Genomic DNA, 55,030 nt, shown 5'->3' with positions numbered 1-55,030 from the left:
ATCGACGGCGGGATCGCCGCGCTGGTCGCGGTGGCGGATCCGATCAAGGCGTCGACGCCGGCGGCGATCGCAGCGCTCCACGGACTCGGCCTGAAGGTCGCGATGATCACCGGCGACAGCCGGCGGACCGCCGAGGCCGTGGCGCGGCGGCTGGGGATCGACGAGGTCATTGCCGAGGTGCTGCCGGACGGCAAGCTGCAAGCGGTCCGCAATCTGCGGGCGGGCGATCGCAAGGTCGCCTTCGTCGGCGACGGCATCAACGACGCGCCGGCCCTGGCGGAGGCGGATGTCGGGATCGCGATCGGCACCGGGACCGACGTGGCGATCGAGACCGCCGACGTGGTTCTGATGTCGGGCGATCTGCGCAACGTCGCGAATGCGATCGGGCTGTCGCAGGCGACGATCCGGAACATCCGCGAGAACCTGTTCTGGGCGTTCGCCTACAACGTCAGCCTGATACCCGTCGCCGCTGGCGCCCTCTATCCGTTCTACGGCGTGCTTCTGTCGCCGATCGTGGCGGCCGGCGCCATGGCGCTGTCCAGCGTCTTCGTGCTCAGCAACGCGCTCAGGCTCCGCCGGTTCAGGCCGGCCCTCGATGCCGACGTCTCGGCCGATCCCCAGCTTCGGCCCGGCCTGGCGGGTGCGGCGTGAACCGCCAAAGGAGGACTGCATGAACATCGGCGACGCAGCCCGGGCCTCGGGCGTCTCGGCGAAGATGATCCGCTACTACGAGGGCATCGGCCTGATCCCGAGGGCGGGGCGGACGGAAGCCGGCTACCGGGTGTATTCCGAACAGGACGTCCACTCGCTCCGGTTCGTGCGCCGTGCCCGCGATCTCGGTTTCTCGGTCGAACAGATCGCCGAGCTGCTTGCGCTGTGGCGTGACCGGGATCGTGCGAGCGTCGACGTCAAGCGACTGGCATCGGAGCATGTCCGGGTCCTGGAGGAGCGCGTGGCCCAGCTCCTGCAGATGGCCGAGACGCTGCGCCATCTCGCCGAGCACTGCCACGGCGACGAGCGGCCGGAGTGCCCGATCATCGACGAACTGGCCGGCGCCGGGAACGGGACGGTGACGGAGGCGCCGTACAAGCCCGGCCTGCTGCCGCGGCGAAAGGCCGGCACGGCGGCAACCGCCGGGAGCGCTCCGGCCTGTCACGGCGACTGAGGCAGCCAGGCGCCGCGATAGCGACTTGACCTTCCAGCGGTTGGAACCACTAGCGTCGATCCCGAGCGGAGCCGCACCCGGATGCGGCGCCAGTGCAACGGACAGTCCAGAAGGAACGACAGCGATGACGGCGAGTTTCAAGGTTCAGGAGATCCACTGCGGGGCCTGTGCGAAGCGGGTCACGACGGCTATTCAGGCCGTGCAGCCCGGGGCGAACGTGCAGGTGGACATCGCGTCCGGCCTCGTCACGGTTCACCCGGCCGGCGATGCCGGTGCGATCGCCAAGGCCATCTCGGACGCCGGCTATCCGGCGGCGGCGGCTTGAGCCGTTCTGCCAGGACGGGCGCGGCGCCGGGCATGTCGAAGGGAAGTGTGACGGCTCGCTGAACAAAGTGTCGGAGCCGATTGACCGAGATCAACAGATCCCGGAATACAACGCGTAAGCTGCCGGTATTCTGCGGGCTTGGATGTGAGAACTCACGTCAGGCGGGCCGATATGGCGGCAGGCCGGAACGCCATGGACGATCCGTATGCGCGGCGCCCGTTCTGACTCCGGCGCATGACGCCGGGGCAGTCTTGGGCGAACACCACGGTCGAGGCGCCGAGGCCATGGTGATGTTGCAGTGCGAGGCGCTCGGGGGACCCATCGAACTGTCCGGGCACGCGTTGCGTGCCTGTCGGCATGCCGCTCCGCGATGGTAGCGCCGGCGAGCATGCCGTCGCAGGGTCTATCAAGGAGGCAAACGGCCATGCAGGCAAAAGACATCATGACGACGGCGGTCGCGACCGTGCCGCCGGAGACGACGGTTCAGGACGTCGCAAAGCTGCTGCTGGAGCGTCGGATCAGCGCGGTTCCGGTCGTCGACGGCGACGGCAAGGTGCTCGGGATCGTCAGCGAGGGCGACCTCATGCGGCGCCCGGAGACCGGCACGGAGCGTCACCCGTCCTGGTGGCTCAGCCTTCTCGACAACTCCGAGGAGAGGGCGCTCGAATACGTCAGGTCGCACGGCGGTACGGCGGGCGATGTCATGACGCGTGACGTCAGGAGCGTCGACGAGAACGCCACGCTCGAGGAGATTGCCGAGAAACTCGAACGGCATCACATCAAGCGCGTGCCGGTGCTGCGCGGCGATCGCCTGGTCGGGATCGTCAGCCGTGCCGATCTTCTGCGCGGCCTGGTCGCGCGTCGGGCCGCGCCGGCCGTCACCGCATCGGACGACGAGGTGAAGAAGGCCGTCGAAGCGGCGATCCTTGAAGCCGGCGCCGGCTTCGCGTTCCTGAGCGTCGTGGTGTCCGGCGGCGTCGTCCACATCTGGGGTTCGGTTGGAACGGAGGTCGAGAAGCGGGCGGCCGGCATGGCCGCGGAGGGCGTGCCGGGCGTCAAGAGCGTGCGCAACGAGATCGGCATCCTGCCGCCGCGGATCCGCGCCATGATGTGGGGCCAGTAACCGCTTTCCGGCGGTCGGGCCGGAAGGCGGCGCGCAATCGGTCAACCCGGGCACGACTCCCCGCGCCGTCGGGGGGCTTGGCGTCGTCGCCGCAGGCACCGACAATCCCTGCAGCGACGAAACCCCAGGGAGGCCGAACATGGATCTGCAAATCGCCGGCAAGCGCGTGGTGGTGACGGGCGGCTCGAAGGGCATCGGGCTGGCGGTGGCCGAGGCGTTCCTGGGCGAGGGGGCCACGGTCACCCTGGTGGCGCGCGACGCCGGGCGGCTGGACGAGGCGGCCAAGGGGCTGCCCGGCCATGTCGCCACCATGGCGCTCGATCTCTCGAAGCCGGCCGACCGCGAGAAGCTGGCGGCCGAGCACGGCGACGCCGATGTGCTGGTCAACAACGCCGGCGCGATCCCCGGCGGCGGGCTGTTCGACATCGACATGGCGCGCTGGGAGCAGGCCTGGGCGCTGAAGGTCATGGGCTACATCCACCTCACCCAGCTGTATCTGGCGCGCATGAAGGAGCGCGGCGACGGCACCATCCTGAACGTCATCGGCATGGCCGGCCGGCAGCCGCGCTGGGACTACGTCTGCGGCGGTGCCGGCAACGCCGCGCTGAACGCCTTCACCAACGCGGTCGGGGGCAAGTCGCCGGAATGGGGTGTCAGGGTGTTCGGCATCCACCCGGCCGCCACCCGGACCGACCGCATCGTGGCGCTGTCCAAGTCGCGGGCCAAGACCGCGTTCGGCGACGAGTCGCGCTGGGAGGAGATGCTGACCGGCCTGCCGTTCGGTCGCCCGGCCGAGCCGGAGGAGATCGCGGCGATGGCGGTCATGCTGGCCTCGCCGAAGGTCGCCTACCTGTCGGGCACGGTGATCGACGTCGACGGCGGCGCGCAGTTCCGCTGACCGGGGCCGCCGAGGGGCGCCGGGGGATGGAGACCGGTCTGGAAGTGCCGGCGGCGGCGCGCAGCGCCCGCAGCACGGTGGCGGGCCTGCTGCTGCAGCAGGTCCGGCTGAGCCCGCTCGCGGTTGCGGTCGACGACGGCGCCCGGCGGCTCGACTACGGGCAGTTCGTCGACCGGGTGCGCCGGCTGGCCGGGCTGCTGGCGACGCGAGGCGTGGGTCGCGGCGACCGGGTCGCGATCCTGTCGGAGAACCGGCTGGAATACCTGGAGTGCTATTTCGCCGCCGCCTGGCTCGGCGCCATCCTGGCCTGCCAGAACTGGCGGCTGTCGGCCGGCGAGCTGCGGCATTGCCTGGACCTGGTGGAGCCGAAGGCGGTGCTGGCCTCGCCGAGGCATCGACCGAAGCTGGAAGAGCTGGGGCGCGGCGAAGGGGTCGTCGAGTTCGGTGCCGGCTACGAGGCGGATCTGGCGGCGGCCGAGCCGGCCGACTTCGACCCGCTCGAGGCGGTCGACCCGGAGGATCCGCTGCTGATCCTGTACACCAGCGGCACCACCGGCCTGCCGAAGGGGGCGGTGATCTCGCACCGCGCCGAGATCGTCCGCAACCTGGTGATCCGGGCCGAGTTCGGGGTGGCGCCCGAGGACGCCTTCGCCGCCTGGTCGCCGCTCTACCACATGGGGGCGGCCGAGTGCTCGATCGGCGCCCTGATGACCGGTGGCAAGGTGATCCCGGTCGACGGCTTCGACCAGGCACGGCTGGCCGAGGTGATCGCGACCGAGCCGCTGGGCTGGCTGCTGCTGATGCCGGGCATGGTCGGCGCCTTCGCCGACGAGCTGGAGCGCCGTGTCGTCGGCGCGCGCGGGGTGAAGGTCTGCGGGGTGATGGCCGATCTGGTGCCGCCGGCCGACATCGCCCGCATCACCCGGCTGCTCGGCGCCCCCTACGCCAACACCTTCGGGGCGACCGAGACCGGCTGCCCGCCCTGCTCGTCCAGCCTGCTGCCGGTCGGCGAGGCGCCGGCGCGGCTGTCGAAGCGCCAGTCCCCGTTCTGCGAGGTCCGGCTGGTCGACGCCGACGACAACGAGGTGCCGGACGGCACGCCGGGCGAACTGACCATGCGCGGCCCGACCCTGTTCAGCGGCTACTGGCGCAACCCCGAGACCAACGCCCGCGACTTCCGCGGCGGCTGGTTCCACATGGGCGACGTGTTCGTGCGCAATCCGGACGGCACGCTGGATTTCGTCGACCGGGTGAAATACCTGATCAAGTCCGGCGGCGAGAACATCTACCCGGCCGAGATCGAGCGGGTGCTGCTGGCCGACCCAAGGGTCGCCGACGCCGCGGTGGTGCGACGGCCGGACCCCAGGTGGGGCGAGGTGCCGGTGGCGTTCGTCGCCCGCCGGGACGATTCCGTGACCGAGGCCGAGCTGTACGCCCGCTGCCGCGCCGAGCTCGCCGGCTACAAGCAGCCGAAGGACATCCGCTTCATCGGTCCCGACGACTTCCCGCGCAGCGCGTCGGGCAAGATCCAGCGCCACGAGCTGGAGAATCGGCTGACGCAGGGGGAGGGGTCGTGACCGGGGAGGGTGCGTTGCGGGTCTGCGTGTTCGGGGCCGGCGCGGTCGGCTGCTATTTCGGCGGACTGCTGGCGCGGGCGGGGCACGATGTCACCTTCGTCGGCCGGCCGGCCCATGTCGACGCGATCAACCGGCACGGGCTGCTCCTGGAGACCGCGGCGGGCAGGGAGCATGTGCCGGCGCGGGCCGCGGTCGACGCCGCCGGCATCGACCGGCCGGACCTGGTGATGGTCTGCGTGAAATCGGCCGACACCGAGGGCGTGGCGCGCTCGCTGGCCGGGCGCCTGGGGCCGCACACGACGGTCCTCAGCCTGCAGAACGGCATCGACAACGCCGAGCGCTTCGCCGCGGTGGCCGGCCGGTCGGCGGTTCCGGCGATCGTCCATGCCGGCACCGGGATGGCCGGTCCGGGCCATGTCAGGCACCACGGCGGCGGCGAGCTGGTGATCGGGGCGGCGCCGGACGGCGCGGCGCTTGCCGGGGTGCTCGCGGCGGCCGGCATCCCGACGACGGTGTCGGACGACATCGACGCGGCGCTGTGGGGCAAGCTGGTCACCAACTGCGCCTACAACGGGCTGTCGGCGATCGGGGCGATCCCCTACGCACCGATGCTGCAGACCGACGGCGCGCGCGAGGTGATGCTGGGCGTGGTGGCCGAGTGCACGGCGGTCGCCGCGGCCTGCGGGGTGACGCTGCCGGCGGACACCGCGGCGCAGATGCTGGCGGTCGCCGAACGCATGCCCGGGCAGCTGTCGTCGACCGCCCGCGACCTGCTGCGCGGCAAGCCGAGCGAGATCGACTTCCTGAACGGCTACGTGGTGCGCAAGGGGGCCGAGCACGGCATCCCGACGCCGATCAACCTGACGCTGATGGTGGCGGTCAGGCTGGCGGAGAAGGGCCGGCCGCCGGCCCCGACCGGCTGAGACGGCGCCGGACGAACCGGCGCCGCCCGCGGCGTCACGCCGCCCGGATCCGCTCGATGAAGGTCTCGACCTGGCCGCGCAGCGAAACGAACTGACTGTCGAGCAGGCCGGCCGCCTGCGAGACGCTCCCCACCGACCGGCCGGTCTCCATCGACATCTCGCTGACCCGGCGGATCGTCTCGGCGGTCTGCTCGACCGTCCGGGCGGCCTCCTGGGCGCTGCGGGAGATCTCCTGGGTGGCGGCGCCCTGCTGCTCGACCGACGCCGCAACCGAGGCGGTGATCGTGTTGATCTCCTCGGTGGTGGCGGTGATCCGTCCGATCGCCTCGACGGCGGTGCCGGTGGCGGCCTGGATGGCGGCGATCTGCCCGGAGATCTCCTCGGTCGCCTTGGCGGTCTGGGTGGCCAGGCTCTTGACCTCCGAGGCGACCACCGCGAAGCCCTTGCCGGCCTCGCCGGCGCGGGCCGCCTCGATCGTCGCGTTCAGCGCCAGCAGGTTGGTCTGCTCGGCGATGCTCTGGATCAGCGAGATGACGTCGCCGATCTTCTCGGCGGCCTCGGCGAGCCCGCGGACCTGCTCGTTGGTGGTCTGGGCGGTGCTCGACGCCTCCCGGGTGATCTGGGCCGACTGCCCGACCTGGCGGTTGATCTCCAGGATCGAGCTGCTGAGCTGCTCGGCGGCGGTCGCCACGGCCTGGACGGCGGCATTGGTCTGCTGGGACGTCTCCGCCACCTCGTTGGCCTCGCGGACCGCGGCGTCGGTCGCCGCGACGGCACGGTCGGCCGTGCCGCTCATCTCCGAGGCGGCCGAGGAGACGGTGTCGACCACCGACTTCACCGAGGCCTCGAACTCGTCGGAGAGCGACATCATGGCGGTTCGCCGCTCCTCGGCGGCCGCCTTCTCCTGGCGTTCGCGCTCGCCGCGCAGCGTGTCGATCTCGAGGGCGTTCTCCTTGAACACCTGGACCGCCCCGGCCATGGTCGCCAGCTCGTCGCGGTTGGCGGTGTAGGGCACCTCGGTGGCGAGCTCGCCGCGCGCCAGCCGGGTCATCGCCGCGGTCAGCCCGGCCAGGCCGGAGACGATGCTGCGGGTCACCAAGATCACCAGCGGCAGGAACACGGCGAGCGCGACGACCGAGGCCAGGATCGCCGCGGTCAGGGACCGGTCGACCGCCTCGTTCGCCGCGGCCAGCTGGCCTTCCAGCAACGCGTTCGCGCCCCGGTCGACGGCCGCCAGCGACGCCGCGAAGCGCTCGCCCGCGCCGTCGATCACGTCGTCGATCCGGGCGAACGCGTCGTCGGCGGCGTTGCTCTCGATCGCCTTGGCGAGGTCGACCTGGATCGCCTTCGCGAGTGCTGCGAAGTCGGCCTCGAGGGGGCCGGTGATGTCGCCGGCCCCGGCCCGGATGCCGAGGGCCTCGATGTCGGCCAGATGAGCTTCGATGTACCCGACTGCCTGGCCGATCACTTCCTTCCGCTCGGGGTTGATGGAGCCCTCGGCCTTGTCGATGATCGAGTCCATCGCCGCCAGCAGCAGCTCGATGTTCTTCCGCCTGGCCTCGCCGAGAATGTCCTGCGCAGCCTTCAGCTCGGCGACCTGGGCCGTGGTCGACTTGACGGCTCCGGCGGCCATGAACTGGAGCCCGCCGAGCAGGGCGATCGCGACGATGGCCGCCGCGGCGACCACGATCATTCGATTTCGAATGGTCCAAAGACCTGTGAAACTGCGCATTTCCAAATCCCTCCGAGCCTTCTCCCGGCGCAATTCGCGCAAAATAGAGATAAAAAATGCTTAACGCGGGGCCGTTGTCTCCGTCGGCCGAGCTCGCGAAGTGTGTGCGACGCGCGGTGCGGTCGGGCCCGGCTTGGCGGAGAAACCGCCGATGCACTAACATTCCGTCTGGACCAATCGACCGGGGCGGGTCAGCCTCCCGGGCCGTCACCGCTCGCCGACCGTCTGTCGCCGTCTTAAGGAACCTCCCGTGAAGAACTCAAAGACCGTCCTCATCGACCGCCACCCGGGCCGATCCACCCAGACCATCGGGCTCGCGCGCGAACTCGGCACCGACCCGGAACTGATCCACGAGCCGTCGGTCGGCGTGGTCGGCACCAAGGGCGACAGCCAGTGCTATCTCGGCGTCGCGGCGAAGGTCGATGCCATCCATGCCTGCCTGAAGAGCCGCATCGGCCAGGGCAAGGACGACCTCAAGCTGCGCCTCGTCCAGCCGGAATTCACGATCGCCACCTCCGACGGCATCCGCAACGGCACCCGCGAGATGCGCTACTCGCTGATCGGCCGCGAGGTTACCCACGACGCGCTGTGCGAGCATCTGGAGGCGACCGGCCTGGCCGGCACCATCGCGGTGGTGGCGTGCGACAAGCCGCCGGTCGGCACGCTGGCCGCCCTGCTGGAACACAACCAGCCGGCCATCATCATGTCGGACGGACCGATCCACCCGGGCCACGACCCGAAGACCGGCGAGGCGCTGGACATCGTCAGCGCCTACCAGGTCGCCGGCCACCCGGACCCCGAGTACCGCCACCACATCGCCTGCCACGCCTGCCCGGGCTTCGGCAGCTGCGGCGGCATGTTCACCTACAACACCATGCAGACCTTCATCGGCGTGGTCGGCATGCAGCCGCTGCAGATGGTGGCGCCGGCCTCCGACGACCCGCGCCGGCTGACCGAGTTCCCGGCCGAACTGGTCGAGCATCTGGCGGCCATGATCGACGCCGACCTGAAGCCGCGCGACATCGTCCAGCGCGACTCCCTGCGCAACGCGGTGATCGTGGCGATGTCGATCGGCGGCTCGACCAACGTCACCCTGCACGCGCCGGAGATCGCCCGGGCCGCCGGCTTCGGCGACTTCTGGAAGGAGGTCATGACGCCGGAGGAGTTCAACCACCTGTCGCAGTATGTGGTGCCGGTGCTGACCGACGCCCGGCCCTACGGCAAATACTCGATGGTCGACATCGACGAGGTCGGCGGCGTGCAGGTGATCGTCCGCGAGCTGCTGGACGCCGGCCTGCTGAACGGCGAGGTCATGACCTGCACCGGCGAGACCCTGGCCGCCCAGGTCGCCCGTCTCGAGGCGAAGCCGGTCGACGGCAGGGTCGTCTATCCGGTCGCGAAGCCGTACAAGCCGACCGGCGGCCTGCGGGTCCTGGGCGGCAACCTGTCGCCCGACTTCTCGGCGATCCTGAAGCTCGCCGGCGTCGAGGGCGGCCTGGAGAACAACACCTTCATCGGCAAGGCGCGGGTATTCGAGGGCGAGCAGGGGCTGCTGAAGGCGCTCGACGAGACGCCGGGCAGCTTCGAGAACCACGACATGATCATCGTGCGCTACGAGGGGCCGAGCGGCGCGCCGGGCATGCCGGAGATGCTCGACCCGACCTCGCGGATCACCACGCTGTGCCGCGAGCGCGGCATCGTGGTCGGGCTGATGACCGACGCCCGGTTCTCCGGCGGGTCGGTCGGATTGGTGATCGGCCATGTCGGCCCCGAGGCGGCGCTCGGCGGCCCGATCGCGTTCATCGAGGACGGCGACGAGATCGTGGTCGACCTGAACGCCAACGAGTTGACCTGCACCGCGCTGAACGACCCGGCGACGCTGGCGACGCGCAAGGTGGCCTGGGACAAGGCGGTGGCCGACAACGGCGGCATCCACCCGAACTGCGGCATTGCCGACACGCGGCTGCTGCACCGCGCCCGCCACACCGCGGTGCCGGCGACCCGCGGCGGCGGCCTGCACCCGAACCGCGAGGTCTGGGTGCGCGAGCCGCGCGAGGCCGCGCGTTCGGGCTTCATGCCGAGGAACCGGTACCGGCCGGAGACCGACAAGGCGTTCTGAGCGCCGGACCGGGTACTCTCGCGCCGCCCGGCCGCCAATGGTGAGTTGGCGACCGGGCGCGCCGGATCGACCGGCCCGACCGGCGGCCGACGGTCTTCACTTATGGTTTTGCCTGGAACGGTTCTGTCTTCCATGGAATGATTTCGAACCGTAAACCGGTGGCGGAGTCTTCCTGATGTTCATTGTGTCTTATGGCGTCGATCAGGTTTACAATTATTTCAAGAAACATACTATTGGCGGCGAGGTTGGGGTTAAAAATGGAAACAATGCGAGGATTATGTTCGATCGGATAAATCCTCAGAAACTTCACTTGATTGATCCATGGGGCGTCTATGACGACGACGTGTATTTAAAGCACGTGCCCCAGAATGAGATGGAAATCGCATATAAGAATGTTCTCGCGTGGGCGAACAAGCCGGAGCGCGCCGGGCGGGTCGAATTGACACGAGATTACTCGTTCAATGCGGCGAAGAATTTTCCCGACGGTTATTTCGACTGGGTTTATATCGATGGTTATCACGACTATGAGAACATTTATCGTGACCTGAAGGAATTCGCTCCCAAAATTAAGGATGGCGGATTTCTTTGTGGTGATGATTATTGGTATATGGGTATCAATATGAACAAGATGAAAATTCGAAGAAATATGACGCCTGAACAGTACCAGCATGCGATTGGGATGATCGAAGGAATAAATGATTTTTGCCGAGATTTCGATCATGAATTATTGTTTATAACAATGGATGATTCGCCGAAGTTTTTTCTGGCGAGGAATGGCGACAAGGCGCATTCGCGTGTTATTGCGGAGCGTGTGATCATGGACTGCCCGTTCGTCATCGAAGTCGACAACCCCAGGAAGTTCCGGCAGGACCTGTTCGTGCCGTCGGGAGCGGCCTCTCCGATGGAGGGACGGGCCTACATCAAGATCATCGACTAGATGCCCGATCCCCGCGTCTCAGCTCGGGAGGTCCCAGCGGTGCCAGCGGCCGTGGAAGTCGGCGCGGCCGAGCAGGCGGGTTTCGCCATCCGGCCACAGTGTGAGGCGGACGCCGGCCGAGCCCTGGACGCCGTCCGGCTCGATCCGCAGCCAGGCGACCGGCGACCGCGCGGTCGCGGCGGTTCCGGCGGCGCGGATCGCGGCTTCGATGCGGCGCTGCGTATCCGTCGGCAGGTACTGCCAGACGATGGTGTGCACCAGCACCCGGGTCCGGCCGGGCGTCCCGGGCCGGGCGAACCGGTCCTCGACCCACTCCGCGGCGTCGGTCCTCTCGACCCGCCAGCCGGCCTCGGCCGCCATCTTCAGCGCAGCGGCGATGCGGGCGCTGCGCTCGGCCTGGCCGGGCCAGATGTAGGACAGCAGCCGCTCGCGGTCGGCCGCCGAGCGCGGGTCGAGCGGATTGCGGTCGCAGCCTTCGCGGTGCACGACCGTCAGCGGCGCGTCGAGCGGCAACCTGCCCTCGCAGCGTGAGACGATCCGGACGCCGGACGCCTCGGAGCCCCATTCGGCGATTCCGAGGTCGTAGTGCCAGCGGTCGAAGCCGAGGTTCAGCCCGGCGCTGGAACCGATCTCGTAGACCTCCAGCGGCAGTCCGGTCGCTAGGCCGACGCTCAGGCAGCCGCCCAGGATCGAGGCCGAGCGCGAGACCTCGTTGGTCTGCGGCGGGCTGTCCAGCCAGTCGCAGAGGAAGTCGTCATGCCCGTCGAGCGCCGCCTCGACGGCCTCGCGGAGCCGCCCGGTGTCGGGCTCGGCCGGTGGATAGGCCGCGGCCAGCGTCGGGCAGCGCCCGGACCGGCTCAGCGCGTGCAGGCCGCCACAGACGCGCAGGGCCAGGGCGTCCTCGACCGGCTGGCCGGGCCAGTCGTGGACCCGCCTTCCGAAGCGGCTCTCCGCCGACAGGTGCGTGCGCAGCGTCTCGCACAGCAGGGCGTTGAACGGCGAGCCGAGGTCGTGGCAGGCGGCGGCCTGGCGGTCGAACGCCTGGGCGATCGGGGCGGGCAGCGGCACGGCGGTCTTCCTCCTGCGGGTCGAAGCACCGCAGGATAGGTCCTGCCGGCGCCCGGCCCTTGGTTGATTCCTGCAATCAAGCCGTTGCTCGGGCCCGCCGATCGTCCGACCCTCGGCCCCGGAACACGCAAGCGGAGTTGCCTCGATGAGCTTCATGCCGGACAAGCAGACCACCAGCATCGCGACCCATACCAACGAAGACATCTTCATCCGAGACCGCAGCCTGTGCCGCGAGCTGATCGGCAAGCTCAGCTTCACCGAGATGATCTACTTCCAGATACTCGGGCGGATGCCGACGCCGGCCCAGACCGCGGTGGTCGACGCCTGCCTGGTGACCCTGATGGAGCACGGGCTGACGCCGAGCGCGCTCGCCACCCGGCTGATCTACTCGAGCGCGCCGGAGGCGATGCAGGCCGGGGTCGCGGCTGGGCTGATGGGGGTCGGCAGCGTATTCGTCGGCACCATGGAGGGCTGCGCCGCGCTGCTGGCGGAGATCCTGGCCGACTCCGCCGGGGTGCCGGCGGCTGCCCGGCGGGTCGCCGAGCAGCATCGTGCCGCCCGCAAGCCGCTGCCCGGTTTCGGCCACCACCTGCACCGGCCGGACGACCCGCGCTCGATCCGGCTGTTCCAGGTGGCCCGCGACCAGGGGGTGGCCGACCGCCATGTCGAAGCGGTGCTGGCGCTGTCGGCGGCGGTCGACGCGGTCTACGGCAAGCACATCACCATCAACGCGACCGGGGCGATCGCCGCCTGCCTGGGGGATTGCGGGGTGCCGGCCGAGATCCTGCGCGGGTTCGCGCTGATCACCCGCTGCGCCGGGCTGGTCGGGCATGTCCACGAGGAGCAGCACAAGCCGGCCATGCGGGCGATCTGGGAGACCGCCGACCACGCCGTCGCCTATGACGGGACCATCCCCGAGGGGGCGTGACGTTCAACCGGCGCGGGCGGCCAGGGCGTTGGAGATCGCCCGGGCGGTCCCGGTCACCAGTTCGGCGATCGCCGGCAGGCGGCCGTCCGGGAAGCGGTCGGCCGGGCCGGTCGCGCTGATCGAGCCGACCACGGCGCCGGCCGGGTCGCGGATCGGGGCGCCGACGCAGCGGATGCCGACCTGCCGCTCCTCCAGGTCGAGGGCGTAGCCGCGGTCGCGCACTTCGGCGAGCTCGGCCCGCAGCGCCTGCGGGTCGGTGATGGTGCCGGCGGTGAAGCGCGGCAGCCCGGCGGCGACTACGCGTGCCACGACCTGCTCCGGCTGGAATGCCAGGATCGCCTTGCCGGTGGAGGTGCAGTGCGGCGGCTCGCGCTCGATGATCACCTGCTCGTTGCGCCCCGGCTGCATCTCGCGGCGGTCGATCGACATCACGTTGAAGCCGTCGAAGGCGCACAGATGGGCGGCCTCGCCGCTCTGGTTGGCCAGCCGCTCGGCATACGGCCGGGCGACATGGAACAGCGCCAGGTCGGACAGCACGACGCCGCCCAGCGCCACCAGCTTCAGCCCCAGGCGATAGCGGTCGCGGCTGCCGTCCTGGACGATCAGCCCGGCCTCGCGCAGGGCGGCCAGCAGGCGGTGGGCGGTCGGCTTCGGCAGCGCCAGCCGGGCGGCGATGCTGCCCAGGGTCAGCGACGGCTCGGTCCGGCTGAAGCAGTCGAGGACGGCGATCGCCTTGTGCAGCGACTTCATCGAAGAGGCGGGCATCAACAATTCCATATTGTGGAATTTCTTAGCGTACCGGGTTCGCTCCTCTAGTGGAAGGTGAATTGACTCAGCCGAAATTCTGGAAAGATACTCCCATCAAACGAGCTGCGGCCTGAACAATAATTCCATATTGCGGAAGAGGAAGCGTGCCATGACCGACCTGACGGGGGTGATTCCACCGGCGACGACGCCGTTCGACGCGGCCGGCGACATCGATTTCGCCGCCGCCGGCCGGCAGATCGACTGGCTGATCGGCGAGGGCGCGCACGGCGTCGCGGTCGGCGGGTCGACCGGCGAGGGCCAGACCCTGGAGGCCGAGGAGTTCCGCGACCTGGTGCAGGCCGCCGCCGACGTCGCGGGCGGCCGGGCCCCGGTGATCGCCGGCATCATCACCGACAGCACGCGCGAGGCCGTCAGGCGCGGCAGGCTGGTGCGCGACCTGAAGGTCGCCGCCCTGCAGGTCACGCCGGTGCACTACCTGTTCCGGCCGGGCGACGACGCCATGGTGGAGCATTTCCGGACCCTGGCCGGCGAGACCGGCCAGCAGATCTTGATCTACAACGTGGTGCCCTGGACCTATCTGTCGCCGGCGCTGCTGCTGCGGATCATGGACGAGGTGCCGGCGGTGATCGGTGTCAAGCAGTCGGCCGGCGACCTGAAGCTGCTGGCCGACCTGATGGCCGACGTGAAGCCGGGCAAGCGCATTTTCAGCGCCGTCGACGCCCTGATGTATCCGTCCTACGCGCTCGGCGCCCACGGCTCGATCGCCGCCATCCTGTCGGCGGCGCCACGGGCGTCGGTGGCGCTGTGGGATGCGGTCAGGGCCGGCGATCATGCAAAGGCGCACGACCTGCACGTGAAGCTGCTGCGGGTCTGGAACGCGCTGATGCCGCACGACAACCTGCCGGCCTCGGTGAAGTTCGCGCAGAGCGTCCAGGGCTGCCCGGCCGGGGTCGCCCGGCAGCCGATGGCGATGCCGGACGCCGCCCACCAGAAGCGCATCCGGGCGGCGCTCGACGGGCTCGGGCGAACCGGGTGACCGGCAGGCGGGCCGTGACATCCCCCTCGCCAGGGCCTCGCAAATCGGCTAATAGCCGAACGGTCGGCCAGAACAGGCCGGTTTGGTAAGGCAGAGGTGTGGACCCGGTACGGTGCCAGGGCGCGGCGGCTTCATCGCAGCAGTTCTTCTGATCCTGATCGGCGCCATCGGCGGCGGCGGAGCCGTGCATGCCACCTCGACCGTGACCGGATACCCCGGATCGCAGGCGCTCAATTCGGCGATGGCCGATGCCTGGGACGTGCTGGACCTGGCCAGCGCCGCGCTTCCGGACGACGTGTCGGAGCGCGATATCGTGCTGCTGGCCCTCAACATCTACTACGAGGCGCGCGGCGAGGGCATCTCGGGCAAGGCCGCGGTCGCGCATGTCACCCTGAACCGCCTGAAGGACGGGCGCTTCCCGACGACCCTGACCGACGTCATCATGCAGCCGGGGCAGTTCTCCTGGACCCGCAAGCCGCCGAAGATCGAGGATCTCGAAGCGCTGCGGGCGTCGGTGATGGTGGCGACCAAGGCGCTGACCGGGGTTCTGCGGGACCGCACCGGCGGCGCGCTGTATTTCCACGCCGCCCGGCTGGGCGAGCCGGAATGGACCCGGGGCCTGACCCGGATCGCCCGGATCGGCGCCCACACCTTCTACGCCGACTGACGATCGACCGGTCGGGTCGGCCCTGGCCGCATCACGCCTTGTGCAGGTTGCCCTGGCTGTCGAAGCGGAACGCCGAGCCGGCCTTGCGGTAGCCGCGGGCGACCGCCTCCAGGAACCCGCGCTTGTCCATCAGGCCGGCCCGGAAGCCGCGCACCGCGTACATCACGTCGGTGCCGAGCGCGTTCTCGGAGATGGTCCCCTTCAGCAGCGCGCGGGCTGCGTGAATCACGTTCTCGCTCATGTCGGTATCCCCCCGTCCCTTGTCGGCGGCAGCAATACCGGCATGCCGTTTCAGATCCGCGGCGGCGGTGACGGATGTGTGTTTCATTTGTTTCAGCGACGGCGTTTCAGTGTCGGGTGCTGCCGCAGGCATAGCCGCCCTCGGCCATGCCGTGGCCCTGGGCCTGGATGCGCAACAGCAGGTCCAGCATGCCCTGCGGCCGGTCGCGCAGGTCGAGCCGGGCCATTCCGGCCAGCCAGTTGGCGAACAGGACGCGGCCGGTCGGCCCCCAGGAGAACCCGGCGGTGCGGACCGGGTCCGGCCGCGGCACCCGGATGCCGCGCGCCCGGTCGCGTTCGTATTCCCGGTCCAGGGTGTCGGCGTCGTATTCCGGGTGGTTGAGGACGTAGACCGCCCGGCGCGCCGGATCCTCGGCGAGCGCGAGGCCGGATACCGGGGCCAGGGCGAGGGGCCGGACCGAGCCGTCGATCGGCAGGTCGGACAGCCGGACCTCCGCCCAGCGTGACACCGGCATGTCGAGCGGCAGCGGTATGCCGCGCATGACCGGCGATCGGACGTCCAGCGGCACGTGGGAGAAGATGCCGAAGCGTTTCTCGGCGAGGTCCTGCTTGGGCACGCCGTGGTCGTGCCACAGCGCCGCCATCGCCGCCCAGCAGACATGCATCGCGGGCAGCCGCGCGGCGGCGATCCAGTTGAAGATCGCCGACATGCCCGGCCAGTAGCGCACCGCCGAGAACGGCAGGTGCTCGAGCGGCGCGCCGGTGACCACGATGCCGTCGAGCTCGTAGCGGTCGACCTCTGACCAGCGCCGGTAGAAGCGCGCGACATGATCCGGGCCGGTGGTCTGCGGCTGGTAGCCGTCCGGCAGCACCGGCACCAGCCGCACCGGCCGCTCGCCGCCGGCGAGCAGCCGGGCGAACTGGGACTCGGTGGTCGGCTTGTCGGGCATGATGTTGACGAGCGCCACGGTCAGCGGCTGCACGCCGCCGGCGAACGGTGCCGGGGGCTCGTCCTCGAACACCGTGACGCCTTCGCGGCGCAGCGGTTCGATGGCGGGCAGGCCGGCAGGCAGGATGATGGCCATGGTCGTCATCTCCTCGAACGGGACGTGCTGTCGGGGGTGGGCGGCGGGGCGGTGGGGGCCGCCCCGCCGTTCGCTCACGCGGCCGCGGCCACCCGGCCGAGACCGTCGAGCGCCTGCATCAGGTCGGCCTCGATGTCCTCGATATGCTCGATGCCGACCGACAGCCGGACATAGCCGGGGGTGACGCCGGCGGCGCGCTGGCGGTCCTCGGTCAGCTGCTGATGGGTGGTCGACGCCGGGTGGATCGCGAGCGACCGGGCGTCGCCGATGTTGGCGACGTGGTGCAGCAGCTGCAGGCGGTCGATGAACGCCATGCCGGCCTCGATGCCGCCGGCCAGCTCGAAGCCGACCAGGCCGCCGTTGCCGCCCTGCAGGTACTTGTCGGCACGCTGCCGGGCCTCGCCGGTGAACTGGCCTGGGTGAATGACCCGGGTCACCGCCGGGTGCTCGGCCAGGATCCGCGCGACCGCCTCGGCGTTGCGGCAATGCTCGCGCATCCGCAGCGGCAGGGTCTCCAGGCCCTGGACGAACATGAACGCGTTGAACGGGCTCATGCAGGCGCCGGTGTCGCGCAGCACGCAGCAGCGCGCCTTCATGATGTAGGCGATCGGGCCGAGCGGCTTGACCGCCTCGGTCCACACCGTGCCGTGGTAGCTCGGGTCGGGCTGGGTCAGGGCCGGGAAGCGGTCGGCGTGCTTCTCCCAGTCGAACCGCCCGGAGTCGATGACCAGGCCGCCGATCGAGGTGCCGTGCCCGCCGATATACTTGGTGGTCGAGTACACCACCACATGGGCGCCGTGGTCGAACGGCCGGCAGATCAGCGGGGCGGCGGTGTTGTCGACGATCAGCGGGATGCCGAGCGCCTCGCCGATCAGCGCCACTTCCTCGATCGGGAACGGCACCAGCTTCGGGTTCGGCAGGGTCTCGCCGAAGAACGCCCGGGTCCGGCCGTCGGCGGCCCGGCGGAACGCGTCCGGATCGCTCGGATCCACGAACCGGACCTCGATGCCCATCTGCTTGAAGGTGTGGGCGAACAGGTTCCAGGTGCCGCCGTACAGGTCGGTCCCGGACACGACGTTGTCGCCGGCCTGGGCGATGGTGGTGATCGCCGTGGTGATCGCCGCCTGGCCGGACGCCAGGGCCAGGGCCGCGGCGCCGCCCTCGATCGCGGTCAGCCGCTGCTCGAGCACGTCGGTGGTCGGGTTCATGACCCGGGTGTACAGGTTGCCCAGTTTCTGCAGGCTGAACAGCTCGACGGCGTCCTGGGTGGTACCCAGGTCGAAGGAGGTGGTCTGGTAGATCGGCACCGCCACCGCACCGGTGGTCGGATCCGAGCGGAAGCCGGCGTGCAGCACCTGGGTCTCGGGGTGTTTCGACGTGGTCATCGTGAAGTCCTCTCGGGTCTCAGTTGGGGGCTGGGTGTGAATGGAGACGGCGTCGCTCAGGCGGCGCAGCGCTCCAGGAACTGGACCACCGCGTTCTCGCGGCCGGTCACATGGTCGCCCACGGCGTAGGCGACCGGGCTCGGATGGGTCAGCGGCAGCATGTGCCCGGCACCCTCGACGCTGCGCAGGGTGGCGTTCGGCAGCGTCCACATGAGGCGCTCGACGATCCGCCGGGCGATCGGCTTGGTGCGGGTGCCGTGCAGCAGCAGCGTCGGCAGCTTCAGCCGGCCCGCCGCCTCGAGCGGGGTCTTCTCGCCGGTGGTGGTGGCGAAGTTCAGGGCGATCGCCGCAATCCGCCGGCACAGCATGTCGTGCGCCTGCGGGGCCATCGAACGCCAGGCGCCGGCGCCGCTCCAGTAGTCGACGAAATGCTCCATCGCCGCCCGGTACTCGCCGTTGACCAGGCCCTTGGCGATGCGCTCGCCGACCGAGGCGATCTCGACGAACAGCGCATGGTCGGAGGCCGATCCGCCGCGCAGCAGGAAGAACGCGGCCGGTTCGATCAGGGTCAGGCTGGAGAGCGTCTCCGGGGCGTGCAGGGCCGCCGTCAGGGCGACCGCGCCGCCGTAGGAATGGCCCACGAGATGCACGGGCTCGCCGGCCTCCTCGGCGATCACGCGAACGATCGCCGCGTCGTCCATCAGCCTCATCGGGCCGCGGCCGCTCCACGGCTCCGACTCTCCGTAGCCGCGCAGGTCCGGCATGATCAGGCGGTAGCCGCGCCCGTCCCGGTTTCCGGCGAGCGGGCCGGACAGCAGGGCGTCGGCCATGCCGCGCCACTGGTTGCCGCTGCTGCCGGTGCAGTGCAGCAGCACCACCGGGATGCCTTCCCCGATCTCCCGCACCGCAACGGCGGTGCCACCGATCTGAATGCTTCTCATGGCCGATCTCCCTGCGGGCGGCCCGAGCCGGTCGATCCGGTTGGCCGCTTGTGCTGGAGGGAGGTTTAGGGGGCCGGTGTTTCCCGTCTGTGTCGCCACACGGGAAAAGTGTTTCAAATGCGTTTCAGTTTCGAAAATTCTAAAGCGTGAGGGCTGAAATTCGCTTCGTGGAGTTCAGGATCGAAAGCAGAATATTCGATTCTCTTTACGATCCGTCGGCGGTCGAGGAGAACAGGTAGCCGGCGCCGCGGACGGTCTTGATCACCGCCGGCTTGGCGGGATCCGCCTCGATCTTGCGCCGGATGCGGGCGATCCGGATGTCTATCGAGCGGTCGAACGGCTCGAAGTCGCGGTTATGGGCGAGATCGAGCAGCTGGTCGCGGGTCAGCACCCGGTTCGGCCGCTCGGCGAACGCCCGCAACAGGTCGAACTCCATGGCGGTCAGCGGAATCTCACCGTCGTCCGGCCCGAACAGCTTGTGGGCATCCAGGTCGAGGCGGCAGGCACCGAAGCGCACGGTACGGTGATCGGCGCCGCCGCCGTCGGCGGCCGGTGCCGAGGTCCGTCCGACGCGCCGCAGCACCGCCTTGACCCGGGCCAGCAGCTCGCGCAGGTCGAACGGTTTGGTGACGTAGTCGTCGGCGCCCATCTCGATGCCGACCACGCGGTCGACCACGGAGTCCCGGGCGGTCAGCATGATGACGCCGGCCCCGCTCTGCTCGCGCAGCCAGCGGGCCAGCGACAAGCCGTCCTCGCCCGGCATGGTGACGTCGAGCACCGCCAGGTCGATGCGGCCCTGCCCGGCGATCTTGCGCAGCGCGGCGCCGCCGTCGGCCTTCGATACCTTGTACCCGTTCATGTCCAGGTACTCGGCGACCGTCTCGCGGATGTCGCGCTCGTCGTCGACCACCACGACGTGGATTCGATCGCTCATGATTCTCCCCCCCTCAGCGCCCGCCGGGACGATCGCTTCCGCCGCTGCGCCCCAGACGCTCGACCAGCTTTCTCAGGTCCGCGGGCACCACGGGCTTCTCCAGGAACGGCCGGCCGCAGTGTTCCAGGAACGCGCGGATCGGCGGGCTCATGGTGTCGCCGGTCACGAACGCCACCCGGTCGAGCAGTTCCGGATAGCGCTCCTCCAGCAACTCGTACAGCGCCGGGCCATCCAGGTCCGGCATCCGGACGTCGCTGAGGACGACGTCGTAGCGTCGGTAGACCAGCTTCTCCATGGCGGCCCGTCCGGAGGTCGCAATCGATACCCGGTGACCGCTGCCGGTCAGCACGTCGGAGACGATCTCGGCCACCTCGGGCTCGTCGTCGACCACCAGGACCGACAGGGCCGGCCCGAGGGCGGCCCCCGGCCCGCCGGCCGCGAAGCGCGCCGGAGCGTTGTGGGCCGGGAAGGTCAGCACGAAGGTGGCGCCGCCGCCCGGGGTCTTCTCCAGCTCGATGCCGCCGCCATGCGCCTCGACGATGCGGTGCGTGATCGCCAGGCCCAGGCCGGTGCCGTGGCCGACCTCCTTGGTTGTGAAGAACGGCTCGAAGATCCGCGACGCCACCGCGTCGGGCACGCCTTTGCCGTTGTCGGACACCTTCACGATCACCTGGTCGGTGCGCCGGTCGTGGCTGGTCATCAGCCGCAGGCGATGGGGCCGCTCGGCGCCGGCGAGCGCGTGCTGGGCGTTGACGATCAGGTTGGTGATCACCTGGTTGAGCTGGTCGGGGTCGGCCAGGATCGGCGGCACCAGGGGCGTCAGCTCCAGGCTGACGTCGATGTCGGCGGTCCGCAGCATGTAGCCGGTGACCTCGAGCGCCGTCTCGATGCTGGCGTTGACGTCGACCGCGCGGGTCTCGGTCGGCTGCTGGCGGGCCATCGCCAGGAAGGTTCGGACGATCCGGGCGCAGCGGTCGGCGGCCTCGCCGATCTTGCGGGCGCGTTCGGCGGTCTTCGGGTCGGTCGCGGTCTCGCGCATCAGCAGGGCCTGGCCGACCACCACCGACAGCGGGTTGTTCAGCTCGTGGCTCACGCCGGCCAGCAACTCGCCGAGCGCACTCATCTTCTCGCTCTGGTGCAGGGCCTCGCGCTGGCGGTTCATCTCGGCCTCGACCCGCCGTCGCTCGGTCAGGTCGAACACGCTGGACACCACCACCCGCTGGCCCTGGTAGTCGATCAGCCGCGCCGAGACCGCGGCGCTGAACTCGGAGCCGTCGGTCCGGCGGAAGACCGCCTCGAAGGCGTCCACCCCACCGTCGCGGTACAGGATCTCGACGTAGCGGTCGCGCTCCTCCGGATCGACGAAGAAGCTGCGGGCCGACAGGTCGCCGACGATCGGGTCGCGCAGGAACAGCCGGCGCGAGGCCGGGCTCTCGTACAGGATCAGGCCGTCCTCGGCCCGGGTCATCCCGACCGTGACCGGGGCGGCCTCCAGCAGCCGGCGGATCATCGCCTCGCTGTCGCGTAGCGCCAGTTCGGCGCGCTTGCGGTCGGTGATGTCGGCGCGCAGGGTCACGACTCCGCCGTCCGACATGCGGTGGCGGCTGATCTCGCGCCAGCTGCCGTCGGTCAGTTCGAGCTCGATCGGTCTGCCGCCGACCTCGCGCAGCCGTTCGGCGACCCAGGCGACCTGGGTCCGGTCGCCTTCGATCAGGCGGCCGTCGAAGCGTCGCAGGTGGCGGAAGAAATCCGGAGCGACGTCGTCCGGCGTCAGGCCGATCAGCTCGCTCTGCGGCCGGCCGTAGGGTCGGGCGAAGGCGGCATTGCAGAACAGGATCCGGTCGTCGGCGTCGCTGACCACGAAGCCGTCGGGCAGGCCCTCCATGGCGTCGGTCATGAGCTGGATCAGCCGCCGGCGCTCGTCGCGCGCGGCCATGCGCTCGGAGATGTCGCGCACTTCGCCGATTACCAGCCGGGTCGGCCCGGCATCGGTCGCCGAGATCGTCAGTTCGGCCGGGAAGGTCGAGCCGTCGGCGCGCATCGCCGCGACCTCCATGCGGCGGTTGCCGTGGGTCAGCTCGCCCGATTCCCGGAACCGGCGCATGCCGGCGGCGTGCTCGTCGCGGAACTGCGGCGGGATGATCAGATCGGCCAGCGGGCGGCCGAGCGCGGCTTCGCGCCGGTAGCCGAACATCTTCTCCGCGGCCGGGTTGAACTCGACGACGATGCCGGTCTCGTCGGTCGCCAGGATGGCGTCCATCGCGCTGTTCAGCAGCGCACGGGTGACCGCCTCGGCGGTGTCGACGCGGGCGACCGCCTCCTTCTCAGCGGTGACGTCGACCATGCAGCCGACGACCGCCATCTCGCCGTCGGCGTCGACCACCCGCAGGGTGTCGCGGATCCAGGCCCAGTCGCCGTCCTTGCGGCGGAAGCGGTATTCCAGGCTGAGCTCGCCGACTTCGTGGACCCGGTTCATGGCCTCGAAATAGGCCGGCCGGTCGTCGGGGTGGAGCAGGGCGGTTCCGTAGCCCGGCTGCTCGGTGAACGCCGCCGCCGGATGGCCGGTCAGCCACTCGACGTTATCGCTGATGAAGCGGGTGCGGCGCCCGGTCCCGATGTCGGCGATGTAGAACACGGTCGACGACTGGCGGACGGCGAAATCCAGCAGGGCGCGCCGGTGCGGCTCGTCCATCGGGGGGGTGTCAAATCTGGGCAGCGGCGTGGACGGCATGGCGAACGCACGTCGAAGACGCCGCGACCCGGCGCCGGGTCGGTCATGGTAGGCGGAACGCGGCCCCGGCGCCATCGTGCGGCGGCTCACCTCGCCAGACGTCGCGGGTCGACGTGCGGCCAGTCGACGACCTGGATCGAGGTCGACACGATGTGGGTGCGGCGAAGGCCGATGTCGGCGAGCGTGCGGTCGTCCAGCCCCTCGAGCTGGCGGACCGTCCGGTTGATGCGGGCGATGCGGGCCATCGCGGCAAACGGGGCGGCGACGATTCGGGCGACGGTCCGGCCGGCGGCCAGGGCCTGGGCGCCGAGCGTGTCGGCGAAGACGAGGTGTTGGATCGACATGGTCGGGCTCCTTGTTTAGGCGGACCGGATGACTCCGATCGTCTCGAATGCCCAATCTAGGAAGCGCCGGTTTCCGCCGAAGCACGCCGGGCCGGTAAAAGTGTTTCAGTTGTTTCAGGCGGTTGCCGCACCCACCACCCCGGCCTCCCGGAGCGCGGCGATGTCCGCCTCGGTCATTCCGAGCTCGCGCAGGACCGCCCCGCCGTCCTGCCCGAGAACCGGCGGCGGACCGGCGGCCGCAGGGCCGTCGGTATCGGCGGTGAAGGGCGCTCCGATCAGCCGCATCGGCGCGTCGAAGCCGCGCGGCGCGGGCACCTCCAGCAGAATGCCCCGATGCTCGAGCTGCGGCTCCGCCACCGCCTCGGCCATGGTGTTGACCTTGGCGATCGGCACGCCGCGCTTCCCGAGCCGGGCCGCCCAACTGCTTGCACTGTCGGTCGCGAAGGCCTCGACCAGGGTGGCGCGCAGGGCGTCGCCATTGGCCCGCCGGGCGGCGGAATCGGCGAATCGCGGATCGGCCTTCGGGTCGCCGAGGCCGGCCTCGGCGAAGATCGCCTCGACATGGTGCTGCATGGTCGCCGACATCAGCACCAGTCCGTCGGCGGTCGGGAAGCTGCCGGCGGTCGGCAGGTTGGTCGCCGAGCTGTTCCCGATCAGGTCCGGCAGCATGCCGTCGACGGTGTACTGGCAGACCGACGGTGCCTGGATCGCCAGCGCCGAGTCGAGCATCGACAGGTCGACATACTGGCCCTCGCCGGTGCGCTCGCGCCGGAACAGCGCGGCGGCGACCGCGAAGGCGCCGGCCTGGCCGGTGAACAGGTCGACCGGGAAGTAGCCGGTGCGGGTCGGCCCGGTCCCGGCATGGCCGTTGCCCATCATCATGCCCGAGGCCGCCTGCACGGCGCCGTCATAGGCCGCCTCGGCCGCCTTCGGGCCGGTCGAGCCGTAGCCGGTGAGGGCGCAGTACACGACCTTCGGATTGACCGCGCGCACGGCGTCCCAGCCCAGGTCCAGCCGGTCGACCACGCCGCCGCGGAAGTTGTGGACCACCACGTCGGCGGTGCGGATCAGGTCGAGGGCGATCTGCCGGCCGCGCGGGTCCTTGAGGTCCAGGGCCAGGCTGCGCTTGGAGTGGTTGAGGGCCAGGAAGGGGGACGCCATGCCGCGGTCCATATGCGGGCTCGGCAGCATGCGGTCGCGCATCTGGTCGCCACCCTGCGGCGGCTCGACCTTGATCACCTCGGCGCCGAGCAGGGCCAGCTGCAGGGTCAGGAACGGCCCGGACAGGACCTGGGTGAAGTCGATCACCCGTATGCCGTCGAACGCTCGGCTCATGCGGTCTTCCTCCCTGTACGCCGCGCGGTTGATGCGCTTGGATGGAAACTAGCAGGGGAAACGCCGTTTCAAGGAGGCCGAAAATGCCCGATACGCTCGATCCGATCCCGCCGCGCGAGCCGGTTCCGACGCCGACCGGAGCCGAGATCAAGGAGACCGCGGAGGCGCTGTCGGAACTGCTGCGGCTGCGCACCCTGCCGTTCGGCATGAAGCTGTTCGAGGATGTCGCCGAGATGCATGCGATCCCGGGCCTGCGCAAGCCGGGCGAGGGACGCGGCTTCACCACCTGCCAGCTGGTCACCCAGGTCCGCACCGCCGGCTTCACGCTCGGCGTCGTGCGCGACAACCTGCGCCCGAACGCCAGCTGCGGCGCCAACATCGGCCTGGAGCCGGTGCCGCAGAAGCTGTCGTCCGGCGAGAACATGACCGGGGTCTGGTTCGAGAACCGCGAGGCCGCCGCCGCCCACCAGGCGCAGATGCCGCGGGTGGCGGCCGGGCGGTATTCCGGCCTGGCGGCGTCGCCGCTGCGCTCCGGCCGGCTGGACCCGCCGGACGTATGCCTGTTCTACGCCACGCCCGGGCAGATGATCCTGTTCATCAACGGCCTGCAGTACCGCTCCTACCGGCGCTACGACTTCCAGGTGACCGGCGAGAGCGCCTGCGCCGACAGCTGGGGCCGGGCGCTGAGCACCCGCGAGACCAGCCTGTCGATCCCGTGCTACGCCGAGCGCCGCTACGGCGGGGTGGCCGACGACGAGCTGCTGATGGCCTGCCCGCCGGACGAGTTCGTGCGCGGGGTCGACGGGCTGAAGGCGCTGGCGAAGAATGGCCTGCGCTATCCGTATCCACCCTATGGCGCCTTCGCCGACCCGTCGGCGGGAATGTCGAAGAGCTACGGGTGAATCAGATACTGGTGAGGAGCACCGCGGCCGACGCCACAATCACCAGGCCGGCGATGGCCCACAGCTTGCCACGGACGCGGGTTGTGGGGGCCGGGGCGGCGTGCTCTTCGGTCCGGGCTGCACCCAGGTTGGCGTCGACCGGATGGGTGTAGGGCTCGCGGCCGGTGGCGGCGTTCAGGCCTGCCGCCGGTGCTTCGTCCTTGCGAATACGATCGCTTCGGTCACTGCTTTCGGTCATCGGGACCTCCATGCCTCATGGGCGGCGCGCGTCGGCGCGCCTGGTCGAGGAGGCAACGCCGCTGGGCGCGACATGTTCCGCGCGGCCTGCTTGAATGCCGCCAGGAGGACGCCCCATGCCGCACCGCACTGTGAAGGCCCTGCACGCCGCCCAGCGCGACGACATCGGCGATCTGGTGACCCGCCGGCCGCTGCCGGGCCCGGGCCTCGACCAGGTCGATCCGTTCCTGTTCCTGAACCACCACGGTCCGCAGTCCTACGGCCCGGACAATCATGGCCTGCCGTTCGGCCCGCACCCGCACCGCGGCTTCGAGACCGTGACCTTCATCCTAGAGGGCAGCCTCGCGCACCACGACAGCGGCGGCCATGAGAGCGTCATCGAGGCCGGCGGCGTGCAGTGGATGACCGCCGGCAGCGGTCTGGTGCATGCCGAGGTCTCGCCCGAGGACTTCAAGCGCAGCGGCGGCGACCTGGAGATCCTGCAGCTCTGGCTGAACCTGCCGGCCCGGCTGAAGATGACGGCTCCCGCGTACAGGGGTCTGCAGCGTGCCGACATCCCGGCGCTCGCGAGCGACGGCGGCCGGGTGACGGTGAACCTGATCGCCGGGGAGTACGAGGGTAAGGCCGGTCCGTTCCGGCCGCTCACCGGCGTGTTCATGAGCACCGTCGAACTCACGGCCGGCGGCCGCGTCGTCCTGCCGGCCCCGGCCGGGCGCAGCGTGTTCCTCTACGTCGTGCGCGGCGACCTGCGGATCGCCGGGACCGAGGCTGGAGGGACCGAGGTTGGGGGATTCCGGCTGGTCGAACTGAACGACGACGGCGATACGGTGGAGATCGAGGCGACCGGCGACGCCGCGGTCCTGTACGGCCACGCCGACCCGATCGGCGAGCCGGTGGTGTCCTACGGCCCGTTCGTCATGAACAGCCGCGAGGAGATCGAGCAGGCGGTCCGGGACTATCGGGCGGGCAGGTTCGGCTAGGCTCGGCCGTCGTTCAGCAGACCGCACACCGCCGCGTGCAGTTCCTCGCTCGCCGACGCCACGATCGCCCCCTCGCTTTGCAGGGTCAGCGCGCCGCCGTCCCAGGCGGTGATCGAACCGCCCGCACCCTGGACCACCGGCACCAGGGCGCAGATGTCGAAGGCGTCGAGGTTCGGGCCGTTGATCGTGACGTCGATCGTGCCGCGCGCCAGCGAGGCGTAGCCGAGGCAGCCGGTGTCCCAGACGTTCCAGCGGGTGGCACCGCGCAGGCGCTGCATGCCGGGATCGTGCGACGGGCCGAAGGAGTCCGGGTTGCAGATGCCGGCGATGCACTCGGCGAGGTCGGTCTTGCCGCTGGTGCGCACCGGGCGGCCGTTCAGCCAGCAGCCGCCCCCGGACAGGCCGAGCGTGCGCTCGCCGGTCAGTGGCTGTTCGATGATCCCCAGTTCGGGCCGGGCGTTCCGGCACAGCGCGATCAGCACGCCGAAGCCGGGCAGGCCGGCGGCGAACTGCTTGGTGCCGTCGATCGGGTCCAGCACCCAGACGAACTCGCGGTCCAGGCCCTCGGGGCCGAACTCCTCGCCCAGCACGCCGTGGTCCGGCGCCTCGCGGGCCAGGATCTCGCGCAGCGCCCGCTCGACCGCCCGGTCGATGGCGGTGACCGGGCTGCCGTCGGCCTTGATGTCCATGGCCAGCCGGTCGCGGCCCTCGCGCACGATGGTTCGCGCGGTATCCGCGAGGCGGTCCGCCAGCTCCCGGAAGTCGCCGATGTCGCTCATGCCTTCGCGTCCTCCAGGATCAGGGCCGAGCCCTTCTCGCCGATCATGATGGCCGCGGCGTTGGTGTTGCCGGACACCAGGGTCGGCATGATCGAGGCGTCGACCACCCGCAGCCCCGGCACGCCATGCACCCTCAGACGGTCGTCGACCACCGCTTGTCCGTCGGTGGCCGGTCCCATCTTGGCGGTGCCGACGATGTGGTAGAGGGTTTGGCCGGTCTGGCGGGCATAGGCCTCGAAGTCGGCGTCGGTCGTGCAGTCCGGCCCGGGCGTCATCTCGAAGGCCCGGTAAGGGTCGAGCGGGCCGGCCTCGGCGATCCGACGGCCGATCTTCATGCCCTCGACGATGGCGGCGGTGTCGACCGGGTCGGACAGGAAGTTGCCGCGGATCGCCGGCGGAGCCGCCGGGTCGGCCGACCTGATGTGGATGCTGCCCTTGGATTCGGAGCGCAGCGGGCAGACCGCCAGGGTCATGCCTGGCTCCTTCTCGAGCTTGCGGGTGGCGGCGTCGGCGTAGCTGGCATGGGCCAGGTGGAACTGCACGTCGGGGGTCGCCAGTTCCGGTCGGGTCTTCACGAATCCGAAGATGATGCCGGCGCCGTAGCCGAGCACGCCCTTGCCGGTCAGGCCCCAGCGCAGCACCTCCTTCACCAGGTTCGGCCCGCGGGTCAGCTCGTTGAGGGTGATCGGCTTGGTGATGCGCCAGCGCATCCGGGTGCCGTAGTGGTCGCGGTAGTTCTCGCCGACCCCGGGCAGGGCGTGGCGGACCGCGATGCCGTGGCGCTGCAGCAGCGCCGGGTCGCCGATGCCCGACAGCTCCAGCAGCTGCGGCGACTGCACCGCGCCGGCGGCCAGGATCACCTCGCGGCCGGCCCGGGCCTCGCGGCGCCGTCCGCGCACGGTGTAGGCGACCCCGCAGGCGCGCGCGTCCTCGAACAGCAGGCCGGTGGCGAAGGCCTCGGTCTCGACCGTCAGGTTGGCGCGACCCTTGGCCGGGTGGAGGTACGCCTTGGCGGCGCTGACCCGGCGGCCGCCGCGGGCGGTCAGCTGATAATAGCCGAAGCCCTCCTGGTCGCCGTTGTTGTAGTCGGAGTTGCGCGGGAAGCCCCGGCTCTCGGCGGCCGCCACGAAGGCGTCCAGCAGCTCGTGGCGCTCGGTGGTCTCGGTGACGCCGAGCGGGCCGTCGGTGCCGCGGCTGTCGTCGCCGCCGTTGGTGTAGGTCTCGGACTTGCGGAAGTAGGGCAGGACCTGCTCGTAGGACCAGCCGCGGTTGCCGAACTGGCTCCAGGTGTCGTAGTCGAGCGGCTGGCCGCGGACATACAGCACGCCGTTGATCGCGCTGGAACCGCCGAGGGTCTTGCCGCGCGGGGTGGCGATCGGGCGGTTGCCGGTGCCGGCCTCGGGCTCGGTGACGAAGCCCCAGTTGTAGGTCTTGCTGGTCAGCAGCTTGTAGAAGCCGACGGGCATCGGGATCCAGAAGCTGCTGTCCTTCGGCCCGGCCTCCAGCAGCAGCACCCTGTGCCGCCCGTTCTCGCTCAGCCGGTTCGCCAGCACGCAGCCGGCCGAGCCGGCGCCGACGATGATGTAGTCCCATTCGGCGGTCATGGATTCGTCTTCCCCGGTTCCCGACTTCGCTTTTCGCGACGGGAGTTTAGCGGATGGCTGGGGGAGCGGAAGGGCTGGCGGCGGCTAGACGGACTGCCCTGCGGCGTGCCCCGAGGCCCAGGCCCACTGGAAGTTGAAGCCGCCGAGATGGCCGGTGACGTCGACCACCTCGCCGATGAAGTACAGGCCGCGCACGGCGCCGGCTTCCATGGTCTTCGACGACAGGCCGGAGGTGTCGACGCCGCCCAGGGTGACCTCGGCCGTCCGGTAGCCCTCGGTGCCGCTCGGCACCACCTGCCAGCGGTTCACCCGGTCGGCGATCGAACGCAGCCGGGCATCGCCCAGGTCGGCGAGGCGACCGCCGATCCCGGTCGCCGCGGCGATGCTGTCGGCCAGGCGCTTCGGCAGGACCGCGGCGAGGGCGGTGACGAGATCGCGCTTGGGGTGCTCGACTCTGGCCCGCTTCAAGGCCTCGAAGACGTCGATGCCGCGTGCCAGGTCGACCGTGACCGCCTCGCCGTCCTGCCAGTAGGACGAGATCTGCAGGATCGACGGGCCGCTGAGGCCCCGGTGGGTGAACAGCAGGCCCTCGGCGAACCGGGTGCCGCCGCATGCCACCTCGGCCTCGACCGAGACGCCGGCAAGGGCCCGGGTCCACTCCAGCAGGTCGGGCGCGAAGGTCAGCGGCACCAGGGCCGGGCGGGGCGGCACCATCGCGAGGCCGAAGCGCTGCGCGACCTGGTAGCCGAGCCCGGACGAGCCCATCTTCGGGATCGACGGCCCGCCGGTCGCGACCACCAGGGCAGCCGCCGACAGCCGGCCGTCCGCGGTGTCGACCGCGAACCGGTCGTCGGGCTTCGAGACCTCGGCGATGCGCTGGCCGAGCCGGATCTCGACGCCGGCCGCGGCGCATTCGGCCAGCAGCATGTCGACGATCTGCCGGGACGAGCCGTCGCAGAACAGCTGGCCGAGGGTCTTCTCGTGCCAGGCGATGCCGTGCTTCTCGACCAGGGCGATGAAGTCCGCCGGCTCGTAGCGCCGCAGCGCCGAGACGCAGAATCGCGGGTTGGCCGACAGGAAGTTCGCGGGCGTGGTGTGTAGATTGGTGAAGTTGCAGCGCCCGCCGCCGGAGATCCGGATCTTCTCGGCCGGCTTTTGCGACTGGTCGAGAACCACGACGCGACGGCCGCGCCTGCCGGCCTCGATCGCGCACATCAGCCCGGCGGCGCCGGCCCCCAGGATCAGGACGTCGGTGTCCGTCACCGCGCGGCCGGCGTTCCGGCACGCTGCCGGGCCTGCCAGTCCGGCGCGATCCAGACCGGCAGGTTGGCGGGCGCCAGCGGCTGCCGGCCGAGGATGTGGTCCGAGGCCTTCTCGCCGACCATGATCGTCGGGGCGTTCAGGTTGCCGTTGGTGATGGTCGGGAACACCGAGCTGTCGACCACCCGCAGGCCCTCGACCCCGATCACCCGGAGCTCCGGGTCGACCACCGCCTGCGGGTCGTCGGCCGCCCCCATCCGGCAGGTGCCGCTCGGGTGGTAGGCGCTCTCGACGTTGGCGCGCACCCAGGCGTCGACGTCGGCGTCCTCGAGGACCCCGGCGCCCGGCTGGATCTCCTCGCCGCGATACGGGTCCATCGCCGGCTGGGCGATGATCTCGCGGGTGACGGCGACCACCCGGCGCCAGTCCTCGATGTCGCGTTCGTCGGTGAGGTAGTTGAACAGGATCGAGGGGGCATCGGTCGGCGCCGGGCCGCCGATCTGCACGCGGCCGCGGCTGTGCGGCTTGTTCGGCCCGACATGCACCTGGAAGCCGTGGCCGTCGAAGGCGGCGTTGCCGTCGTAGCGCATGGCGCCGGGCAAGAAATGGTACTGGATGTCCGGCCACTCGACCCCGGCGCGCGAGCGCACGAAGGCGCAGGACTCGAAATGGTTGGTGGCGCCCAGCCCGTCCTTGAACAGGACCCAGCGCGCGCCGATCAGGGCCTTGCGCCAGAGCGACAGCTCGGCGTTCAGGGTGATCGGCCGGGTGCAGCGGAACTGGAAATAGACCTCCAGGTGGTCCATCAGATTGCCGCCGACGCCGGGGCGGTCGGCCGCCACCTCGATGCCGTGGTCGCGCAGCAGGGCGGCCGGCCCGATGCCGGAGCGCTGCAGGATGGTCGGCGAGCCGATCGGCCCGGCCGCCACGATCACCTCGCGGCGCGCGTTCGCCCGCCGCCGCTCGCCGCCGACCGTGTAGTCGACCCCGGTCACGCGCCGGCCGTCGAGGGTCAGCCGGTGGGTGAGGGCGTGGGTCACGAGGTGCAGGTTCGGGCGCTTCAGGGCCGGCTTCAGATAGGCGTTGGCGGTCGACCAGCGGACCCCGTCCTTGACGGTCATGTGCATGGCGCCGAAGCCTTCCTGGCGCCCGCCGTTGTAGTCGGCGGTGGCGCCGTAGCCGGCCTCGACCCCGGCGTCGACGAAGGCCCGGTACAGCGGGTTGCGCATGCCGTTGCCGTTGCTGGTCGCCAGCGGGCCGTCGCCGCCCCGGTATTCGTCGCCGCCGCCGATCCAGGTCTCGGCGCGCTTGAAATAGGGCAGCACGTGGCGGCCGCCCCAGCCGCGCGCACCCTGCGCCTCCCACTGGTCGAAGTCGCGGGCGTGGCCGCGCACGTAGACCATGCCGTTGATCGACGACGAGCCGCCGATCACCTTGCCGCGCGGGCAGTGCATACGACGGCCGTCCAGGCCCGGCTCCGGCTGGCTCTCGAAGAACCAGTTGAAGCGCTTCATGTTCATCGGGATCGACAGCGCGGTCGGCATCTGGATGAAGATCGAGCGGTCGCTGCCGCCGGCTTCCAGCACCGCCACGCTGTTCCTGCCGTCGGCGGACAGCCGATCCGCCAGCACGCAGCCGGCCGAGCCGGCGCCGACGATCACGTAGTCGAACTCGCGCGTTTCCATGGCGCCGGGGATGCCATGGCGGCGCGCCCGAGGCAAGGGCGGCTGCCGGTCGCCCGCTATTTGACCGTATCGAACTCCAGCCCGGCGATCAGCTGGCTGACGGTCTCGCCGTCGTCCGACAGCGGCAGGATCAGCCGCTCGATCCGGTAGGTGATGCCGCGGTCGGTCCAGAAGCTGTGCTCGGCGGCATAAGGCTGCCGGGACTCCAGGCAGGCATTGTAGTCGAACAGCACGGCGGCCCGGCGGTCGCCGAAGTCGATCTCGTCGAGGTAGCGGCCGGTGTAGTCGCTGCCATACATCTCGACCACCGTGGTGCCGGCGACCCGGACCTTCATGCGCGCGGTGCCGGGCTCGACGTCGATCAGCAGCAGGTTCGGCAGCAGCCGCGGGATGTCGATGGGGTCGATGTCGGAGCGGGCAGGCATGTCGCGGCCGGCGCGACGATCGTTCCAGTAGGCATACAGGGCCTGCAGCCGGGGGCTGTCGATCGTCGGCCGCGCACGCGGCGTGCAGCTCATGTCTGCGTACCTCCGTTCGAGGCAATCATCTGGCCGTTGATGAAGCCGCCGGCGTCCGAGCACAGGAACGCGGTCAGGGACGCGATGTCCTCGGGCGTGCCCAGCCGACCGACCGGGATGCGGTCGAGCTGCGACCGGATATGCGCGGTCATCGAGGCGTCGGCGTGCTCGGTGGCGATCGGCCCCGGCGAGATCGCGTTGGTGGTCACGCCCTTCGGCCCGAACTCCTTGGCCAGCGACTTGGTCAGGCCCCAAAGCCCGTGCTTGGCGACCGACACCGGCGCACGGCCGCTGTAGCCGTGCATGGCGTTCATGCCGGTCAGGTTGACGACCCGGCCCCAGCCGGCCTCGACCATGCCCGGCCCGAACGCCCGGACGGTGTAGAACGCGCTGTGCAGGTCGGTGTCGATCACCCGGTGCCAGTCGTCGTCGGACATCTCCAGGAACGGCTTCTCCGGACGGATCGCGGCGTTGTTCACGACGATCTGCACCCGGCCGAACGCCGCCAGCGCCTCGCGCGCCATCCCGGCGACCGCCTCGGAGCGCCCGACGTCGCCCATCACCACCAGCGCCCGCCGGCCGAGCGCCTGCACTTCCGCCGAGACCTCGTCGCAGGCCGCGCGATCGGCCCGGCCGTTGATCACCACGTCGCAGCCGTCGCGGGCCAGGGCCAGCACGATCGCCCGCCCGATATTGCGACCGGCGCCGGAAACGAAGGCGGTGCGTGCTGCGTCGGTCATCGTTTCCATCCCGTGGCCCGTTTTGATTCAAATTAGGGCGAGTTGCGCCGATGTCCAAGCGGTCTGAGCTTGACCCAGGTCAAGGTCGCTGCCGGAAACCTCGACTATCGGTTGGCCGGACCATGGAGGATCGCATGTACCTTGAGCGCTACGCCCTGGCGACGCTGCCACGCTACACCAGCTACCCGCCGGCCAACCGGTTCGATCCCGCCGTCGACGCCGGGACCTACGGCGGGTGGTTGGCCGGCCTGGAGGCGGCGTCGACCCTGTCGCTCTACGTGCATGTGCCGTTCTGCCGGACCCTGTGCTGGTACTGCGGCTGCCACACCTCGGTCCCGAACGACACCGACCGGGTCGACCGCTATGTCGAACTGCTGATGCGGGAGATCGACCTGGTCGCCGACCGTATCGGCGAGGGCCGGCCGGTCGTGAACCTTCACTTCGGCGGCGGCACCCCGACGATTCTCGATCCCCACAGCTTCCTGGCGCTGAGCGCGCGCCTGCGCGAGCGTTTCGCGTTCCGGCCCGACGCCGAGGTCGCCGTCGAGGTCGATCCGCGGGGCCTCGACGAGGCGCGCATCGACGCCCTGGCCGAGGCCGGGGTGACCCGGGTCAGCCTCGGCGTGCAGGACCTCGACCCGCAGGTCCAGCGCGCCATCAACCGGATCCAGCCCTTCGGCACGGTGGCGCGCGCGGTGACCGGGCTGCGCCGGGCCGGGATCATGGCGATCAATGCCGACCTGATGTACGGCCTGCCGCACCAGACGGTGCAGCACGTCGAGGCCTCGGCCCGGGCGGTCGCCCTGCTCGGCGTCGACCGGGTCGCGGTGTTCGGCTACGCCCATGTGCCGTGGTTCAAGGCGAACCAGCGGGCCATCGACGAGGCCGCGCTGCCGGGACCGGAGCAGCGCTTCGAGCAGGCCGAGGCGGCGGCCCGGGTGCTGGACGCCAAAGGCTACGACGCCATCGGGTTCGACCACTTCGCCAGGCCGGACGACCCGCTGGCGGTGGCGGCGGCCACCGGCCGGCTGCGGCGGAACTTCCAGGGCTATGTGGTCGACCCGGCCGACGCGATCCTCGGCTTCGGCGCCTCGTCGATCGGCTCGCTGCCGCAGGGCTACATCCAGAACGAGGCGCATCTGAAGCGCTGGGCGCAGCGGGTCGATGCCGGCGAACTGCCGGTGGCCCGCGGTATCGCCGTCGACGGCGACGACCGGCTGGTACGGGCTGCGATCGAGCGGGTACTGTGCGACGGCGCCGCCGATCTCGCCCGGGTCGCCGACGCGGTCGGGACGCCGGTCGATAACCTGTCCGACGCGTTCCGGCGGCTGCGGGCGCTGGAGGCCGACGGCCTGGTCGTGCTGCACGGCTGGACGCTTCGCTGCACCGGGCTCGGCCGGCGCTATCTGCGCAATGTCGCCGCCTGCTTCGACCCGGCCCTGGACGCCGCACCGGGGCGCCATAGCCGGGCGGTCTGAGGCCGCGCCGCCAGCGTGGTATATACCCTGGCATGGACGCGGGAATCCGAATTGGTCCGGCGCGGCTGATCCTGGGCGCGATCGCCGGGACGGCGATCGTCGCGGGGATGCTTCTGCAGTGGAGGAACGCGTCGGAGATCGCCGGGCACCGGACCCGCGTCGTCGAGCTGTGTGCCGTCGCGGTCGCCGATGCCAGCGATGCCTGGCCGGCCGAAACCGTGCGCCGCGACCTGATCGGGCACTGGGATTGGGGACGTTACGAGATGCCCGGTGGCGTGCTGGCGGACCGCCTGCCGCATGACGGGGACCGATTCGACGCCATCCGGGTGACCCGGCATGATCGGCTGCCCGGTGACGGCCGTCGCTGCCGCATGGCGATGTGCGTGTATTCGATCCAGATCGACCGCGCCGCGGCGACCGTGTCCGAGGGCCGCTGCGGCGGCGGCGGGGTGACCGAGGCGGTCACCCCGGGCCTGAACCCGGACCTGCTGAAGTCGCGCTGAGCCGGGCCTCGGCGGCGGCTACCTGCCGGCGTTCGGGTAGAACAGCTGCTGGCCGTCGATCTTGTAGTCGGCGATCGCCTGCTGGCCCTTGGCCGACAGCAGCCAGTCGACGAAGGCCTGGCCCTCGGCGACCTTCACATGCGGGTGCTTCTTCGGGCTCACCAGGATCACGCCGTACTGGTTGAACAGGATCGGATCGCCCTCGACCACGATCTTGTAGTCGCCCTTGTTCTTGAACGAGATCCAGGTCGCCCGGTCGGACATGGTATAGGCGCCCATGCCGACGGCGGCGTTCAGGGTGGCGCCCATGCCGGAGCCGGTCTCGCGGTACCAGTCGCCGCTCGCCTTGCCGACGTCGACGCCGGCCTGCTTCCACAGCGACCTCTCCTTCTTGTGGGTGCCGCTGTCGTCGCCGCGCGAGGCGAACGGGGCCTTGGCGCCGGCGATCGCGGTCAGGGCCTTGGTGGCATCCTTGCCGCCGGCGATCTTGGCCGGGTCGGAGGGCGGGCCGACGAACACGAAGTCGTTGTACATGACGTCGAACCGCTCGACGCCGCCGCCCTCGGCGACGAACTTCTCCTCGGCCGGCTTGGCGTGCACGAACAGCACGTCGCCGTCGCCGTTGGCCGCGTTCTTGATGGCCTGCCCGGTGCCGACCGCGACCACCCGGACGTCGATCCCGGTATCGCTCTTGAATTTCGGCAGGATGGCGTCGAACAAGCCGGAGTTCTGCGTCGAGGTGGTCGACTGGACGGTGATGAACTTGTCGGCTGCGGCGGCGGCGGTAACCGACGCCAGCAGCGCGGCGGCGGCGAGCAGAGCTCCCAGGCGTTTCATGGCAACAGTCTCCCTTCGGTGAATGCGATGGCCGCTTCGCTTGACGGCTCCGTGAAGAAACGGCCGGCGGGTGCGCGCTCGGCGATCCGGCCGTGGTGGACGAACACCACCTCGTCGGCCAACCGGCGGGCCTGGCCGATGTCGTGGGTGACGAACACCACCTTGGTGCCGGCCCGGTGGGCGGCGGCGACCTGTGCCTCGATCGCCTGGGTGGCGCCGGGATCCAGGTTGGCGGTCGGCTCGTCCAGCAGCAGCACCTCCGGCCGGACCGCCAGGGCGCGGGCGATCGCCAGGCGCTGCTGCTCGCCGCCCGACAGCACCCGGGCCGGCGAGGCCGCCAGCCGCTCCAGCCCGGCGGCGGCCAGCGCCTCGGCGGCGCGGCGATCGCGCTCGGCGCGCGGGACCCCGGCGACCTTCAGGGCGTAGCGCACGTTCTCGATCGCCGAGCGGCGCAGCATCACCGGCTTCTGGAACACGAAGCCGAGGCGCGGGGCACGGGCACGGTCGGGCAGGGTGCCGGCCCAGGTCACGATGCCCTCGTCGGGCCGGACCAGGGTCGCCAGCACCCGCAGCAGCAGGCTCTTGCCGGCACCGTTCGGCCCCATGATCACGGTCAGCGGGCCCGGTTCGACGGCGATGTCGACCCGGTCGAGCAGGGTGCGGCCGGCGCGCCGGATCGTCAGCCCGCTGCCGCGCAGCGGCAGCACGGCGCCGGCACCGGTGGCGGCGTCGACCCCGGTCGCCGGCGGGTCGGCGGGCAACTCAGGCGAAAGCCGCATGGCCCGCCGTCCGTCTGATGCCCATCACCGCCGCGTTCACGCCGATCGCCAGGGCCAGCAGGATGATCCCCAGGCCGAGCGCCAGGGCGAGGTCGCCCTTCGAGGTCTCCAGCGCGATCGCGGTGGTCATCACCCGGGTGACATGGGCGATGTTGCCGCCGACGATGATGACCGCGCCGACCTCGGCGATTGCCCGTCCGAAGCCGGCGAGCAGGGCGGTCAGCAGGCTGTAGCGCGCGTCCCAGAGCAGGGTGGCGACCATGCCGGCCGGGCCGACCCCGAGCACCCGCAGCTGCTCGTCGTACTCGTCCTTCAGGTCCTCGACGGTCTGCCGGGTGACTGCGGCGACGATCGGGATCACCAGGATCATCTGGGCGATCACCATGGCCGTCGGGGTGTAGAGCAGGCCGAGCGGGCCGAGCGGCCCGGCCCGCGACAGCGTCAGGTAGACCAGCAGCCCGACCACCACCGGCGGCAGCCCCATGAGCGAGTTCAGCGCCACCAGCGCGACGCCGCGCCCGGGGAAACGCGCCACCGCCAGCGCCGCCCCGAGCGGCAAGCCGACCGCCGCCGCCGCGACGACGGCGGCGAGGCTGACGCGAAGCGACAGCCCGACGATCTCGATCAGATCTGGGTCGAGGGAGATCACGAGTTGGAATGCCGCGCCGAACGCGGCGCCGAAATCCTGCACGCCGGACACCCTCCCTTTCGGGCGGAATCTAGGCTGACGTTGCGCACTGTACAGAAATGCCTGAAGGCCGTAAGAAAACACATATCAAAACAGTGAAATGCATAACGCAGGATCGCTGCCGAGCTCGATTGCGGCGACCCGGCGCGGCCCCTACAGTGCCGGAAAACAGGATCAGGGAGGGCCGAGCATGGCCGACGACTTCGAGATGTCGGTGCGCAAGTTCCTGAAGCAGGTCGGCGTCACCGGCCACCAGGAACTGGAGCGCGCCGCCCGTGCCGCCGGGGCCGGTACCCGCACCGCGCGGGCCGTGATCACGCTGGACGGGACCGATCTCCAGCATGTCGTCGAAGCGGAGATCGTGCTGCCCGACTCGGATGTCTGAGATCTCCGAGGCGGCGGTCCTGGACGCCCTGCGCACCGTGGTCGATCCGTCGCGCGGAATCGATCTGGTGACGGCCGGCATGATCGAGAGCGTCACGGTGCGCGGCAGCAATGTCGGCTTCACCCTCCTGGTCGACGCCCATCGCGGGCCGGCGATGGAGCCCTTGCGCCGCCGGGCCGAGCAGGTCGTGCAGGCGCTGCCGGGGGTGACCAGTGCCACCGGCATCGTGACGGCGCACGCCGCCGCCGGCACCGCCGGCCGACGTCCGGACTTCGCCGGTCCCGAGGCGACCGAGGCGCCGCTGTCGGAGATCCGCCACGTGGTGGCGGTGGCGAGCGGCAAGGGCGGGGTCGGCAAGTCGACCACCGCGGCCAACCTGGCGGTTGCCCTGGCGCTGGAGGGCAAGGCGGTCGGCCTGCTGGACGCCGACGTCTACGGGCCGTCGCAGCCGCGCATGCTGGGGGTGACCGGACGCCCGAAGCCGATCGGCCAGGACACCGTGGCGCCGCTCGAGAACTACCGGGTCAAGCTGATCTCCATGGGGCTGCTGGCGGCCGAGGATACGCCGATCGCCTGGCGCGGCCCGATGGTGCAGTCGGCGCTGACCCAGATGTTGACCAAGGTTGCCTGGGGCAGGCTCGACTACCTGGTGATCGACCTGCCGCCGGGTACCGGCGACGTGCCGATCACCATGATCCAGCAGACCCCGGTCGACGGCGTGGTGGTGGTGTGCACGCCGCAGGACGTGGCCCTGCTGGACGCCCGCAAGGCGATCGCCATGCTGCAGCGCGCCCAGGTGCCGATCGTCGGCATCATCGAGAACATGAGCTTCTACCAGTGCCCGGACTGCGGACGGGTCGACCACATCTTCGGCGAGGGCGGGGCGGCCCGCGAGGCGGAGCGTCACGGCGTGCCGCTGCTGGGGGCGATCCCGCTGGACGTGGTGGTGCGCGAGAGCGGCGATGCCGGTACGCCGATCGTGGTGGCCCGGCCCGACGGCGTGCATGCGCGGGCCTTCCGCGACGCCGCTCGGGCACTGATCCGGCGCATCGAGGCTGTGGCAGCGGAGGAGACCGCTTGACCATCGACGACGGCTACGAGGCCGGCTGGCCGCCCCTGTTCCCGCCGCTGCTGACCGGCCGCGAAGTGGCGGCGGATACCGACCCGATGGCGACGGCGGTGCGGGTGGCGGCGGCCGGCGGCGACCCGGGCGTGTTCGTGTTCGCCGGCGGCGACGACCTGCTGCGGTTCGCGGTCACCCTGGCGCCGGAGGTGCCGCTGGAGCGGGCCCTTCAGATGACCCATGCCCTGATGATCGCGGTCGGCGATTCGATCGGCGCGCTGGCGCCGCCGGAAGTCGCGGTCGAATACCGCTGGCCGACCACGGTGCTGGTCAACGGCGCCGCCGCCGGCCGGGTCAGGCTGGCGGCGGCGGCCACCGACCCGGCGGCGGTGCCGGACTGGCTGGCGGTCGGCCTGGATCTTCGGCTGTCGGCCGACACGACCACGGAACCGGGCGAGCGCCCCGGCGAGACCGCGCTCTACGAGGAAGGCAGCGGCGTCATACCGCCGGCGCGGCTGCTGGAGTCGATGTCCCGGCACTTCCTGGTGTGGCTGCGACGCTGGGAGGAGGACGGCTTCCGGCCGCTGCACGACGCCTGGTCGGCCCGCGCCGAGCCCGGCATGACGGTCGGCGGCGCCGCCTTCGTCGGCCTGGACGAGGACGGCCGGGCCTTGCTGAAGGATGCCGCCGCCACCCGGGCCGATCCGCTGTCCGGGCATCTGGAAGCGGCGACGCCATGAAGCTGCCGCGGGTGGTCCGCTTCGACGATTCCGACTCGCGGGTGTTCGAGATCGCCGCCGAGGACGGCGAATGGGCGGTACCGGGCGGCTTCGAGTTCAGCCAGGACAGCGCCGAGACCCTGGTCGGCAAGCGCCGGCAGGCGTTCGCCAACGGCTTCCTCGGGCTCGCCAGCTTCGGGCGCTCGACCTTCGTGGCGGTCGCCAGCGCCGACGACACGGTGCGACGGCGGCTGGTGGAGATCCTGGCCGACCATTTCGTCGACCGCTACGGTGCTCCGGACCGGGAGGCCGCCCTGCCGGTCGCCGAGGACGAGGTCGCCTTCGCCGCCGACCTGTGCGCTGAATACGAGCCGGGCACCACGCTCGCCGTGACGCGGGAAATCGGACCGGGCGGGCTGCGCGAGGCGTTCCGGCGGATTGCCGCCGCCGAGCCGGGGGCGGCACAGTCGATCTGGTCGATGTTCGACGAGGACGGGGCGTTTCGATGAATCAGGCGGGCGACTTCTGGCTCAGTTCCGGGTTCCGGCTGCTCGACCGGGACGGCGCCGGGCGGCTGGTGCCGACCCCCGCCTTCGTTGCGGCCTACTGGCGCCGGCCGGAGGTGGCGCCGGTCGAGGAATCCTGCGACCGCGAGCGCGTCCTGCACGACGCGCTCACCGACGACCCGATGCGGCGGGTGAGCGATGCCGAACTGCGCGCGCTGGCCGATCCGGATGCCGCCGAGAACTACCGTGCGGTCCTGCGCTTTCGCGACTTCCTGACCCGGTTCCCGACGGTCGAGGCCGGATACCTGCACATCGCGCGGGCGGGCGGGATCGATTTCCCGCCGATGTTCGTCGACCACATGGCGCATGTCATCCTGCGCAACGCCCTGGACGGCAGCCGCGACCCGTTCCGCGTGCGGGCCGGCGAGCTGTTCTTCCGGCCGCAGCGGGTGACCCTTGGCGACGACCGCATCATGGTGGCCGACCAGGCGGTGGTCGACCTGCAGGCCCAGGCCGGGCAAACCCTGGACGGTACCGCTTCGGGCGGCGGCCAGGGACCGATGGTCGAGATCGACGTGCTCGCCGAGGCGAACCGCGACGAGTACTGGGGGCGGTCCGACGGATTCGACACGGCGATCGACATCGGCTTCGCGCAGCCCGGGCTGGACGGGCTGGCCCGCGCGCTGGAGGCCTGGGTCGGGCATCTGGCGGGGGTCGCCTGCCGGATTCAGCCGCTGCGCCGGATCGACGACGAGGGCTGGGTCTGGCACATCGGCCTGGACCGCGACGCCAACGCCATCCTGAACGCGCTGTACGAAGGCCGGACCCCGACCGAGGAGCAGCTGCGCCAGATCCTCGGGCTGTTCCGCATGGACATCGACGACACCGCCGCGGTGCGCGACAATGTCGCCGGCCGCCCGATCTACCTGGGGCTGGCGATGGGCGACGATGGTGTGGTTCGGATGAAACCGCAAAATATCATTTCAAATCTTCCGCTTAAGCCGACGAGTTGATGCGGTGTCGGAAGATGAACGTCCGCATCCGCTGGACCGCCCGGCCGCCCGCCTGGTGGCGGTCGGCGTCGGGCTGGCGGCGCTGGCGGTGCTGGCCACGATCCACCGCGACGACCTGCGCGGGCTGATCGCCGGTCCGGCGACCGCCGCGGCCGACCCGCTGTCGCGCTGCATCGCCGAGCATCACGCGACCATCGACAAGGGTGTGTCGGAGGGCGTGTTCCAGCCGGCCCAGGCGGCGCTGTTCAAGCAGCGCGCCGAGGGGCTCTGCCGGTCGACCGTGCCGCAATGAGGCGGCCGGTCCCCGGCGCTCACTCGTCGTCGATCTCGCGGCCTTCCTCGCGCGCCTTCTCGTAGTCGGCGGTGGTGCGCGGCGCGCGGCGCGGCGGGCCGGCGAACGGGTTGTCGGTCGCCTTGAACTGGGCTTCCACCCGGCAGTCCTCGCACATCCGGATCAGCTTGGTGCGGTCGTCGCTGGCGAACATCCAGTGCTTGCCGGACAGCCGGCCGACGATCGCCTCGATCGACCGCTTGGTGCCGAACTCCTTGCCGCAGGAGATGCAGGCATAGGGCTCGTCCTCGAACACCAGTTGCGCCGACAGGGCCGAGTCGGCGAGGGCGTAGCGCGGTTCCAGGGTGATGACCTTCTCCGGGCAGGTGACGGCGCACAGGCCGCACTGCACGCAGGCGTCCTCCTGGAACAGCAGCTGCGGGCGGTCGGGGTTGTCCTGCAGGGCGCCGGCCGGGCAGGCGCTGACGCAGGCCAGGCAGAGCGTGCAGCCGGCGGTGTCGACGTCGACCCGGCCGTAGGGTGCGCCGTCGGGCAGCGCGATCGCGTCGACCTTGGCGCCCAGCGCCGCCGCCAGGCCGCGCACCGCCAGCCGGGTGATCGCCTTCTTGCGGCCGAGCGGCACGAAGGTCGCGGCCGGCAGCGCGCTCGCCGGGCGATGGCCGTACAGCGCCTCGCACAGTACGTCGGGATCGGGGGTGTCCAGCACCCGCACCCGGCCGCCGCCGTCGCCGAGGCCGGCCAGCAGGGCCTCGACGATCGCCGCCTGGGCGTCGAGCCCGGCATAGTCGTCCGGCCGGCGCGGGTCGGTCAGCAGCACGACCTCCTGGAAGCCCTGGGCGAGGGCGCCGAGCAGGATGTCGTGGCCGACCTGGCCGACCTCGTTGACCGCCAGCGGGATGGTGTCGGCCGGCAGGCCGCGGCCGAAGCGGGCGGCGGCGTCGATCACCTGGGCTCCGGCCTTGTCGTCGTGGATCAGCAGGCGCGGCGCCGTGCCGCCGGCGGTCCGAAAGGCGGTCGCCAGTGTCATGATGCGCTCGTGCACCGTATGCACGTCCGGATAGGCGTAGGTGATGGCGCTGGTCGGGCAGGCGCCGGCGCACAGCCCGCAGCCGCCGCACAGGGCCGGGTCGACCGACACCACGTCGCCGGCCGGGGCGATGGCGCCCGCCGGGCACAGGTCGAGGCAGCGGGTGCACCCGGTCTTGCGGTTGCGCGAATGCGCGCACAGCCCGTTGTCCACGGCGACGTAGATCGGCTTCTCGAACTCCCCGACCATGCCCGAGGCCTCGAACAGCGCGGTCATGACCGCCGCCGGGTCGCGCGGGTCGGCGCGCAGGTAGCCGTCGCGCTTCTCGGGCGCCGGGAACAGCGGCGGCTCGCCGGACAGGTCGACGATCAGGTCGCAGTCCGAATGCGCCCCGTCGACCGGTCGGTCGAAGCCGAGCCCGGCGCGCACGAACGGGGTGCGCTCGGCGAACCGGTCGATCGTGACCTCGAACGCGCCGAACCGCCCGGTGGCCTGGCGGATTTGGCCGGTGACGATCGGAAAGTCGGCCGAGGCGGGCGGCAGGGCGTCGTCGCTGTCTGTCAGCATGCAGGTGACCGACAGCGACTCGGACAGCCGGCGGGCGGCGTCCAGGGCGGCCTGACCGCGGCCGTACACCAGGCAGGTGCCTTCGGAAGTCAGGGTCAGCGAGCGCGAGGCCGGGGTCGTCAGGCCCGCCGCCGCGATCAGCGCCGCCATCTTCGGCAGTGCCGCGGCACCCTCGTCGGACCAGCCGGCGGCCTCGCGGATGTTGAAGAACGACAGCCGGTCGCCGGCGCCGTGGTCCTCGGCGACCTCGGAGAACACCGGGGCCTCCTGTATACAGGCGACATCCACCGGGCCGTCGCCGGCCAGCGCGCCGACGAAGCGGTCGATCTCCCGCCGACACAAGGCCGTGAACACCTGCTCGCCGTCGCCGCCGCAGGCCTTGGCCAGCTTCCGGCCGTCGATGTCCATGGTGCCGCCGCAGTCGCAGACCAGGACGGTGCGATCGCCTCGCCGCATGCCGTTTCGTCTCCTCGCCCTCGGGTTCGGGGGTCCGCGCCTCCCTTGCGGCCGAAACTAAAGTGTGTCGGACTCGTTGCATAGTGAAGCCGCGCCGAGAATGCGGTCCGCATGGGGAGGGACCCCGGGTCCCGGCGAGAACGACGGGTGGCAATGGAGAGGCACGAGGCGATGCCGGTCGGCATCATCGTCCAGAAGCGTCGCATCGATCACCCTTGGCAGGAGTGGTCGTGGGAGCCGGTCGGGGTGCTGCCCTGGGCGGAGCAGGGGGTACGCTGGCGGCTGCTGACCGAGGAACCCGACCGCGTGCGCTACCACGCGGCGACCATGACGGTCAGCCTGTACCGGTCCGACACCGAGGCCTATGTCGCCAACCTGGAGACCGGGGCGCCGGCGATCTATGTCGGGATCCGCGAAGGCGACCCCGAGGCCGAGGAGTGGGACTACGAGCCGAGCTTCGCCAGCCTGTCGCCCTACGAGGCGCAGGACCGGCTGGACAGCGCCGAGGAAATCATCGAGCGCCTGGAACTGCCGCCGGCGATGCTGGAATGGCTGGAGGCCTTCGTGGCCGCGCACCACGAGGACGAGGCGTTCGTGAAGCGCCGGCGCGACCGGGTCGACGTCGACAAGGTCGAGGACGGCCGCGGCGACCCGCGGATCCGCCAGGTCTCCGACGTGTTCCGCGCGCCCACCGGTCGGAAGCCGCAATGAGCCGGGGTCCGCAGGACGGCGCCGGATTCCTGTCGCGCTGGTCGCGCCGCAAGCAGCAGGCCCGGGACGGCCGCGAGGAAGTCGAGGAGCAGTCGGGCGACACGCCGTCCGACGCCCCGGCCGCGGCGGACGCCGGCGCAGCGGCGGCCGAGGAGGTCGACGAGGCAGCCCTCAGCGATAGCGATCTCCTGGCGAAGTACGAACTCCCCGACCCCGCGACCCTGACTGCCTCCGACGATGTCGCCGTCTTCATGCGCAAGGGCGTGCCGGCCCGGCTGCGCAACCTGGCCTTGCGCCGGGTCTGGCGCCTCGACCCGGTGCTGGCCAATCTCGACGGCCTGAACGACTACGACGACGACTACACCGACGCGGCGATGCTGGCCGGGGTGGTGAAGACGGCCTATCAGGTCGGCCGGGGCGGCGCCGCCCACCTGCAGGATGCCGCCGACAAGCTGGCCGCCGAGAGGCTTGCGTCGGGCGGCGAGCCTGCCGGCCCGGCGCCGGAAGCCGGGGAGGCCGGCGATGCCCGGCCCGACGAGAGCCCGGCCGCCGATGCCCCGGACTCGGATGCCCCGGACCCGGATGCCCCGGACCCGGATGCCCACGGGAACGTGATCGCGGGGCCGGACCCCGACCCTGGCGACCGGCCTGTTGCGGAGCCCCCGGAACCGGTGGCGGGGGCCCGCCCGGAGCCTGCCGAGGCGCCACGCCGGCGGCGGATGGTGTTCGCGACTCCGGATGCGGACGGGCTGCATACAGGTTCACGGCATTTTAACAAATAGGTCTGGCAACCGGACCAGTTTGCCTTAGAATTGTATGCAACCGCGGCGGGACCAACTGCGATCGCGGAACGGACAGGCGGGAGGATGGTGTGTCGGCGAACGCCGGTAGCCTGAAGCAGCACGAAGCGACAGCGGCGGAGGAAGACCTGCTGCGCGCCGGCGTCTACGACGTCCTGGCGAGCGTCTTCCGGCGCGAGCCCGACGCTGGCTTCCTCTCCGATCTCCAGCGACTGCAGGGTGACGACACCCCGATCGGCCAGGCCTTCGCGGCGCTGGCGGCGCGGGCCGGAAGCATCGATCCGACGGCGGCGCGGCACGAATACGGCGACCTGTTCATCGGGCTCGGCCGCGGCGAACTGGTTCCCTACGGCTCCTACTACCTGACCGGCTTCCTGAACGAGAAGCCGCTCGCGGTATTGCGCGACGACATGGCACGGCTCGGTATCGTCCGGCAGGAGGGCGTGGCCGAGCCCGAGGACCATATTGCGTCGCTCTGCGAGATGATGGCGGGCCTGATCCGCGGCCGGTTCCTGGAGCCGGCACCGGTCAAGCTCCAGCGCGCGTTTTTCGAACGGCATCTCGCCCCCTGGGCGGGTCATTTCTTCTCCGATGTCGAAGCCGCCAAGTCCGCGGATCTCTATCGACCGGCCGGCACGATCGGCCGGTTGTTCATGGAGATCGAGACGGCGGCGTTCGCCATGGAGGAGTGAACGTGCCGGCGCCGGCCTGCGGTCGGTGGCGGCTTGGGAGAGGAGTGAGTGATGAAGGATCGGAAGGACGACCAGACGGTCTCCGCGCGCCGTGACTTCCTGAAGCTGTCCACGCTCGGCGTGGCGGCGGCGGGTGCCGCGGCGGCGATCGCGCCGGTGAAGCCGGCCGAGGCCGCGGAGCCGGAAGGCACGGGCTATCGCGAGACCGCGCATGTCCGCACCTACTACGAGACCGCCCGTTTCTGATCCGCGAGACGCGGGCAGTTCGGGCTACGCCAAGTCCCGGGATGCGGCCGTGCGGCCGGATCGATGGGATGGTGCAGGGAGGGATTGGAAATGCTGAGGAAGAAGGCTAGCGAGGTTGCGTCACGCCCTCGTCTGTCGACTTTCGCCGCCAAGACCACCGAGAGAGCGCTTGATCGCCGGAGCTTCCTCCGGAATTCGGGCCTGGCCGTGGGCGGCATCGCCGCCGCGACGGCGTTCTCGGGTGGTTCGGTCCGCAAGGCCGAGGCAGCGACGGCAGTCAAGGGCGACGTTCAGGTCATCAAGTCGATCTGCACCCACTGTTCGGTCGGGTGCACCGTGATGGCCGAGGTCCAGAACGGCGTCTGGATCGGGCAGGAGCCCGGCTGGGACAGCCCATTCAATCTCGGCGCCCACTGCGCCAAGGGCGCGTCGGTGCGCGAGCATGCGCATGGCGAGCGGCGCCTGAAGTACCCGATGAAGATGGTCGGCGGTAAGTGGGAGCGGATCTCCTGGGAGACCGCGATCAACGAGATCGGCGACAAGATGCTGGAGATCCGCGAGAAGTCGGGACCGGATTCGGTCTACTGGCTCGGGTCCGCCAAGCACAACAACGAGCAGTCCTACCTGGTTCGCAAGTTCGCGGCCTACTGGGGGACGAACAACGTCGATCACCAGGCGCGTATCTGCCATTCGACGACCGTCGCCGGCGTAGCCAACACCTGGGGCTACGGCGCGATGACGAATTCGTACAACGACATGCACAACAGCAAGGCGATCTTCATCATCGGCGGCAACCCCGCCGAGGCGCATCCGGTGTCGCTGCTGCACGTGCTGAAGGCGAAGGAGCAGAACAACGCGCCGCTGATCGTCTGCGACCCGCGCTTCACCCGCACCGCGGCCCATGCCGACGAGTATGTGCGGTTCCGGCCGGGCACCGACGTCGCCCTGATCTGGGGCATCCTGTTCCACATCTTCGAGAACGGCTGGGAGGACAAGGAGTACATCCGCCAGCGCGTCTGGGGCATGGACCAGATCCGGACCGAGGTCGCCAAGTGGACCCCGGAGGAGACCGAGCGGGTCACCGGCGTACCGGGCTCGCAGCTCAAGCGGGTCGCCCGCCTGATGGCGAACAACCGGCCGGGCACCGTCGTGTGGTGCATGGGCGGCACCCAGCACACCAACGGCAACAACAACACCCGCGCCTACTGCGTGCTGCAGCTGGCGCTCGGCAACATGGGCAAGGCCGGCGGCGGGACGAACATCTTCCGCGGTCACGACAACGTCCAGGGTGCCACCGATCTCGGGGTGCTGCAGAACACCCTGCCGGGCTACTACGGCCTGGCCGACGGATCCTGGAAGCACTGGGCCCGGGTGTGGGACGAGGACTACGACTGGCTGGTTAGCCGGTTCGGCGACAAGAAGCTGATGAACGCCGACGGCATTCCGGTGTCGCGCTGGTTCGACGGTGTCCTCGAGGCCAAGGAGAACATGGATCAGCCCGACAACATCCGGGCGATGGTGTTCTGGGGGCATGCGCCGAACTCGCAGACCCGCCTCAAGGACATGAAGGCGGCCATGGAGAAGCTCGATCTCCTGGTGGTGATCGATCCCTATCCGACGGTCTCGGCCGTGCTGCACGACCGCCAGGACGGCGCCTACCTGCTGCCGGCCTCGACCCAGTTCGAGACCTACGGCTCGGTGACCGCGTCGAACCGGTCGCTGCAGTGGCGCGAGACCGTGGTCAAGCCGCTGTTCGAGTCGAAGCCCGACCACACGATCGCCTATCTGTTCGCGAAGAAGTTCGGGTTCGAGGATCGGATCTTCCGCAACATCAAGGTCAACGGCGAGGAGCCGCTGATCGAGGATCTGACCCGCGAGTTCAACCGCGGCATGTGGACCATCGGCTACACCGGCCAGTCGCCGGAGCGCATGCGGCTTCACATGGCCAACCAGGCGACCTTCGACCGCACCACCCTGCGGGCGAACGGCGGCCCGGCTGACGGCGACTTCTACGGGCTGCCCTGGCCGTGCTGGGGCACACCGGAGATGAACCATCCTGGCTCTGCCGTGCTGTACAACGTCGACCTGCCGGTCGCCGAGGGCGGCATGGGCTTCCGGGCCCGCTTCGGCGTCGAGCGCAACGGCGACAATCTGCTGGCCGACGGCAGCTGGCCGACCGGCTCGGAGATCGAGGACGGCTATCCCGAGTTCACCATGGCCATGCTCAAGAAGCTGGGCTGGGACGTCGACCTGACCGACGACGAGCGCAAGGCGATCGAGGCGGTCGGCGGCGACAAGGCCAACTGGAAGGTCGACCTCTCGGGCGGCATCCAGCGGGTCGCCATCAAGCATGGCTGCGCGCCCTACGGCAACGCCAAGGCGCGTACGGTCGTGTGGACCTTCCCGGACCCGATCCCGACCCACCGCGAGCCGCTGTACACCCCGCGGCGCGACCTGGTGGCCGACTACCCGACCTACGAGGACCGCAAGTTCATGCGCTTGCCGACCCTGTACAAGTCGATCCAGGAGAAGGACTTCGCGAAGGACTTCCCGACCGTCCTCACCTCCGGCCGGCTGGTCGAGTACGAGGGCGGCGGCGACGAGACCCGGTCGAACCCGTGGCTCGCGGAGCTCCAGCAGGAGATGTTCGTCGAGGTCAATCCGAGGGACGCCAACAACCTCGGCCTCCGCGACGGCGAGATGGTGTGGGTGCACAGCCCGGAAGGGGCGAAGGTGAAGGTCGCCGCCATGGTGACCGAGCGCGTCGCTCCGGGCGTGGCATTCATGCCGTTCCACTTCGGCGGGCATTTCGAGGGCAAGGACCTGCGGAGCAAATACCCGCAAGGCGCCGATCCCTACGTGCTCGGCGAGTCCTCCAACACGGCACAGACCTACGGCTACGACTCCGTCACGCAGATGCAGGAGACGAAAGCCACCCTCTGCCGGATCGAACGAGTGTAAGGGAGACGCACAATGGCACGCATGAAGTTCCTGTGTGATGCCGAGCGTTGCATCGAGTGCAACGCCTGCGTCACCGCCTGCAAGAACGAGCACGAGGTTCCCTGGGGCATCAACCGCCGCCGGGTCGTCACGCTCAGTGACGGCAAGCCCGGCGAACGGTCGATCTCGGTGGCCTGCATGCACTGCTCCGACGCGCCGTGCATGGCGGTCTGCCCGGTGGACTGCTTCTATGAGTCGAACGAAGGCGTGGTCCTGCACTCCAAGGACCTGTGCATCGGCTGCGGTTACTGCTTCTACGCCTGCCCCTTCGGGGCGCCGCAGTATCCGCAGGCCGGCAACTTCGGGTCGCGCGGCAAGATGGACAAGTGCACCTTCTGCGCCGGTGGCCCGGAGGACGACAACTCCGCCGCCGAGTTCCAGAAGTACGGCCGCAACCGCCTTGCCGAGGGCAAGCTCCCGCTGTGTGCGGAGATGTGCTCGACCAAGGCGCTGCTGGCGGGCGACGGCGACACGGTGTCGTCGATCTTCCGCGAGCGGGTCGTGGCGCGCGGCTTCGGCACCGGGGCCTGGGGCTGGGGTACCGCCTACGGGCTCAAGGGCTCCTGACCGGCGACGGGGCGCATCGGTTCCGATGAGAGCCGGTGCGCCCCGTTCCAACTGCCAATTGCCGGACGGCGCCGCCGCTGCGGGATACTGCGGCGGCGGCGGCGATCTTGCGTCGGACCGGGACGGAAATGATGAATTCAGGATATCGAAGGCTCGCGGCCGTGGCCGGTCTGGTGGCGCTGGTTGCGCTCGCCGGCTGCCGGGAAGACGAGCAGGACCGGCCGCTGAGCTACGACAAGGGCGTCTACCAAGGCAAGGCCGACGACGCGCTGCCGGAGGGCACGTCCGATGTGCTGCGTCAGCGTGCCCAGCACCAGAGCTACAACTGACACAGTCGATCGCAGCCGGCGCGCGGGCGTCCGGCGGGACGGAGGCGGGATGGCCATGATCGCTAGGCGACTTGCGACATTTCTGGCGGTGCTGACGATGCTGGCGGTGGCGGCCGTCGCGCTGGATCCGGCGCCGGCGGGCGCACAGACCGGCGGACAGGTCCCGGGCGACAGCCTGGGCAGCACGTCCGACGCCGACTTCTGGCGGCAGATCCGTGGCGGCACCCAGGGGCAGGTATCGATCCCGAACGCCAGTTCCGGCGTACTGATCCAGTCCGAGGGAGACAACTGGCGGGCGGTGCGCAACGGCCCGCTTTCCACCTACGGCGCGTGGCTGCTGCTGGGCACCGTGGTGGTGCTGGCTGCGTTCTTCGCGATCCGCGGCCGCATCCGGATCGAGCACGGTCGCGCCGGGGTCACGATCGAGCGCTTCAAGGCGGTCGAGCGGTTTGCGCACTGGCTGATGGCGGGCTCGTTCGTGGTGCTCGGCCTGACCGGGCTGAACCTCCTGTACGGCCGCTACGTGCTGAAGCCGGTGATCGGGGCCGACGCGTTCGGCGCGATCACCTTGTTCGGCAAGTACGCGCACAACTACCTGTCCTTCGCCTTCATGGCGGGGCTGGCGCTGGCCTTCGTGTTGTGGGTGGTTCACAACATCCCGCACAAGAGCGACCTGATGTGGGTGCTGAAGGGCGGCGGCATCGTCGGCTCGGCGCATCCGCCGGCGCGGAAGTTCAATGCCGGGCAGAAGATCCTTTTCTGGCTGGTAATGCTGGGGGGGCTGTCGGTGAGCCTGTCCGGCCTGGCGCTGATGTTCCCGTTCCAGTTCGAGCTGTTCGCCAAGACCTTCGCGGCGCTGAACGTCTTCGGGCTCGACCTGCCGACCAGCCTCACGGCGATGCAGGAGATGCAGCTCAACCAGATCTGGCACACCGCCGTTTCGGTCTTCCTGATCGCCATGATCATTGCCCATATCTACATCGGCTCGCTCGGCATGGAGGGCGCGTTCGACGCCATGGGGAGTGGCCAGGTGGACCTCAACTGGGCCCGGGAGCATCACTCGCTGTGGGTCGAGGAGGTCGAGGCCCAGGAGCCGGACGGGTCGGCTCATCGCCACAGCCCGGCGGAATAACCGGCCGCCCGAACGGTTCTGGACAGGATGCGTCCCGGGATAATCGGCATCGTCACCGCACTGCTGCTGGCCGTGGCCGCGCCGGAGTGGGCGGGCGGGATCCGGGCGGCCGCACTTCCCGAGCAGCTGACCGGGCACGGCGGCCCGGTGAAGGGCATCGCGGTGGCGCCGGCCGGCGACCGGGTGGCGACCGCCAGCTTCGACTACAGCATCATCCTGCGGGCCTGGCCGACCGGCGCCGAGCAGGCGATCCTGTACGGCCACGAGGCCGCGGCCAACGCTGTCGCTTTCACGCCCGACGGTCGCCGCCTGGTGACTGCCGGCGACGACGGTCTGGTGCTGGTCTGGCCGACCGACGGGCCGGCGGAGCGCCGCGAACCGGCGGCAAGGCTCACTGGGCATCAGGGCAAGATCCTGCAGGTGGCGGTGGCGGGCGACGGCCGGCACGCGGCGACCGCGGGATGGGACGGCCGGATCGGCCTGTGGACGCTCGACCCGCCGGGGCCGGTGACGATGCTAGAGGGGCATGACGGACCGGTGAACGCCGTCGCGTTCTCGCCGGACGGTGCCCGACTGTATTCCGCCGGATACGATGGCACTGTCCGGTTGTGGGACGTGGCGGCCCGCCACGAGCTCCGCACCCTGGTCCGGCACGGCTTCGGGGTGAATGTGATCGCGGTCGACGAGGCCGCGGGCCGGCTGGCCTACGGCGCGCTCGACGGCGGCATGCGCATCGTCGACCTCGCGACCGGCGAGGTCCGGGCCAGCCTGGACAACGACCGCACCCCGGTGCTGGCGCTTTCGCAGAGCCGCGACGGGCGCCGCCTGGCGTTCGGCGACGGCCACGGGGTGGTCACCGTGGTCGACGCCGGGCGCGGCCAGGTGAGCCAGGACTTCCCGGCGGCCCGCGGCCCGGTCTGGGCGCTGGCGTTCGGACCGCAGGACGAGAGTCTGCTGGTCGGCGGGCTCGGCTCGGCGGTCGCCGTCTGGCCGCTCGATCCGCTGCGCCGCCCGGCCGAGATCGAGACGCGCGAGCGGTCCGGGCCGGCCGCCTCGAACGGCGAAAGGCAGTTCGAGCGCAAGTGCCGGATTTGCCACACCCTGACCCCCGACACCGCCCGGCGTGCCGGGCCGACGCTGCACCGGCTGTTCGGCCGGCGCATCGGGACGGTCGCCGGCTACCCGTATTCCGAGGCGCTCACCGGATCCGACCTGGTGTGGACACCGGAGACGGTCGACCAGCTGTTCGCCGAGGGCCCCGACCACTTCCTGCCCGGCACCAAGATGCCCCTGCAGAAGATGACGAACGCCCGTGACCGGGCCGACCTGATCGAGTATCTGGAAAAGGCCACCCGCTAGTACAGCCGGGCGGCGAGGGAGGAAGTCATGAAGGCCTTCGTATCCGCGTGTGTCGCGATCGTCGCCATCGCCGTGATCGCCTGGGCGGCGCTCAACTACGTCGTCGACGGCTCGACCCAGACCGCCAACACCGCCGACCGCGGCTCGGTCCGGCTCAACTGAGCGCCGCGCCGAGAGCCCCGGACGCCGGCCCGCGGCGGTGGAAGCCGGCCCATGGATAGCGGGCGCCGACCCCCGGGGCTGATGACCACCCGCGAGGTGGCGGCCTATCTGCGGATCAAGGAACGCAAGGTCTACGACCTGGTGGCGACCGGCGAGATTCCCGTCAGCCGGGCCACCGGCAAGTTGCTGTTCCCGCACGATCTGGTCGAGGCCTGGGTCCGTCGCCGGGTCGACTACCGCGAGGCCACGGCGCCGCTGATGCCGCGGCCGACCGTGTTCGCGGGCAGCCACGACCCGCTGCTCGACTGGGCGTTGCGGGAGTCGGGATCGGAGATCGCCACCTTCTTCGACGGCAGCCTCGACGGCCTCCGGCGGCTGGCCGCCGGCCGCGTGATCGGCGCCGGTGTCCACCTGTTCGAGCCCGACCGGGGCGACTGGAACATCGGCCACGTCGAGCGGATGCTGCCGGGCGAGCCGGTCGTGCTGATGGAGTGGGCGCGGCGCCGGCAGGGACTGGTGGTGCCGGCCGGAAATCCGCTCGGGATCGCCGGTATTGCCGACCTCACCGGGCGTCGGGTGGTAGCGCGGCAGCCGGGGGCCGGCAGCCGCGTGCTGCTCGACCATCTGCTGGCCCGGTCCGGATTGCCGGCCGGCGCGGCGACGCTGCTGGAGCCGCCGGCGCGTAGCGAGTCGGACGTCGCCCTGGCGGTCGGCGAGGGGCGGGCGGATGCCGGCCTGGCGATCGAGAGCGTGGCGCGTCAGCACCGCCTCGAATTCGTGCCGGTCGCGGACGAGCGCTACGACCTGGCACTGTGGCGCCGGGAGATCTTCGAGCCGCCGATCCAGCGCCTGCTGGCCCTGGCGCGTGGCGACGCGTTCCGGCGCCGGGCCGCCGACCTCGGCGGCTACGACGTCTCGGGCTTCGGCACCGTGCACCGCAACGGCCCCTGACATCGCAACGGTCCCGACGCCGGCGGCGACATTAACAAGGTTTAATGTGGCAGACAGGCGCCGTACGGGTGCGCGGTCCATCTTCGACGGCGTGCAGCGGATCTTCCGCCGCTAACCGATCGAAGGAGGTACTCGATGAGTGTCCTGACCGAAGGCCGCCGTCTGTCGGCGACCGGAGACCGTGGCCGGGGGACGCGGATCCTGCGGCGCGGCGCGGTCGCGCTGGCCGGCGCCGGCATCATCGTCTGGTCGAGCGTCGCGTCCGCGGCGACCGGCGGCTACGCCGATCTCGTGGAGAAGGTCGCGCCGTCCGTCGTCACCGTGTTCACAACCCAGCTCCAGCCGGCCGGCGAGGCCGGCGCCTCGCCATTCGGCCCCGGCAGTCCCTTCGAGGACTTCGCCAGGCGCTTCGGCGTCCCGGTTCCGCAGCAGGGACCGCAGCAGCGCCCGGGCCCCGCGCACGGTCTCGGCTCGGGCTTCGTCATCGACCCGACCGGCTACGTGGTGACCAACAACCACGTCGTGGAAGGCGCCACCGAGGTGAAGATCAAGCTGGGCGACCAGCAGGAATATACGGCCACCGTGGTCGGGACCGATCGCGAAACCGATCTGGCCCTGCTCAAGGTCGACGCCGGCAAGGATCTGCCGGCCGCGGTCTTCGGCAACTCGGAGTCGCTGCGGGTCGGCGACCCGGTGATCGCCGTCGGCAATCCGTTCGGCCTCGGCGGTACCGTCACCTCCGGCATCGTCTCGGCCCGCGGCCGGGCGATCGACGACGGTCCCTATGTCGACTTCATCCAGACCGACGCCGCCATTAACCGCGGCAACTCCGGCGGCCCGCTGTTCAACATGGACGGCCAGGTGGTCGGGGTGAACTCCGCCATCCTGTCGCCGAACGGCGGCTCGGTCGGCGTCGGCTTCGCGATCCCGTCGGACACCGTGAGGACGGTGATCGCGCAGCTGCGGGAGAACGGCCGGGTCGAGCGCGGCTGGCTCGGCGTCTCGGTGCAGCCGGTGACGCCGGAGATCGCCGACGCGATCGGTCTCGCCGATAACCGGGGAGCCCTGGTCGCCCAGGTCATGCCGGACGGCCCGGCCGAAGGCCGGCTGCAGAGCGGCGACGTCATCCGCTCGGTCGACGGCAAACCGGTCGAGTCGATGCGCGAGCTGCCGAAGCTGATCGCCGCGTCGCGGATCGGCGAACCCGCCCGCATCGGGATCGTCCGCGACGGCAAGAGCATGGACGTCGCGGTGGATATCGGGCGTCGCGAGCAGAAGACCGCCAGTGCGGCGGACCACCTGCGGCCCGAGCGCACCGCCGCCCTCGGGCGCCTCGGCATCACCGTGGCGCCGGTGACCGACGAGGTGCGCTCCTCGCTCGGCCTGGAGGAGTCGGTCGAGGGCGCGGTGGTGACCAGCCTGAAGCCCGACGGGGCCGCAGCCAAGGCGGGCCTGGTCGCCGGCGACGTGATCGAGAAGATCGACGGTCGCGCGGTCAAGGCGCCGTCCGACCTCGAGGCGGCGGTGCGCGATGCGCCGGCGCCGAGCGTCCTGGTGCTGATCAACCGGCACGGCAGCACGCTGTTCGTGGGGATCCGGCTGGCCGACGCGTAGTCCGGTCCGGTCGACCCCCACAGTCGACCGAGCCAGGCAGGGGCCCGGCCGCCACGGTGGCCGGGCCCCAATGCGTCGCATGGTCGTGAGAGCTACACTAACGTTCCACCGCGGTGTATGAGGGCCGGCGTGATGCGGAAGATCCTGATCGTTGAGGACGACGACGAGACCGCAAGCTACGTGGAGCG

Annotated in this window: 57 protein-coding genes (2 of these 57 running past the window's edge); 35 read left to right on the top strand and 22 right to left on the bottom strand. The window is 70.6% G+C overall.

Annotated features, from left to right (window positions below):
* The 7 genes from RIC31_RS27335 to RIC31_RS27305 form a co-directional block, all read left to right on the top strand.
* On the top strand, nt 1-651 hold the 3' portion of the coding sequence (locus RIC31_RS27335; protein ID WP_350116045.1) for a heavy metal translocating P-type ATPase. Its footprint begins 1,866 nt before the window's first position; 651 of the gene's 2,517 nt are visible here — the last part of the coding sequence; its start codon lies beyond the left edge, outside the window; it ends in the stop codon at nt 649-651.
* A 19-nt stretch (nt 652-670) separates the two neighbouring features.
* The gene (cueR, locus tag RIC31_RS27330; protein ID WP_350116042.1) at nt 671-1,165 is read left to right on the top strand and encodes a Cu(I)-responsive transcriptional regulator; all 495 of its coding nucleotides are present in this window, start codon (nt 671-673) and stop codon (nt 1,163-1,165) included.
* Between the two features lie 124 nt (nt 1,166-1,289).
* Entirely contained in the window at nt 1,290-1,490 is a 201-nt protein-coding gene (locus tag RIC31_RS27325; protein WP_350116039.1) for a heavy-metal-associated domain-containing protein, read from the top strand.
* A 370-nt stretch (nt 1,491-1,860) separates the two neighbouring features.
* Nucleotides 1,861-2,613, top strand: a complete 753-nt coding sequence (locus tag RIC31_RS27320; protein WP_350116037.1) for a CBS domain-containing protein — start codon at nt 1,861-1,863, stop codon at nt 2,611-2,613.
* A 139-nt stretch (nt 2,614-2,752) separates the two neighbouring features.
* On the top strand, nt 2,753-3,511 hold the full coding sequence (locus tag RIC31_RS27315) for a short-chain dehydrogenase/reductase (RefSeq protein WP_350116034.1): 759 nt from the start codon (nt 2,753-2,755) through the stop codon (nt 3,509-3,511).
* 26 nt (nt 3,512-3,537) lie between these two features.
* On the top strand, nt 3,538-5,088 hold the full coding sequence (locus RIC31_RS27310) for a class I adenylate-forming enzyme family protein (RefSeq protein WP_350116031.1): 1,551 nt from the start codon (nt 3,538-3,540) through the stop codon (nt 5,086-5,088).
* The gene (locus tag RIC31_RS27305; protein WP_350116029.1) at nt 5,085-6,011 is read left to right on the top strand and encodes a ketopantoate reductase family protein; all 927 of its coding nucleotides are present in this window, start codon (nt 5,085-5,087) and stop codon (nt 6,009-6,011) included. Before RIC31_RS27310 ends, RIC31_RS27305 begins: the two co-directional genes overlap by 4 nt.
* A 34-nt stretch (nt 6,012-6,045) precedes the next feature.
* On the opposite strand, the gene RIC31_RS27300 is transcribed toward RIC31_RS27305, so the two are convergent.
* Nucleotides 6,046-7,704, bottom strand: coding sequence for a methyl-accepting chemotaxis protein (locus RIC31_RS27300; RefSeq protein WP_350116026.1), 1,659 nt, complete (start codon nt 7,702-7,704; stop codon nt 6,046-6,048).
* A gap of 289 nt (nt 7,705-7,993) precedes the next feature.
* Here RIC31_RS27300 and RIC31_RS27295 point away from each other — a divergent pair, with 289 nt between their 5' ends.
* Complete coding sequence (locus RIC31_RS27295) at nt 7,994-9,862, top strand: dihydroxy-acid dehydratase domain-containing protein (RefSeq protein WP_350116023.1); 1,869 nt, start codon at nt 7,994-7,996, stop codon at nt 9,860-9,862.
* A 175-nt stretch (nt 9,863-10,037) separates the two neighbouring features.
* Nucleotides 10,038-10,799 (top strand): class I SAM-dependent methyltransferase, encoded by a 762-nt coding sequence (locus tag RIC31_RS27290; protein ID WP_350116020.1) that lies wholly within the window; start codon nt 10,038-10,040, stop codon nt 10,797-10,799.
* A gap of 18 nt (nt 10,800-10,817) precedes the next feature.
* Here the strand turns inward: RIC31_RS27290 and RIC31_RS27285 are convergent, their stop codons facing one another.
* Entirely contained in the window at nt 10,818-11,867 is a 1,050-nt protein-coding gene (locus tag RIC31_RS27285; protein ID WP_350116017.1) for a DUF2332 domain-containing protein, read from the bottom strand.
* A gap of 145 nt (nt 11,868-12,012) precedes the next feature.
* On the opposite strand from RIC31_RS27285, the gene RIC31_RS27280 reads away from it, so the two are divergent.
* Nucleotides 12,013-12,795 carry a citryl-CoA lyase gene (locus RIC31_RS27280; RefSeq protein ID WP_350116015.1) on the top strand — a complete coding sequence of 261 codons (783 nt, stop codon included), beginning with the start codon at nt 12,013-12,015 and terminating at the stop codon, nt 12,793-12,795.
* A gap of 3 nt (nt 12,796-12,798) precedes the next feature.
* Here RIC31_RS27280 and RIC31_RS27275 read toward each other — a convergent pair whose 3' ends face one another.
* Nucleotides 12,799-13,560, bottom strand: coding sequence for an IclR family transcriptional regulator (locus RIC31_RS27275; RefSeq protein ID WP_350116012.1), 762 nt, complete (start codon nt 13,558-13,560; stop codon nt 12,799-12,801).
* 151 nt (nt 13,561-13,711) lie between these two features.
* Here RIC31_RS27275 and RIC31_RS27270 point away from each other — a divergent pair, with 151 nt between their 5' ends.
* Nucleotides 13,712-14,599: a dihydrodipicolinate synthase family protein gene (locus tag RIC31_RS27270; RefSeq protein ID WP_350116009.1), complete on the top strand. Its 888-nt coding sequence runs from the start codon at nt 13,712-13,714 to the stop codon at nt 14,597-14,599.
* Nucleotides 14,600-14,711: 112 nt separating this feature from the next.
* Entirely contained in the window at nt 14,712-15,266 is a 555-nt protein-coding gene (locus tag RIC31_RS27265; protein WP_350116006.1) for a cell wall hydrolase, read from the top strand.
* Between the two features lie 31 nt (nt 15,267-15,297).
* Here RIC31_RS27265 and RIC31_RS27260 read toward each other — a convergent pair whose 3' ends face one another.
* From RIC31_RS27260 to RIC31_RS27225, 8 genes are all read right to left on the bottom strand, one after another.
* Nucleotides 15,298-15,507 carry a hypothetical protein gene (locus RIC31_RS27260; RefSeq protein WP_350116003.1) on the bottom strand — a complete coding sequence of 70 codons (210 nt, stop codon included), beginning with the start codon at nt 15,505-15,507 and terminating at the stop codon, nt 15,298-15,300.
* 106 nt (nt 15,508-15,613) lie between these two features.
* The gene (locus tag RIC31_RS27255) at nt 15,614-16,591 is read right to left on the bottom strand and encodes a homoserine O-acetyltransferase/O-succinyltransferase family protein (RefSeq protein ID WP_350116001.1); all 978 of its coding nucleotides are present in this window, start codon (nt 16,589-16,591) and stop codon (nt 15,614-15,616) included.
* Nucleotides 16,592-16,665: 74 nt separating this feature from the next.
* Entirely contained in the window at nt 16,666-17,976 is a 1,311-nt protein-coding gene (locus RIC31_RS27250) for an O-acetylhomoserine aminocarboxypropyltransferase/cysteine synthase family protein (RefSeq protein ID WP_350115999.1), read from the bottom strand.
* 56 nt (nt 17,977-18,032) lie between these two features.
* A complete protein-coding gene (locus RIC31_RS27245) occupies nt 18,033-18,917 on the bottom strand; it encodes an alpha/beta fold hydrolase (RefSeq protein WP_350115996.1) in 885 nt (294 codons plus the stop codon).
* A 205-nt stretch (nt 18,918-19,122) separates the two neighbouring features.
* A complete protein-coding gene (locus RIC31_RS27240) occupies nt 19,123-19,851 on the bottom strand; it encodes a response regulator (protein ID WP_350115993.1) in 729 nt (242 codons plus the stop codon).
* Between the two features lie 13 nt (nt 19,852-19,864).
* A complete protein-coding gene (locus RIC31_RS27235) occupies nt 19,865-22,543 on the bottom strand; it encodes a PAS domain S-box protein (RefSeq protein WP_350115990.1) in 2,679 nt (892 codons plus the stop codon).
* A 125-nt stretch (nt 22,544-22,668) separates the two neighbouring features.
* Complete coding sequence (locus tag RIC31_RS27230) at nt 22,669-22,926, bottom strand: DUF1127 domain-containing protein (RefSeq protein WP_350115987.1); 258 nt, start codon at nt 22,924-22,926, stop codon at nt 22,669-22,671.
* 114 nt (nt 22,927-23,040) lie between these two features.
* Nucleotides 23,041-24,261: a CaiB/BaiF CoA transferase family protein gene (locus RIC31_RS27225; RefSeq protein ID WP_350115984.1), complete on the bottom strand. Its 1,221-nt coding sequence runs from the start codon at nt 24,259-24,261 to the stop codon at nt 23,041-23,043.
* Between the two features lie 83 nt (nt 24,262-24,344).
* Between RIC31_RS27225 and RIC31_RS27220 the strand changes: the two genes are divergently transcribed.
* Complete coding sequence (locus tag RIC31_RS27220) at nt 24,345-25,163, top strand: DUF169 domain-containing protein (RefSeq protein WP_350115981.1); 819 nt, start codon at nt 24,345-24,347, stop codon at nt 25,161-25,163.
* Nucleotide 25,164: 1 nt separating this feature from the next.
* On the opposite strand, the gene RIC31_RS27215 is transcribed toward RIC31_RS27220, so the two are convergent.
* Nucleotides 25,165-25,401: a hypothetical protein gene (locus RIC31_RS27215; protein WP_350115978.1), complete on the bottom strand. Its 237-nt coding sequence runs from the start codon at nt 25,399-25,401 to the stop codon at nt 25,165-25,167.
* Between the two features lie 115 nt (nt 25,402-25,516).
* Between RIC31_RS27215 and RIC31_RS27210 the strand changes: the two genes are divergently transcribed.
* Nucleotides 25,517-26,380: a pirin family protein gene (locus tag RIC31_RS27210; protein WP_350115975.1), complete on the top strand. Its 864-nt coding sequence runs from the start codon at nt 25,517-25,519 to the stop codon at nt 26,378-26,380.
* Here the strand turns inward: RIC31_RS27210 and RIC31_RS27205 are convergent.
* The 6 genes from RIC31_RS27205 to RIC31_RS27180 all read right to left on the bottom strand — a co-directional run bounded on the left by RIC31_RS27205 (nt 26,377) and on the right by RIC31_RS27180 (nt 32,966).
* Nucleotides 26,377-27,159 (bottom strand): inositol monophosphatase family protein, encoded by a 783-nt coding sequence (locus RIC31_RS27205; RefSeq protein ID WP_350115973.1) that lies wholly within the window; start codon nt 27,157-27,159, stop codon nt 26,377-26,379. The genes RIC31_RS27210 and RIC31_RS27205 overlap by 4 nt on opposite strands.
* A complete protein-coding gene (locus RIC31_RS27200; RefSeq protein ID WP_350115971.1) occupies nt 27,156-28,763 on the bottom strand; it encodes a GMC family oxidoreductase in 1,608 nt (535 codons plus the stop codon). The genes RIC31_RS27205 and RIC31_RS27200 overlap by 4 nt, the downstream gene beginning before the upstream one ends.
* Before the next feature lie 84 nt (nt 28,764-28,847).
* Nucleotides 28,848-30,026 carry a BaiN/RdsA family NAD(P)/FAD-dependent oxidoreductase gene (locus tag RIC31_RS27195; RefSeq protein ID WP_350115968.1) on the bottom strand — a complete coding sequence of 393 codons (1,179 nt, stop codon included), beginning with the start codon at nt 30,024-30,026 and terminating at the stop codon, nt 28,848-28,850.
* Nucleotides 30,023-31,708, bottom strand: coding sequence for a choline dehydrogenase (gene betA, locus RIC31_RS27190; protein WP_350115965.1), 1,686 nt, complete (start codon nt 31,706-31,708; stop codon nt 30,023-30,025). Before betA ends, RIC31_RS27195 begins: the two co-directional genes overlap by 4 nt.
* A 56-nt stretch (nt 31,709-31,764) precedes the next feature.
* On the bottom strand, nt 31,765-32,226 hold the full coding sequence (locus RIC31_RS27185) for a PAS domain-containing protein (RefSeq protein WP_350115962.1): 462 nt from the start codon (nt 32,224-32,226) through the stop codon (nt 31,765-31,767).
* Nucleotides 32,223-32,966 carry an SDR family NAD(P)-dependent oxidoreductase gene (locus RIC31_RS27180; RefSeq protein ID WP_350115960.1) on the bottom strand — a complete coding sequence of 248 codons (744 nt, stop codon included), beginning with the start codon at nt 32,964-32,966 and terminating at the stop codon, nt 32,223-32,225. The genes RIC31_RS27185 and RIC31_RS27180 overlap by 4 nt, the downstream gene beginning before the upstream one ends.
* A 134-nt stretch (nt 32,967-33,100) precedes the next feature.
* On the opposite strand from RIC31_RS27180, the gene hemN reads away from it, so the two are divergent.
* Together hemN and RIC31_RS27170 are read left to right on the top strand one after the other, a co-directional pair.
* Nucleotides 33,101-34,444, top strand: a complete 1,344-nt coding sequence (gene hemN / locus RIC31_RS27175) for an oxygen-independent coproporphyrinogen III oxidase (RefSeq protein ID WP_350115957.1) — start codon at nt 33,101-33,103, stop codon at nt 34,442-34,444.
* A gap of 32 nt (nt 34,445-34,476) precedes the next feature.
* Nucleotides 34,477-34,947 carry a hypothetical protein gene (locus RIC31_RS27170; RefSeq protein ID WP_350115954.1) on the top strand — a complete coding sequence of 157 codons (471 nt, stop codon included), beginning with the start codon at nt 34,477-34,479 and terminating at the stop codon, nt 34,945-34,947.
* An 18-nt stretch (nt 34,948-34,965) separates the two neighbouring features.
* Here the strand turns inward: RIC31_RS27170 and RIC31_RS27165 are convergent, their stop codons facing one another.
* The 3 genes from RIC31_RS27165 to RIC31_RS27155 are packed head-to-tail and all read right to left on the bottom strand — an operon-like array spanning nt 34,966 to nt 37,254.
* Nucleotides 34,966-35,784, bottom strand: coding sequence for an ABC transporter substrate-binding protein (locus tag RIC31_RS27165; RefSeq protein ID WP_350115951.1), 819 nt, complete (start codon nt 35,782-35,784; stop codon nt 34,966-34,968).
* Nucleotides 35,781-36,563, bottom strand: a complete 783-nt coding sequence (locus RIC31_RS27160; RefSeq protein ID WP_350115948.1) for an ATP-binding cassette domain-containing protein — start codon at nt 36,561-36,563, stop codon at nt 35,781-35,783. The genes RIC31_RS27165 and RIC31_RS27160 overlap by 4 nt, the downstream gene beginning before the upstream one ends.
* Complete coding sequence (locus RIC31_RS27155; protein ID WP_350115945.1) at nt 36,547-37,254, bottom strand: ABC transporter permease; 708 nt, start codon at nt 37,252-37,254, stop codon at nt 36,547-36,549. Before RIC31_RS27155 ends, RIC31_RS27160 begins: the two co-directional genes overlap by 17 nt.
* A gap of 187 nt (nt 37,255-37,441) precedes the next feature.
* Here RIC31_RS27155 and RIC31_RS27150 point away from each other — a divergent pair, with 187 nt between their 5' ends.
* The 6 genes from RIC31_RS27150 to RIC31_RS27125 are packed head-to-tail and all read left to right on the top strand — an operon-like array spanning nt 37,442 to nt 41,229.
* Nucleotides 37,442-37,636 carry a DUF6494 family protein gene (locus RIC31_RS27150; protein WP_350115943.1) on the top strand — a complete coding sequence of 65 codons (195 nt, stop codon included), beginning with the start codon at nt 37,442-37,444 and terminating at the stop codon, nt 37,634-37,636.
* Nucleotides 37,629-38,717 carry an Mrp/NBP35 family ATP-binding protein gene (locus tag RIC31_RS27145; RefSeq protein WP_350115940.1) on the top strand — a complete coding sequence of 363 codons (1,089 nt, stop codon included), beginning with the start codon at nt 37,629-37,631 and terminating at the stop codon, nt 38,715-38,717. The genes RIC31_RS27150 and RIC31_RS27145 overlap by 8 nt, the downstream gene beginning before the upstream one ends.
* Entirely contained in the window at nt 38,714-39,439 is a 726-nt protein-coding gene (locus RIC31_RS27140) for a biotin/lipoate--protein ligase family protein (protein ID WP_350115937.1), read from the top strand. Before RIC31_RS27145 ends, RIC31_RS27140 begins: the two co-directional genes overlap by 4 nt.
* On the top strand, nt 39,436-39,927 hold the full coding sequence (locus RIC31_RS27135) for a DUF6505 family protein (protein ID WP_350115934.1): 492 nt from the start codon (nt 39,436-39,438) through the stop codon (nt 39,925-39,927). The genes RIC31_RS27140 and RIC31_RS27135 overlap by 4 nt, the downstream gene beginning before the upstream one ends.
* Complete coding sequence (locus RIC31_RS27130; protein WP_350115931.1) at nt 39,924-40,937, top strand: DUF6352 family protein; 1,014 nt, start codon at nt 39,924-39,926, stop codon at nt 40,935-40,937. The genes RIC31_RS27135 and RIC31_RS27130 overlap by 4 nt, the downstream gene beginning before the upstream one ends.
* Nucleotides 40,938-40,941: 4 nt before the next feature.
* The gene (locus RIC31_RS27125) at nt 40,942-41,229 is read left to right on the top strand and encodes a hypothetical protein (RefSeq protein WP_350115928.1); all 288 of its coding nucleotides are present in this window, start codon (nt 40,942-40,944) and stop codon (nt 41,227-41,229) included.
* Nucleotides 41,230-41,248: 19 nt separating this feature from the next.
* Here RIC31_RS27125 and RIC31_RS27120 read toward each other — a convergent pair whose 3' ends face one another.
* Complete coding sequence (locus RIC31_RS27120) at nt 41,249-43,279, bottom strand: 4Fe-4S binding protein (RefSeq protein ID WP_350115925.1); 2,031 nt, start codon at nt 43,277-43,279, stop codon at nt 41,249-41,251.
* A 153-nt stretch (nt 43,280-43,432) separates the two neighbouring features.
* Between RIC31_RS27120 and RIC31_RS27115 the strand changes: the two genes are divergently transcribed.
* The 13 genes from RIC31_RS27115 to RIC31_RS27055 form a co-directional block, all read left to right on the top strand.
* On the top strand, nt 43,433-43,990 hold the full coding sequence (locus tag RIC31_RS27115; protein ID WP_350116082.1) for a DUF3305 domain-containing protein: 558 nt from the start codon (nt 43,433-43,435) through the stop codon (nt 43,988-43,990).
* The gene (locus RIC31_RS27110; RefSeq protein WP_350115922.1) at nt 43,987-44,772 is read left to right on the top strand and encodes a DUF3306 domain-containing protein; all 786 of its coding nucleotides are present in this window, start codon (nt 43,987-43,989) and stop codon (nt 44,770-44,772) included. Before RIC31_RS27115 ends, RIC31_RS27110 begins: the two co-directional genes overlap by 4 nt.
* An 89-nt stretch (nt 44,773-44,861) precedes the next feature.
* Entirely contained in the window at nt 44,862-45,482 is a 621-nt protein-coding gene (locus RIC31_RS27105) for a TorD/DmsD family molecular chaperone (protein WP_350115919.1), read from the top strand.
* Between the two features lie 51 nt (nt 45,483-45,533).
* Nucleotides 45,534-45,728: a ubiquinol-cytochrome c reductase iron-sulfur subunit N-terminal domain-containing protein gene (locus RIC31_RS27100; protein WP_350115916.1), complete on the top strand. Its 195-nt coding sequence runs from the start codon at nt 45,534-45,536 to the stop codon at nt 45,726-45,728.
* A gap of 90 nt (nt 45,729-45,818) precedes the next feature.
* The gene (locus RIC31_RS27095; protein ID WP_350115913.1) at nt 45,819-48,689 is read left to right on the top strand and encodes a formate dehydrogenase subunit alpha; all 2,871 of its coding nucleotides are present in this window, start codon (nt 45,819-45,821) and stop codon (nt 48,687-48,689) included.
* 12 nt (nt 48,690-48,701) lie between these two features.
* Nucleotides 48,702-49,295, top strand: coding sequence for a formate dehydrogenase FDH3 subunit beta (gene fdh3B / locus RIC31_RS27090; protein WP_350115910.1), 594 nt, complete (start codon nt 48,702-48,704; stop codon nt 49,293-49,295).
* A gap of 131 nt (nt 49,296-49,426) precedes the next feature.
* On the top strand, nt 49,427-49,624 hold the full coding sequence (locus RIC31_RS27085; protein WP_350115907.1) for a hypothetical protein: 198 nt from the start codon (nt 49,427-49,429) through the stop codon (nt 49,622-49,624).
* 49 nt (nt 49,625-49,673) lie between these two features.
* The gene (locus RIC31_RS27080; RefSeq protein WP_350115904.1) at nt 49,674-50,756 is read left to right on the top strand and encodes a formate dehydrogenase subunit gamma; all 1,083 of its coding nucleotides are present in this window, start codon (nt 49,674-49,676) and stop codon (nt 50,754-50,756) included.
* Nucleotides 50,757-50,783: 27 nt separating this feature from the next.
* The gene (locus RIC31_RS27075) at nt 50,784-52,115 is read left to right on the top strand and encodes a c-type cytochrome (protein WP_350115901.1); all 1,332 of its coding nucleotides are present in this window, start codon (nt 50,784-50,786) and stop codon (nt 52,113-52,115) included.
* Nucleotides 52,116-52,142: 27 nt separating this feature from the next.
* Nucleotides 52,143-52,277 (top strand): hypothetical protein, encoded by a 135-nt coding sequence (locus RIC31_RS27070; protein WP_350115898.1) that lies wholly within the window; start codon nt 52,143-52,145, stop codon nt 52,275-52,277.
* A 51-nt stretch (nt 52,278-52,328) separates the two neighbouring features.
* Nucleotides 52,329-53,228: a substrate-binding domain-containing protein gene (locus tag RIC31_RS27065; protein WP_350115895.1), complete on the top strand. Its 900-nt coding sequence runs from the start codon at nt 52,329-52,331 to the stop codon at nt 53,226-53,228.
* Between the two features lie 135 nt (nt 53,229-53,363).
* A complete protein-coding gene (locus RIC31_RS27060) occupies nt 53,364-54,842 on the top strand; it encodes a DegQ family serine endoprotease (protein ID WP_350115892.1) in 1,479 nt (492 codons plus the stop codon).
* 132 nt (nt 54,843-54,974) lie between these two features.
* On the top strand, nt 54,975-55,030 hold the 5' end (the start) of the coding sequence (locus RIC31_RS27055; protein WP_350116079.1) for a winged helix-turn-helix domain-containing protein. 631 nt of this gene lie beyond the right edge of the window; the window shows 56 of its 687 coding nt (coding positions 1-56); it begins with the start codon at nt 54,975-54,977; its stop codon lies off the right edge, out of view.

The sequence above is a fragment of the Thalassobaculum sp. genome, from assembly GCF_040219615.1.
GTDB lineage: Bacteria > Pseudomonadota > Alphaproteobacteria > Thalassobaculales > Thalassobaculaceae > Thalassobaculum_A.
This window is presented reverse-complemented; position numbering and strand designations above follow the sequence as displayed.

Excerpts from the sequence above, each read along its gene's own strand:
- RIC31_RS27310 (WP_350116031.1), top strand. The coding sequence starts at position 3,538 with ATGGAGACCGGTCTGGAAGTGCCGGCGGCGGCGCGCAGCGCCCGCAGC.
- RIC31_RS27215 (WP_350115978.1), bottom strand. The coding sequence starts at position 25,401 with ATGACCGAAAGCAGTGACCGAAGCGATCGTATTCGCAAGGACGAAGCA.
- hemN (WP_350115957.1), top strand. The coding sequence starts at position 33,101 with ATGTACCTTGAGCGCTACGCCCTGGCGACGCTGCCACGCTACACCAGC.
- RIC31_RS27145 (WP_350115940.1), top strand. The coding sequence starts at position 37,629 with ATGTCTGAGATCTCCGAGGCGGCGGTCCTGGACGCCCTGCGCACCGTG.
- RIC31_RS27130 (WP_350115931.1), top strand. The coding sequence starts at position 39,924 with ATGAATCAGGCGGGCGACTTCTGGCTCAGTTCCGGGTTCCGGCTGCTC.
- RIC31_RS27270 (WP_350116009.1), top strand. The coding sequence starts at position 13,712 with ATGACCGACCTGACGGGGGTGATTCCACCGGCGACGACGCCGTTCGAC.
- RIC31_RS27095 (WP_350115913.1), top strand. The coding sequence starts at position 45,819 with ATGCTGAGGAAGAAGGCTAGCGAGGTTGCGTCACGCCCTCGTCTGTCG.
- RIC31_RS27115 (WP_350116082.1), top strand. The coding sequence starts at position 43,433 with ATGGAGAGGCACGAGGCGATGCCGGTCGGCATCATCGTCCAGAAGCGT.
- RIC31_RS27085 (WP_350115907.1), top strand. The coding sequence starts at position 49,427 with ATGAATTCAGGATATCGAAGGCTCGCGGCCGTGGCCGGTCTGGTGGCG.
- RIC31_RS27210 (WP_350115975.1), top strand. The coding sequence starts at position 25,517 with ATGCCGCACCGCACTGTGAAGGCCCTGCACGCCGCCCAGCGCGACGAC.
- RIC31_RS27225 (WP_350115984.1), bottom strand. The coding sequence starts at position 24,261 with ATGAGCCGAGCGTTCGACGGCATACGGGTGATCGACTTCACCCAGGTC.
- RIC31_RS27070 (WP_350115898.1), top strand. The coding sequence starts at position 52,143 with ATGAAGGCCTTCGTATCCGCGTGTGTCGCGATCGTCGCCATCGCCGTG.
- RIC31_RS27260 (WP_350116003.1), bottom strand. The coding sequence starts at position 15,507 with ATGAGCGAGAACGTGATTCACGCAGCCCGCGCGCTGCTGAAGGGGACC.
- RIC31_RS27165 (WP_350115951.1), bottom strand. The coding sequence starts at position 35,784 with ATGAAACGCCTGGGAGCTCTGCTCGCCGCCGCCGCGCTGCTGGCGTCG.
- betA (WP_350115965.1), bottom strand. The coding sequence starts at position 31,708 with ATGGAAACGCGCGAGTTCGACTACGTGATCGTCGGCGCCGGCTCGGCC.
- RIC31_RS27100 (WP_350115916.1), top strand. The coding sequence starts at position 45,534 with ATGAAGGATCGGAAGGACGACCAGACGGTCTCCGCGCGCCGTGACTTC.
- RIC31_RS27120 (WP_350115925.1), bottom strand. The coding sequence starts at position 43,279 with ATGCGGCGAGGCGATCGCACCGTCCTGGTCTGCGACTGCGGCGGCACC.
- RIC31_RS27320 (WP_350116037.1), top strand. The coding sequence starts at position 1,861 with ATGGTAGCGCCGGCGAGCATGCCGTCGCAGGGTCTATCAAGGAGGCAA.
- RIC31_RS27075 (WP_350115901.1), top strand. The coding sequence starts at position 50,784 with ATGCGTCCCGGGATAATCGGCATCGTCACCGCACTGCTGCTGGCCGTG.
- fdh3B (WP_350115910.1), top strand. The coding sequence starts at position 48,702 with ATGGCACGCATGAAGTTCCTGTGTGATGCCGAGCGTTGCATCGAGTGC.
- RIC31_RS27250 (WP_350115999.1), bottom strand. The coding sequence starts at position 17,976 with ATGACCACGTCGAAACACCCCGAGACCCAGGTGCTGCACGCCGGCTTC.
- RIC31_RS27245 (WP_350115996.1), bottom strand. The coding sequence starts at position 18,917 with ATGAGAAGCATTCAGATCGGTGGCACCGCCGTTGCGGTGCGGGAGATC.
- RIC31_RS27235 (WP_350115990.1), bottom strand. The coding sequence starts at position 22,543 with ATGGACGAGCCGCACCGGCGCGCCCTGCTGGATTTCGCCGTCCGCCAG.
- RIC31_RS27060 (WP_350115892.1), top strand. The coding sequence starts at position 53,364 with ATGAGTGTCCTGACCGAAGGCCGCCGTCTGTCGGCGACCGGAGACCGT.
- RIC31_RS27065 (WP_350115895.1), top strand. The coding sequence starts at position 52,329 with ATGGATAGCGGGCGCCGACCCCCGGGGCTGATGACCACCCGCGAGGTG.
- RIC31_RS27180 (WP_350115960.1), bottom strand. The coding sequence starts at position 32,966 with ATGACCGACGCAGCACGCACCGCCTTCGTTTCCGGCGCCGGTCGCAAT.
- RIC31_RS27280 (WP_350116015.1), top strand. The coding sequence starts at position 12,013 with ATGAGCTTCATGCCGGACAAGCAGACCACCAGCATCGCGACCCATACC.
- RIC31_RS27300 (WP_350116026.1), bottom strand. The coding sequence starts at position 7,704 with ATGATCGTGGTCGCCGCGGCGGCCATCGTCGCGATCGCCCTGCTCGGC.
- RIC31_RS27290 (WP_350116020.1), top strand. The coding sequence starts at position 10,038 with ATGTTCATTGTGTCTTATGGCGTCGATCAGGTTTACAATTATTTCAAG.
- RIC31_RS27110 (WP_350115922.1), top strand. The coding sequence starts at position 43,987 with ATGAGCCGGGGTCCGCAGGACGGCGCCGGATTCCTGTCGCGCTGGTCG.
- RIC31_RS27275 (WP_350116012.1), bottom strand. The coding sequence starts at position 13,560 with ATGCCCGCCTCTTCGATGAAGTCGCTGCACAAGGCGATCGCCGTCCTC.
- RIC31_RS27205 (WP_350115973.1), bottom strand. The coding sequence starts at position 27,159 with ATGAGCGACATCGGCGACTTCCGGGAGCTGGCGGACCGCCTCGCGGAT.
- RIC31_RS27255 (WP_350116001.1), bottom strand. The coding sequence starts at position 16,591 with ATGGCCATCATCCTGCCTGCCGGCCTGCCCGCCATCGAACCGCTGCGC.
- cueR (WP_350116042.1), top strand. The coding sequence starts at position 671 with ATGAACATCGGCGACGCAGCCCGGGCCTCGGGCGTCTCGGCGAAGATG.
- RIC31_RS27160 (WP_350115948.1), bottom strand. The coding sequence starts at position 36,563 with ATGCGGCTTTCGCCTGAGTTGCCCGCCGACCCGCCGGCGACCGGGGTC.
- RIC31_RS27150 (WP_350115943.1), top strand. The coding sequence starts at position 37,442 with ATGGCCGACGACTTCGAGATGTCGGTGCGCAAGTTCCTGAAGCAGGTC.
- RIC31_RS27325 (WP_350116039.1), top strand. The coding sequence starts at position 1,290 with ATGACGGCGAGTTTCAAGGTTCAGGAGATCCACTGCGGGGCCTGTGCG.
- RIC31_RS27135 (WP_350115934.1), top strand. The coding sequence starts at position 39,436 with ATGAAGCTGCCGCGGGTGGTCCGCTTCGACGATTCCGACTCGCGGGTG.
- RIC31_RS27315 (WP_350116034.1), top strand. The coding sequence starts at position 2,753 with ATGGATCTGCAAATCGCCGGCAAGCGCGTGGTGGTGACGGGCGGCTCG.
- RIC31_RS27185 (WP_350115962.1), bottom strand. The coding sequence starts at position 32,226 with ATGAGCTGCACGCCGCGTGCGCGGCCGACGATCGACAGCCCCCGGCTG.
- RIC31_RS27170 (WP_350115954.1), top strand. The coding sequence starts at position 34,477 with ATGGACGCGGGAATCCGAATTGGTCCGGCGCGGCTGATCCTGGGCGCG.
- RIC31_RS27080 (WP_350115904.1), top strand. The coding sequence starts at position 49,674 with ATGGCCATGATCGCTAGGCGACTTGCGACATTTCTGGCGGTGCTGACG.
- RIC31_RS27220 (WP_350115981.1), top strand. The coding sequence starts at position 24,345 with ATGCCCGATACGCTCGATCCGATCCCGCCGCGCGAGCCGGTTCCGACG.
- RIC31_RS27200 (WP_350115971.1), bottom strand. The coding sequence starts at position 28,763 with ATGACCGCCGAATGGGACTACATCATCGTCGGCGCCGGCTCGGCCGGC.
- RIC31_RS27230 (WP_350115987.1), bottom strand. The coding sequence starts at position 22,926 with ATGTCGATCCAACACCTCGTCTTCGCCGACACGCTCGGCGCCCAGGCC.
- RIC31_RS27240 (WP_350115993.1), bottom strand. The coding sequence starts at position 19,851 with ATGAGCGATCGAATCCACGTCGTGGTGGTCGACGACGAGCGCGACATC.